This is a genomic window from Rhodococcus sp. AZ1, from assembly GCF_054979605.1.
In genome coordinates this window covers 1-57,671 of sequence record NZ_JBUEQF010000007.1, presented here as the reverse complement: position 1 = coordinate 57,671, position 57,671 = coordinate 1, and the positions used below count along the sequence as shown (strand labels likewise).

53 protein-coding genes (1 of these 53 running past the window's edge) are annotated in these 57,671 nt (G+C 68.9%); 26 read left to right on the top strand and 27 right to left on the bottom strand.

All coding sequences use genetic code 11. The features are described from left to right. The 4 genes from car to ACY48E_RS10555 all read right to left on the bottom strand — a co-directional run. On the bottom strand, positions 1–3,410 hold the 5' portion of the coding sequence (car, locus tag ACY48E_RS10570) for a carboxylic acid reductase (protein ID WP_462872124.1). It extends 73 nt beyond the left edge of the window; the window shows 3,410 of its 3,483 coding nt (coding positions 1–3,410); its start codon is at positions 3,408–3,410; its stop codon lies off the left edge, out of view. Between the two features lie 79 nt (positions 3,411–3,489). After that, complete coding sequence (idi, locus tag ACY48E_RS10565; protein ID WP_462872123.1) at positions 3,490–4,110, bottom strand: isopentenyl-diphosphate Delta-isomerase; 621 nt, start codon at positions 4,108–4,110, stop codon at positions 3,490–3,492. 5 nt (positions 4,111–4,115) lie between these two features. Continuing rightward, the gene (locus ACY48E_RS10560) at positions 4,116–5,513 is read right to left on the bottom strand and encodes a DUF2252 domain-containing protein (protein ID WP_462872122.1); all 1,398 of its coding nucleotides are present in this window, start codon (positions 5,511–5,513) and stop codon (positions 4,116–4,118) included. An 81-nt stretch (positions 5,514–5,594) separates the two neighbouring features. Beyond that, entirely contained in the window at positions 5,595–6,281 is a 687-nt protein-coding gene (locus ACY48E_RS10555; RefSeq protein WP_462872121.1) for a FadR/GntR family transcriptional regulator, read from the bottom strand. A gap of 85 nt (positions 6,282–6,366) precedes the next feature. On the opposite strand from ACY48E_RS10555, the gene ACY48E_RS10550 reads away from it, so the two are divergent. From ACY48E_RS10550 to ACY48E_RS10540, 3 genes are read left to right on the top strand one after another with little or no spacing between them, the layout of a single operon-like run. Continuing rightward, complete coding sequence (locus ACY48E_RS10550; RefSeq protein WP_462872120.1) at positions 6,367–7,110, top strand: (Fe-S)-binding protein; 744 nt, start codon at positions 6,367–6,369, stop codon at positions 7,108–7,110. Beyond that, positions 7,107–8,573, top strand: coding sequence for a LutB/LldF family L-lactate oxidation iron-sulfur protein (locus tag ACY48E_RS10545; protein WP_462872119.1), 1,467 nt, complete (start codon positions 7,107–7,109; stop codon positions 8,571–8,573). Before ACY48E_RS10550 ends, ACY48E_RS10545 begins: the two co-directional genes overlap by 4 nt. Then, a complete protein-coding gene (locus ACY48E_RS10540) occupies positions 8,540–9,178 on the top strand; it encodes a LutC/YkgG family protein (RefSeq protein ID WP_462872118.1) in 639 nt (212 codons plus the stop codon). The genes ACY48E_RS10545 and ACY48E_RS10540 overlap by 34 nt, the downstream gene beginning before the upstream one ends. Before the next feature lie 65 nt (positions 9,179–9,243). Here the strand turns inward: ACY48E_RS10540 and ACY48E_RS10535 are convergent, their stop codons facing one another. Continuing rightward, entirely contained in the window at positions 9,244–10,323 is a 1,080-nt protein-coding gene (locus ACY48E_RS10535; RefSeq protein ID WP_462872117.1) for a TerC family protein, read from the bottom strand. Positions 10,324–10,465: 142 nt separating this feature from the next. After that, positions 10,466–11,650 carry a PucR family transcriptional regulator gene (locus ACY48E_RS10530; protein WP_462872116.1) on the bottom strand — a complete coding sequence of 395 codons (1,185 nt, stop codon included), beginning with the start codon at positions 11,648–11,650 and terminating at the stop codon, positions 10,466–10,468. Between the two features lie 86 nt (positions 11,651–11,736). On the opposite strand from ACY48E_RS10530, the gene ACY48E_RS10525 reads away from it, so the two are divergent. Beyond that, complete coding sequence (locus ACY48E_RS10525; protein ID WP_462872115.1) at positions 11,737–12,831, top strand: glycosyltransferase; 1,095 nt, start codon at positions 11,737–11,739, stop codon at positions 12,829–12,831. A gap of 36 nt (positions 12,832–12,867) precedes the next feature. On the opposite strand, the gene ACY48E_RS10520 is transcribed toward ACY48E_RS10525, so the two are convergent. After that, positions 12,868–14,427: an MFS transporter gene (locus tag ACY48E_RS10520; protein ID WP_462872114.1), complete on the bottom strand. Its 1,560-nt coding sequence runs from the start codon at positions 14,425–14,427 to the stop codon at positions 12,868–12,870. Positions 14,428–14,554: 127 nt separating this feature from the next. On the opposite strand from ACY48E_RS10520, the gene ACY48E_RS10515 reads away from it, so the two are divergent. The 5 genes from ACY48E_RS10515 to ACY48E_RS10495 all read left to right on the top strand — a co-directional run bounded on the left by ACY48E_RS10515 (position 14,555) and on the right by ACY48E_RS10495 (position 18,506). Beyond that, on the top strand, positions 14,555–15,262 hold the full coding sequence (locus ACY48E_RS10515) for a TetR/AcrR family transcriptional regulator (RefSeq protein WP_462872113.1): 708 nt from the start codon (positions 14,555–14,557) through the stop codon (positions 15,260–15,262). Next, positions 15,259–15,786 (top strand): peptide-methionine (S)-S-oxide reductase MsrA, encoded by a 528-nt coding sequence (msrA, locus tag ACY48E_RS10510; protein WP_462872112.1) that lies wholly within the window; start codon positions 15,259–15,261, stop codon positions 15,784–15,786. The genes ACY48E_RS10515 and msrA overlap by 4 nt, the downstream gene beginning before the upstream one ends. Before the next feature lie 22 nt (positions 15,787–15,808). After that, positions 15,809–16,822 (top strand): magnesium and cobalt transport protein CorA, encoded by a 1,014-nt coding sequence (locus tag ACY48E_RS10505; protein WP_462872111.1) that lies wholly within the window; start codon positions 15,809–15,811, stop codon positions 16,820–16,822. Further along, the gene (locus ACY48E_RS10500) at positions 16,813–17,796 is read left to right on the top strand and encodes a ribokinase (protein ID WP_462872110.1); all 984 of its coding nucleotides are present in this window, start codon (positions 16,813–16,815) and stop codon (positions 17,794–17,796) included. The genes ACY48E_RS10505 and ACY48E_RS10500 overlap by 10 nt, the downstream gene beginning before the upstream one ends. A gap of 65 nt (positions 17,797–17,861) precedes the next feature. Next, positions 17,862–18,506, top strand: coding sequence for a chymotrypsin family serine protease (locus tag ACY48E_RS10495; protein ID WP_462872264.1), 645 nt, complete (start codon positions 17,862–17,864; stop codon positions 18,504–18,506). 27 nt (positions 18,507–18,533) lie between these two features. On the opposite strand, the gene ACY48E_RS10490 is transcribed toward ACY48E_RS10495, so the two are convergent. Next, positions 18,534–19,694: a beta-ketoacyl synthase N-terminal-like domain-containing protein gene (locus tag ACY48E_RS10490; protein ID WP_462872109.1), complete on the bottom strand. Its 1,161-nt coding sequence runs from the start codon at positions 19,692–19,694 to the stop codon at positions 18,534–18,536. Positions 19,695–19,932: 238 nt separating this feature from the next. Here ACY48E_RS10490 and ACY48E_RS10485 point away from each other — a divergent pair, with 238 nt between their 5' ends. Next, a complete protein-coding gene (locus ACY48E_RS10485; RefSeq protein WP_462872108.1) occupies positions 19,933–21,579 on the top strand; it encodes a sensor domain-containing protein in 1,647 nt (548 codons plus the stop codon). Here the strand turns inward: ACY48E_RS10485 and ACY48E_RS10480 are convergent. The 8 genes from ACY48E_RS10480 to ACY48E_RS10445 form a co-directional block, all read right to left on the bottom strand. After that, positions 21,535–24,378, bottom strand: a complete 2,844-nt coding sequence (locus ACY48E_RS10480; protein WP_462872107.1) for an FAD-binding and (Fe-S)-binding domain-containing protein — start codon at positions 24,376–24,378, stop codon at positions 21,535–21,537. The genes ACY48E_RS10485 and ACY48E_RS10480 overlap by 45 nt on opposite strands. A gap of 44 nt (positions 24,379–24,422) precedes the next feature. Continuing rightward, entirely contained in the window at positions 24,423–25,901 is a 1,479-nt protein-coding gene (locus tag ACY48E_RS10475; protein WP_462872106.1) for an aminopeptidase P family protein, read from the bottom strand. Between the two features lie 98 nt (positions 25,902–25,999). Then, positions 26,000–26,551, bottom strand: coding sequence for an LGFP repeat-containing protein (locus tag ACY48E_RS10470; protein ID WP_462872105.1), 552 nt, complete (start codon positions 26,549–26,551; stop codon positions 26,000–26,002). Between the two features lie 176 nt (positions 26,552–26,727). Further along, the gene (locus ACY48E_RS10465; protein WP_462872104.1) at positions 26,728–27,327 is read right to left on the bottom strand and encodes an energy-coupling factor transporter transmembrane component T family protein; all 600 of its coding nucleotides are present in this window, start codon (positions 27,325–27,327) and stop codon (positions 26,728–26,730) included. Further along, entirely contained in the window at positions 27,324–28,004 is a 681-nt protein-coding gene (locus tag ACY48E_RS10460) for an energy-coupling factor ABC transporter ATP-binding protein (protein ID WP_462872103.1), read from the bottom strand. The genes ACY48E_RS10465 and ACY48E_RS10460 overlap by 4 nt, the downstream gene beginning before the upstream one ends. Before the next feature lie 5 nt (positions 28,005–28,009). After that, on the bottom strand, positions 28,010–29,152 hold the full coding sequence (locus ACY48E_RS10455; RefSeq protein ID WP_462872102.1) for a thiolase family protein: 1,143 nt from the start codon (positions 29,150–29,152) through the stop codon (positions 28,010–28,012). After that, the gene (locus ACY48E_RS10450) at positions 29,149–30,174 is read right to left on the bottom strand and encodes an AMP-binding enzyme (protein WP_462872101.1); all 1,026 of its coding nucleotides are present in this window, start codon (positions 30,172–30,174) and stop codon (positions 29,149–29,151) included. Before ACY48E_RS10450 ends, ACY48E_RS10455 begins: the two co-directional genes overlap by 4 nt. Positions 30,175–30,204: 30 nt before the next feature. Beyond that, positions 30,205–30,795, bottom strand: coding sequence for a biotin transporter BioY (locus ACY48E_RS10445; RefSeq protein WP_462872100.1), 591 nt, complete (start codon positions 30,793–30,795; stop codon positions 30,205–30,207). A 115-nt stretch (positions 30,796–30,910) separates the two neighbouring features. Here ACY48E_RS10445 and ACY48E_RS10440 point away from each other — a divergent pair, with 115 nt between their 5' ends. Then, a complete protein-coding gene (locus ACY48E_RS10440) occupies positions 30,911–32,134 on the top strand; it encodes a class I SAM-dependent methyltransferase (protein ID WP_462872099.1) in 1,224 nt (407 codons plus the stop codon). A 149-nt stretch (positions 32,135–32,283) separates the two neighbouring features. Then, positions 32,284–33,135 (top strand): Bax inhibitor-1/YccA family protein, encoded by an 852-nt coding sequence (locus tag ACY48E_RS10435; RefSeq protein WP_462872098.1) that lies wholly within the window; start codon positions 32,284–32,286, stop codon positions 33,133–33,135. 47 nt (positions 33,136–33,182) lie between these two features. On the opposite strand, the gene ACY48E_RS10430 is transcribed toward ACY48E_RS10435, so the two are convergent. Genes ACY48E_RS10430 through ACY48E_RS10420 form a run of 3 tightly spaced genes read right to left on the bottom strand, consistent with a single transcriptional unit; the run spans position 33,183 to position 36,150 of the window. After that, a complete protein-coding gene (locus tag ACY48E_RS10430; RefSeq protein ID WP_462872097.1) occupies positions 33,183–33,974 on the bottom strand; it encodes an acyl-CoA thioesterase in 792 nt (263 codons plus the stop codon). A gap of 22 nt (positions 33,975–33,996) precedes the next feature. Next, positions 33,997–35,214 carry an acetyl-CoA C-acetyltransferase gene (locus ACY48E_RS10425; RefSeq protein WP_462872096.1) on the bottom strand — a complete coding sequence of 406 codons (1,218 nt, stop codon included), beginning with the start codon at positions 35,212–35,214 and terminating at the stop codon, positions 33,997–33,999. A 42-nt stretch (positions 35,215–35,256) separates the two neighbouring features. Further along, positions 35,257–36,150 (bottom strand): SGNH/GDSL hydrolase family protein, encoded by an 894-nt coding sequence (locus tag ACY48E_RS10420; protein ID WP_462872263.1) that lies wholly within the window; start codon positions 36,148–36,150, stop codon positions 35,257–35,259. Positions 36,151–36,277: 127 nt separating this feature from the next. Between ACY48E_RS10420 and ACY48E_RS10415 the strand changes: the two genes are divergently transcribed. Next, complete coding sequence (locus ACY48E_RS10415; RefSeq protein WP_462872095.1) at positions 36,278–37,663, top strand: cystathionine beta-synthase; 1,386 nt, start codon at positions 36,278–36,280, stop codon at positions 37,661–37,663. On the opposite strand, the gene ACY48E_RS10410 is transcribed toward ACY48E_RS10415, so the two are convergent. Continuing rightward, a complete protein-coding gene (locus ACY48E_RS10410; protein WP_462872094.1) occupies positions 37,647–38,483 on the bottom strand; it encodes an MFS transporter in 837 nt (278 codons plus the stop codon). The genes ACY48E_RS10415 and ACY48E_RS10410 overlap by 17 nt on opposite strands. A gap of 3 nt (positions 38,484–38,486) precedes the next feature. On the opposite strand from ACY48E_RS10410, the gene ACY48E_RS10405 reads away from it, so the two are divergent. Continuing rightward, positions 38,487–38,720 (top strand): type II toxin-antitoxin system Phd/YefM family antitoxin, encoded by a 234-nt coding sequence (locus ACY48E_RS10405; protein ID WP_462872093.1) that lies wholly within the window; start codon positions 38,487–38,489, stop codon positions 38,718–38,720. 150 nt (positions 38,721–38,870) lie between these two features. Here the strand turns inward: ACY48E_RS10405 and ACY48E_RS10400 are convergent, their stop codons facing one another. Together ACY48E_RS10400 and ACY48E_RS10395 are read right to left on the bottom strand one after the other, a co-directional pair. Continuing rightward, complete coding sequence (locus tag ACY48E_RS10400) at positions 38,871–40,331, bottom strand: protein adenylyltransferase SelO (protein ID WP_462872092.1); 1,461 nt, start codon at positions 40,329–40,331, stop codon at positions 38,871–38,873. 24 nt (positions 40,332–40,355) lie between these two features. After that, positions 40,356–41,540, bottom strand: a complete 1,185-nt coding sequence (locus ACY48E_RS10395) for an acyl-CoA dehydrogenase family protein (protein WP_462872091.1) — start codon at positions 41,538–41,540, stop codon at positions 40,356–40,358. Positions 41,541–41,651: 111 nt separating this feature from the next. On the opposite strand from ACY48E_RS10395, the gene ACY48E_RS10390 reads away from it, so the two are divergent. Both ACY48E_RS10390 and ACY48E_RS10385 read left to right on the top strand, forming a co-directional pair. Continuing rightward, the gene (locus ACY48E_RS10390) at positions 41,652–42,812 is read left to right on the top strand and encodes a cystathionine gamma-synthase (RefSeq protein WP_462872090.1); all 1,161 of its coding nucleotides are present in this window, start codon (positions 41,652–41,654) and stop codon (positions 42,810–42,812) included. A gap of 1 nt (position 42,813) precedes the next feature. Next, positions 42,814–43,902: a glycosyltransferase gene (locus tag ACY48E_RS10385; protein ID WP_462872089.1), complete on the top strand. Its 1,089-nt coding sequence runs from the start codon at positions 42,814–42,816 to the stop codon at positions 43,900–43,902. 60 nt (positions 43,903–43,962) lie between these two features. On the opposite strand, the gene greA is transcribed toward ACY48E_RS10385, so the two are convergent. Then, entirely contained in the window at positions 43,963–44,457 is a 495-nt protein-coding gene (gene greA, locus ACY48E_RS10380) for a transcription elongation factor GreA (RefSeq protein WP_462872088.1), read from the bottom strand. A 273-nt stretch (positions 44,458–44,730) separates the two neighbouring features. Then, positions 44,731–45,162, bottom strand: a complete 432-nt coding sequence (locus ACY48E_RS10375; protein ID WP_462872087.1) for a DUF4307 domain-containing protein — start codon at positions 45,160–45,162, stop codon at positions 44,731–44,733. Between the two features lie 117 nt (positions 45,163–45,279). Between ACY48E_RS10375 and mca the strand changes: the two genes are divergently transcribed. After that, positions 45,280–46,152, top strand: a complete 873-nt coding sequence (gene mca, locus ACY48E_RS10370; protein ID WP_462872086.1) for a mycothiol conjugate amidase Mca — start codon at positions 45,280–45,282, stop codon at positions 46,150–46,152. After that, positions 46,149–46,451 carry a hypothetical protein gene (locus ACY48E_RS10365; protein ID WP_462872085.1) on the top strand — a complete coding sequence of 101 codons (303 nt, stop codon included), beginning with the start codon at positions 46,149–46,151 and terminating at the stop codon, positions 46,449–46,451. The genes mca and ACY48E_RS10365 overlap by 4 nt, the downstream gene beginning before the upstream one ends. Here ACY48E_RS10365 and trhA read toward each other — a convergent pair. Further along, entirely contained in the window at positions 46,444–47,082 is a 639-nt protein-coding gene (gene trhA, locus ACY48E_RS10360; protein ID WP_462872262.1) for a PAQR family membrane homeostasis protein TrhA, read from the bottom strand. The genes ACY48E_RS10365 and trhA overlap by 8 nt on opposite strands. A 189-nt stretch (positions 47,083–47,271) precedes the next feature. On the opposite strand from trhA, the gene ACY48E_RS10355 reads away from it, so the two are divergent. Beyond that, the gene (locus ACY48E_RS10355; protein WP_462872261.1) at positions 47,272–48,054 is read left to right on the top strand and encodes an isoprenyl transferase; all 783 of its coding nucleotides are present in this window, start codon (positions 47,272–47,274) and stop codon (positions 48,052–48,054) included. A 4-nt stretch (positions 48,055–48,058) separates the two neighbouring features. Here the strand turns inward: ACY48E_RS10355 and ACY48E_RS10350 are convergent, their stop codons facing one another. After that, the gene (locus ACY48E_RS10350; RefSeq protein WP_462872084.1) at positions 48,059–48,592 is read right to left on the bottom strand and encodes a hypothetical protein; all 534 of its coding nucleotides are present in this window, start codon (positions 48,590–48,592) and stop codon (positions 48,059–48,061) included. Between the two features lie 180 nt (positions 48,593–48,772). Between ACY48E_RS10350 and ACY48E_RS10345 the strand changes: the two genes are divergently transcribed. Both ACY48E_RS10345 and ACY48E_RS10340 read left to right on the top strand, forming a co-directional pair. Further along, the gene (locus tag ACY48E_RS10345; RefSeq protein WP_462872083.1) at positions 48,773–49,873 is read left to right on the top strand and encodes a sensor histidine kinase; all 1,101 of its coding nucleotides are present in this window, start codon (positions 48,773–48,775) and stop codon (positions 49,871–49,873) included. Next, entirely contained in the window at positions 49,870–50,553 is a 684-nt protein-coding gene (locus tag ACY48E_RS10340) for a response regulator (protein ID WP_462872082.1), read from the top strand. The genes ACY48E_RS10345 and ACY48E_RS10340 overlap by 4 nt, the downstream gene beginning before the upstream one ends. Positions 50,554–50,582: 29 nt before the next feature. Here ACY48E_RS10340 and coaA read toward each other — a convergent pair whose 3' ends face one another. Next, entirely contained in the window at positions 50,583–51,515 is a 933-nt protein-coding gene (gene coaA / locus ACY48E_RS10335; RefSeq protein ID WP_462872081.1) for a type I pantothenate kinase, read from the bottom strand. Positions 51,516–51,687: 172 nt separating this feature from the next. Here coaA and ACY48E_RS10330 point away from each other — a divergent pair, with 172 nt between their 5' ends. From ACY48E_RS10330 to ACY48E_RS10310, 5 genes are all read left to right on the top strand, one after another. Beyond that, positions 51,688–52,887, top strand: a complete 1,200-nt coding sequence (locus ACY48E_RS10330) for a DUF885 domain-containing protein (RefSeq protein ID WP_462872080.1) — start codon at positions 51,688–51,690, stop codon at positions 52,885–52,887. 72 nt (positions 52,888–52,959) lie between these two features. Continuing rightward, complete coding sequence (gene glyA, locus ACY48E_RS10325) at positions 52,960–54,264, top strand: serine hydroxymethyltransferase (RefSeq protein ID WP_462872079.1); 1,305 nt, start codon at positions 52,960–52,962, stop codon at positions 54,262–54,264. 244 nt (positions 54,265–54,508) lie between these two features. Further along, positions 54,509–55,816 carry a PhoH family protein gene (locus tag ACY48E_RS10320; RefSeq protein WP_462872078.1) on the top strand — a complete coding sequence of 436 codons (1,308 nt, stop codon included), beginning with the start codon at positions 54,509–54,511 and terminating at the stop codon, positions 55,814–55,816. Between the two features lie 76 nt (positions 55,817–55,892). Then, entirely contained in the window at positions 55,893–56,567 is a 675-nt protein-coding gene (locus ACY48E_RS10315) for an SDR family NAD(P)-dependent oxidoreductase (RefSeq protein WP_462872077.1), read from the top strand. A 67-nt stretch (positions 56,568–56,634) separates the two neighbouring features. Further along, complete coding sequence (locus ACY48E_RS10310) at positions 56,635–57,213, top strand: GNAT family N-acetyltransferase (protein WP_462872076.1); 579 nt, start codon at positions 56,635–56,637, stop codon at positions 57,211–57,213. The last annotated feature ends 458 nt before the right edge of the window (positions 57,214–57,671 follow it).

The window sequence follows — 57,671 nt, the reverse complement described above, 5'->3', positions numbered from 1 at the left end:
TCCGGCCCGATCCCGGCCTGCTGCACGGCGGCGCGGAACCCTTCTGCCGGGATGGCGGAGCCATCACGCGCCGGACTCGGGTGCGCATAGGCATGCAGCAGCGGGAGCAGTGACGCCGAGCGCTGCTCGGGCGCAAGTGCGCGCAGAGCCGTCTCGAAGCGGTGGAGCCAGTCCGCGTAGTCGTCGATGCGCTCGATCCGGTGCCCCTGCTCGATGAGCCAGTCGACGAAGGTGTCCAGGGAGATGCCGTCGGTGTGCGGATTGGTGACGTCGTAGGTGGTGAACCGACCGCGCTCGTGTGCGGCGAGCCCGGCCACCGCAGCGGCGGTGAAGTCCACCGGCAACCCGTCGTAGTGAGCGCGAGCGGGGGAACCATCGTCGCCCGGCAGGTAGAACGACCGTGGTGCGATGCCGGTGAGAACCAAACTCAGGATCAGGCGGGTGAACACGTCCGGAACGTTGAGTTGGCCGCGGAATCGACTGTGCGCCAGGATCATGTCGGAGCGGAACACTGCGACCGGAACGCCGAAGCGCTCGTGTGCCTCGCGCAGCAACACCTCTCCCGCCCACTTGCTGGTGCCGTAGCCGTTGGCGTACGAGTCGTCGACGGTCCTCGTCGGGCTCATCGTGCGGATGTCGCCGTCCTCCTCGAATTCCGACGGCGCGATGCCGACGGACACCGCCACGGTCGAGAGGTAGTCGATGCCCTTGAGACGGTTGGTCAGGGCGAGGCGGACCAGCTCGGCGGTCCCGACGACGTTGGGCCCGAAGAAGTGCGAGTACGGCAGCACATGGTTCACGAGCGCAGCAGGATGGACGATGTGATCGACGGTGTCCGCCAATCGGTTCCACGTGGCCTCCGAGAGACCCAGTCGAGCCTCGCCGATGTCTCCCACGACCACCTCGAGATGGTCGCGGGCGAGTTCGTGGAAGTGACGCATCAACTCGGCATCGCCCGAGTCGAACGCGTCGTCGAGGCGGCGTCGAGCGTCTGCGATGTCGGTGCCGCGTACGACGGCCACCACGGTGCCGCCGACGGCCGAGACCCGTTCGAGCCATTCGAGGCACAGGAATCGGCCGAGGTACCCATTGGCGCCCGTGAGAAGAACGGTGCGGATCTCGCCGGACGGGTCGGGCAGGGTCTGCGCCGCGTTCAGGGTGTCGACGTCGATGAACGCCTCGAGGGTGAGATCGGACGCGTGGACGGCTCTCGCGTTGGCACCGTGCACGGAGGCAAAGGTCGGGCGCTGCCCGTCCCCGGCCCGGGCCTGCTCGATGTGAGCTGCGATGGCCGCGAGTGTGGTGGTGGGCCCGACGATCAGCGATACGGGAACGTCGACGTCGAACAGGTCGCCGAGAAGGGTCGAGTAGGTCAGGGCCGAGAGCGAATCGCCACCGAGATCGGTGAAGTGCATGTCGGACGCGGGGCTCTCCGAGCCGGCGTCCAGGAGAATTCGTGCGGCGCGGGTGACCGTCTCGAGCGCGGGTACCGAGCTCGCGCGAGCTCGAAGTTCGTCGAGCTCGCGCTCACGGCTGCCGGCCAGTTCGGCGTAGAGGGCCTCGAGGCGATCGGCGTATCGAGCTTTCAGTGCCGGGCGCAGCAGCTTGCCGACCCCGGAGAGCAGCCCGTTGTCCGCGGTGAACGGTTCGTGCTCGATGAGCACCGCGCGGGGGATCTCGTACGGGTTGACTCCGGCGGCGGACCCGATGCGCGAGAGCGATTCCACGATTGCGGCGGGGGGTAGCTCGCGCGCCTCGGGAGTCGGGACCACGACGGCGAGCAGGTAGGAGCGCTCACTGTTGCCGTACACATAGATCTGCGCCACCTCGGGGCAGTTGACGTAGATGGACTCGAGCTTGGACACCGCGACGAACTCGCCCTGGGCGAGCTTGATGACGTTCTTGCGGCGGTCGACGTACACCAGCTGATCCGGTCCGATCTCCGCCATCACATCACCGGTCATGTAGTAGCCGTCCTCGGTGAACATCTCGGCCGTCACCTCGGGCCGCTTGTAGTAGCCGGGGAACATGGTCGTCGACTTCACCAGCAGCTCACCGCGCGGGTGGGGCTTGTCGGTGGCGAAGTAACCCAGCTCGGGGACGTCGACGAGCTTGTAGTCGATCACCGGTGGACGCGCGATGACATTGCCCTGCAGCAGCATTCCGGATTCGGTGGAGCCGTACCCGTCGGTGACCTCGGTGTCCAGAATCCAGGAGATCGTCTCGCGGAGTTCCGGAGCCAGGGGAGCGGAGCTGGACACGGCGTAGAGGACTCGTCCGCCCAGCAGCTCGTCGCGCACGAGGATCCGCGCGCGCTCGCGGGCGATCTGATCGTCCGCCTCGTCGTCACGCAGTCGCGCGAGCTCGGAGCCGTAGCGGTGCGCGATCATCTCGCACACGCGCGGGACGAGGTTGAGCGCGGTCGGCCGCACGAGGGACAGGTCGTCGAACAGGGTCGACAGATCGGGCGCCGCCGCGAAGTAGGCGGTGCCCCCGGCTGCCAGGGTGCCGAACAACCACATCCGGCCGTAGAGGTGACTCATGGGCATGAAGTTGAGATGGATCGACGGGTACCGCGGTGCGCCGCTGCCGGTGAAGCCGCGCCACGGTGTGGCCAGGGTGCTCTGCAGATACATTGCGCCCTTGGGTGTCCCGGTGGAACCCGAGGTGTAGAAGATGGTGGCCAGCGGGTTCTCCCCGTCGGCCGGCTCGTACAGGTCTGCGGCCGCGTCGGGGTGCTCCGCGGCGAGAGTGGTCCCGCGCCGAACCACCTCGTCGAGGGTGACCACGGTGTCGATGCCGAGTGTGTCGCGGGCGGCCTGCAGTGCGTCTCGGTGATCGTCGATCTCGGGAACGAAGTCGAACACCACGACGCGGTCCGGCGCGACGGCGCCGTCGATGGCGGTGACGGCGGTGGGGAGGTAGTCCACTCCCACGGCGACGACGCGTGGTGCGGTCTCGACGAGGATCGGTCGCAGCGCGTCGGCCGTGGCCGACGATTGCAGCGGCACCGACACCGCTCCGGTGTGGACGCAGGCGAGGTCGAGGGCGGTGTAGTCGGCGCTGATGAAGCCCAGCAGCGCCACGAAGTCCCCCGGTCGGAGGTCGAGGTCCAGGCGCCAGGCGGCCGACACCGCGCAGACCGTGGCCCACAGTTGGCCGTAGGTGGTCGTCTCGTAACTCGGCAGCAGGGTGCGTACCGTGCGGCCGCTGTCGGGATCGGAGTGCAGACGGCAGGAGCGTGTTCCGAGCGCAGGTCTGTCCGCGTACCCGGTCATGACGGTGCGCACCAGTGCGCCGAGGCTCAGCGACGGGTCGGCCATCGCTGCGGTCACGTCGGGATCGGGCGTCGCGGCCCGGTACTGGGCATCGTTCGCGACGAGCTTCTCGCGCAGCGCTCTGTCGACCATGGGGGCCTCCGAAAATAGTGATAGTTGCTACCACTAACGACTGTAGGCCGATCGTCGCACGATCAAACAGTGACGCTGCTCACGTGCGCGTCGACACCCTCGCAGCGGGTGGAAGCGCATCGGCCGATCCCGTGCGCCAGGTCAACGGGTCGTCACCGAGTTCTGCGAGTTCGCGCACCTGCTCGAAACACCAGGGCGAGACGGCCTCGGTGCCGTCGAGAACCGCCGCGGCGAACGGCTGCCACTGCCGCCACGAGACGGCGTCGACCTCGGCGGGATCGGGCCGCAGAGCGTCGTCCTCGATCACGACGCGGAACACCGGACACACCTCGTACTCGACGATGCCGTTGTCCATCACGGCGCGATACCTGAAGCGCGGCAGCACGATCTGCGCCGAATCCACCGTCAGACCCAACTCCTGCTCGAGCCGCCGCAGCACCGCGCCGTCGAGTTCCTCACCGGGGCCGGGATGTCCGCAGCAGGTGTTGGTCCACACCCCCGGCCACGTCTTCTTGGTCGACGCGCGCTGAGTCAGCAGCACCTCCCCGCGACGGTTGAACACGTACGACGAGAAGGCCAGGTGCAGAGCGGTGTCGGCGGTGTGCACCGCGGCCTTGTCGGCGGTACCGATCGCCCGGCCGTCCTCGTCCAGGAGAACCACCAATTCGACGGGCTTGCTCGAATCCACACTCACGGTCACCGATGCTAGCTGCGCCCAGTCCCCTCGGTCGCGGCGAAGAGTCGACCGTCGGCGATCGCGGTGAGCAGATCCGCATGATCGGCCTCGGTGCGATCGGCGTAGGCGCGAGCCACCCGGCCGATCGTCTCGTCGAGTTCCTTGTCGTCCTCGAAGTAACCGGCCAACAGACGCGGGTCGAGCGAGCGTGCGTGCGAACGCGCCAACAATGCACCTGCCAGGCGGCCGTAGTCGTCGAGGTGCTTTCCGCTCAGCGTGGTGGGATCGATGTCACCCTTGAGGTTCCGGAACTGACGCACGATGAACGGCACGCCGTCGACGGTGGTCCACCCGAGCAGGATGTCGGTGTCGGTCTGTGCATTGCGCGCACCCTCGACGATGCGACGACCCTCGTGCGTGACCACGGGTCCGCCGACGTAGGGCGCCAGAGCGGACGCGCGCGCCTGTTTGAGTTGGAGAATGAGTACCTCGTTGTCGTTTCCGTGCAGCAGCACCACGTAACTGCGCAGACCCACGCTGCCGGTGCCCACGATGCGGAAGGCGACGTCCGAGACCGCGAAGCGGGCGATGAGCTCGTGACGCGATTCGCGCAGGCTCGCCACGTACTCGGGCAGGGAATCGATCACGGCGTCCGCGACGGCCTGTTCGACGTGGGTCAGAACGGGTGGGTTGTCGACGAAGCGCTGCTCGACGACGCCGGTGGTGTGGTTCTCGAGGTGCACGGTCCACTTGGCGGCCACCCGGGCGCTGGTGTTGCGCCCGGCCCGGCGCGCGGCGACCGCGAAATCCTCGAGCAGATCATGCGCCTTGGACTCGGAGAGGATGGACTCGTCCGGCAGTGCGTTCCACGACTCCATGAAGGGAAGATCCGCCAGCTCGCGCATCGTCCGGCGGTACGAGCGTGCCGCGTCCTGTGCCGCTTCGAGGCTTCGGTCCTCACTCACCGAGCCCTCGCGACCGGCCAGCACGAGACTGGCCGCCAGGCGCACGAGGTCCCACTCCCAGGGGCCGACGACGGTCTCGTCGAAGTCGTTGATGTCCATGATGATTCGGCCGTCGCGGGTGCCGTAGAGGCCGAAGTTGGCGGCGTGCGCATCGCCGCACAGCTGCGCGTTCAGGCCGGTGACGCGGATCGGGGCGAGATCGTGGGCCATCAACGCCGCGGCGCCGCGGTAGAACGAGAACGGCGAGGCGGCCATCCGCTCGACCCGCAGGGCCGTCAGGTGGGGTAACCGGCCCTCGTTGGAGGAGTCGATGAACTCGACCACCGAGGGCCGTGCTCCGGTGAACAGGCCTTCACCGATGCGGTTCGGCGGAATGGTGCCGCGCAACGACCGACCCCGCTCGCGCACCGCGGTCGAGGGCACGTAGGTGCGGAAATTCAGTGGTACGGATGGCCCGGTCACGGGTGCCGATGCTACGTCAGGGGCACCGCCGCCGGCGGAGCTCCGCGAGCCGCTCAGCCCTGGCGGGGCTCCGCGAGCCGCTCACCGCGGGAGGGTGAGGCGATAGAACCCCTCGATGTGGGCGCGCACCAACTCGGCGGCCCGCTCTCCCTCGCCGGTGGTGAGAGCGTCGAGAATCTCGTGGTGCTCTCGGCGCAGGTCGGCAGCAACCCCGGCCCAATCATCGAGCAACGGAACGGCTTCCATGACATAGCCCTGGATCGACTCACGCAGAGAGGTCATCATCGCCTCGATCAGCACGTTCCCGGCGAGCCCGGTGAGCGCGACATGGAACTCGGCGTCGAGTCGGTGGAAGTGCTCGGGCGTCAGGGACGGATCGTTCATCGACTCGAGCAGTGCCCGCGCCGCCGTCGTGTCCGTGTCCGGGTGGGAGCCGGCCTCGCGAAGCGCCCACGTCTCGAGCAGGACGCGTGTCTGGACCACGTCGGCGATCGGGAGGAACCGGGTGGCCACGTGCAGTCGCAGTGCCGAGCCGATCGACGTCGCGGGGTCGGCGACCACGGTGGCGCCGGATTCGGGACCGGACCCCACCGCGGTTCGCACCACACCCATCGCCTCGAGAACGCGCAGCGCCTCGCGGACGGAGGAGCGGCCCACGGCGAGATCGTCGGCCAGGGTGCGCTCGCCGGGCAGTCGGGCTCCGACGGTCAATCGCCCGGATCGCAGGTCGTCCTCGATTCGGGCCAGGACCACCTCGTGGGTTCGCATCGGCTCACTGTAATCGGCCGATTCGCCGTGTGGTCGGACCATCGGCGCTACTGTGGTCGGACCACAGGTCCCCACGGGAGGTCGTATGCGCATCGCACTGTTCGCCACTTGTCTGGCGGACGCTCTGTTCCCCGACGCCGCCAAGGCCACCGTCACCCTCCTCGAGCGGCTCGGTCACACCGTGGTGTTCCCGTCGGGGCAGACCTGCTGCGGACAGATGCACATCAACACCGGGTACGCCGCCGAGGCGCTGCCGGTGGTTCGTCATCACGTCGAGGTCTTCGACCGAGACGAGTGGGACGTGGCCGTGGCACCCTCGGGATCCTGCGTGGGGTCGGTGCGACATCAGCACGCCGACCTCGCCCGACGGGCAGGGGACACCGCCCTGGCCACCCGGGCGACCTCGCTCGCCGCGCGCACCTACGAGCTCTCGGAGTTCCTCGTCGACGTTCTCGGGATCACCGACGTCGGTGCCTACTATCCGCACCGCGTCACCTATCACCCCACGTGCCACTCCATCCGGATGATCCGTGTGGCCGACAAGCCGCTGCAACTGCTGCGCAACGTGCGGGGAATGACGTTGGTGGAGTTGCCCGACGCCGAGTCCTGCTGCGGCTTCGGCGGCACGTTCGCCCTCAAGAACTCCGACACCTCCACCGCGATGCTCGCCGACAAGATGGCCGCTGTGACCCGCACTCGCGCCGAGGTGTGCACCGCGGGCGACTCGTCGTGCCTGATGCACATCGGCGGCGGACTGGCGAGGCTGCGGTCGGGTGTTCGCACCGTCCACCTCGCCGAGATCCTCGCCGGAACGGGAGCGCGCGCATGAGTACCTTCCTCGGCAACCCCGGCGTGGGCAATCTTCGTGGCACGCAGGCATTTCCGCGCGCGGCGCACGAGCAACTCAAGCGGACGCAGATGCGCACCAACGTCGGCGCCGCCACCCGCACCATTCGCGACAAGCGCGCACTGGCCGTGGCCGAGTGTGACGACTGGGAGGACCTGCGCAGGGCCGGAAGCGCGATCAAGGCCGACGTGATGGCCCGGCTGCCCGAGTTGCTCGCGCAGTTCGAGGAGAACGTCACTGCGCGAGGCGGCACCGTCCACTGGGCGCGCGACGGGCACGAGGCGAACCGGATCATCACCGATCTCGTTCGCGCGACAGGCAGCGACGAGGTGGTCAAGGTCAAGTCCATGGCCACCCAGGAGATCGGGCTGAACGAGCATCTCGAGGCCGAGGGGATAGCCGCCGTCGAGACCGACCTCGCCGAGCTCATCGTCCAACTCGGTGACGACACGCCCAGCCACATCCTGGTGCCCGCCATTCACCGCAACCGCGCGGAGATCCGGGAGATCTTCCTGCGTCGGATGCCGGGGGTGGACCCCGAGATCACCGATGAACCACGCGAGCTGGCGATGGCGGCGCGCGCGCACCTGCGTCGGAAGTTCCTCTCGGCGCGCGTGGGGATCAGCGGCGCCAACTTCGGCGTCGCCGAGACCGGGACGCTGGTGGTGGTCGAATCCGAGGGCAACGGCCGCATGTGCCTGACGATGCCGCAGACGCTGATCACCGTGATGGGCATCGAGAAGCTCGTGCCCACCTTCAGCGATCTCGACGTGTTCATGCAGCTACTACCGCGATCGTCCACCGCGGAACGGATGAACCCCTACACCTCGATGTGGACGGGGGTGACACCCGGCGACGGCCCGCAGGAGTTCCACGTGGTGCTGCTCGACAACGGCCGCACCAACGTGCTGGCCGACGAGGTGGGACGGTCTGCGCTGCACTGCATTCGGTGCAGCGCGTGCATGAACGTGTGCCCGGTGTACGAGCGCACCGGCGGGCACGCCTACGGCTCGGTGTACCCGGGCCCGATCGGAGCGATCCTGAGTCCCCAACTGACCGGCACCACCGGCCACAACGACCCCAATGCCTCGCTGCCGTACGCCTCGTCGCTGTGCGGTGCCTGTTTCGACGCGTGCCCGGTGCGCATCGACATCCCGTCGATACTCGTGCACCTGCGCACAAAGCAGGTGGACTCCGAGCGAGGCGGGCTGCCAGGCGGTCAGGAGATCGCGATGCGCGCCGCCGGATGGTTGATGACCTCGCCGACACGCTTCGGCGCGGCGGAATCGGCGTCGCGGGTGGCCCGCTGGGTGTCCAACCGTGACGGTGCGCTGACCTCCCTGCCGTGGCCCGGATCGCTGTGGACCGCCAGCCGCGACATGCCCGAGCCGCCCAAGGAGTCGTTCCGACAATGGTGGGCCCGAACTCGGGGGGATCGGTCGTGAACGCGCGCGCGGAGATCCTGGACCGCATTCGACGGGCCACCGCCGGATCGTCGGTTCCGGACGCGGTGCCCCGTGAGTACGAACGTGCCCCGTCGACCGGGCCGGGCGATGTCGACACCTTCGCCCACACCGTCGACGACTACCGCGCCACCGTGATTCGCGTTCGGACCGCCGACATCGCTGCCGCCGTGGGGGAGCGACTGGCGCCCGGCGCGACGGTGGTGGTGCCGGCGGACCTACCCGACGCCTGGCTCCCGCCGTCGGTGACGGTTCGACGCGATCCGGGGTTGAGCGTCGCCGACCTCGACGCCGCCGACGCCGTGGTCACCGGCTGCGCGGTCGCGATCGCGCTGACCGGGACGATCGTGCTCGATGCCGGGCGGTTCCAAGGGCGACGAGCGCTGACGCTGGTGCCCGATCACCACGTATGTGTGGTGTTCGCCGCCGACATCGTCGACACCGTGCCGCAAGCCTTCGCCGCTCTCGATCCGACACGGCCGCTGACGTTCGTCAGCGGCCCGAGTGCCACGAGCGACATCGAACTCTCGCGCGTGGAGGGCGTGCACGGGCCCCGCACCCTCGACGTACTGATCGTGGGCGACTGACACGGCGGGGAAGAAGGGCGGGGTCGGACACCTGGTGCCCGACCCCGCCCTTCGTCAGCCGTCCGCTACTCGCGTGACTTTCCCGTCGGCCCTGCAGCGTCGGCGCTCACCTGCTCGCCGCCGTCCTTGCCGGTGCTGCCCGCTGCGGTCCCGGCGACTGCCACCGGGTCGTTCGGTTCGTCGCTTCCCGGTTCGTCGCTTCCCGGTTCGTCGCCGACGGGCTTGAGCAGGCTGAGCCCGATGGACACCGTCAGGACGGTGGTGATCACCGCCAGCGACACCAGCGACGGGATCTCCGGGATGTTGCTGTTGATCACCTTGTGCCCGGCCTGCAGGATCAGCTTCACGCCGATGAAGCCGAGGATGATCGCCAGGCCCTTGGACAGGTAGTGGAACTTCGCCAGCATCCCCGACAGCAGGAAGTACAGCGCCCGCAGACCCAGGATCGCGAAGGCGTTCGAGGTGTAGACGATGAACGGGTCGTCGCTCACCGCCAGCACCGCGGGGACGCTGTCGACCGCGAACACCAGGTCTGCAGCCTCGATCGCGACCACGACGGCCAGCAGCGGAGTGGCGACGCGCTTGCCGGCCTCCTTGACGAAGAACTTGGTGCCCGCGTACTCGTCGCGGACGGGGATGATCTTCTTGAGCATCCGCACCGCGATGGACTGGCTCGGGTCGTAGTCCTCGTCCTCGTCCTTGAGCAGCTTGAACGCGCTGTAGAGCAGGATCGCGGCGAAGACGAAGAGCACCGCGGTGAACTTGCTGACCACGGCCACGCCGAGGGCGAGGAAGATGCCGCGGAAGACCAGGGCGCCCACGACGCCGTAGAACAGCACGCGGTGCTGGTACTCACGCGGGACCTTGAAGTACGCGAAGATCAGTGCGAAGACGAAGAGGTTGTCCACCGACAGGCTCTTCTCGAGCAGCCAGGCGGTGGTGAACTCGACGCCCGCGGTGGTTCCGAGGGTGGCGAAGACCACGATGGCGAAGACGATGGACACGCCCACCCAGAGTGCACTCCACCACGCGGCCTCCTTGAAGCCGATGATGTGTGCGCCGCGGTGGGCGAACAGGTCGATGGCGAGCATGATGACGACGACCGCGGCGAACGCGATCCATGCCCACGCGGGAACGTTCAGCACGGTGAACTCCTCGGGTAGAAATCTGCGGTGCACACGCACCGCCCCTCCAGTGTGGACTGCCGGTCAACGGAATAAGCAGTCGAATGTCCGTCAGTTTCGCAGTGGTTTCGTTTCCGGAAACCGGCAATGAAGCCAGTATCGCTCACGGCGGCCAGCCCAGTAGTCGCGCACCGAGCACCGCGGTGTTGAGCGCGAATCGTTGAGCGGGGTCGTCCACGTGGTACCCGGTGAGCTGGTGCACCCGCTCGAGGCGATACGTCACCGCTCGTACCGACAGGTGCATGGCACGAGCCGTGCGGGCCGCGTTGCCACCGGAGGCGAAGTACTTCTCGAGGGTGTCCACCAGCGGCCCTGCGCCCCCGCGGGCCTCGTCGAGCGGACCCAGCAGCGTGGAGACCAGATCGCTCATCGCCGCTCGGTCGCGCAGCAGCACGTGATGGACCAGGAGATCGCGCGCGTCCAGCACCTCCGCGGCGAGCGAGAGCTTGCCGGCGAGGTCGAGCGCCTCGCGGGCCTCCTGATACGACACCACCACACCCGATGCCCCGGTGTACGGGCGGCCGACGCCGATCTGCCACTCCAGCCGCGCTCCGGGTCGTCGGAGGTCGACGGCCGCCTCGGCGGCGTCGGTGTCGCTCGGACGTGGTCCCAGCGCGGTGCGGGTGGCCGTGAGGATCTCGGTGACGGCGGCCTGGTCGGGCGCCGAGAAGACCACCACCAGGCGATCCTCCTTGGTGGCGACGAGGGCGTCCGCGTCGCCCTTGGTGCCCGCGACGGCACGGTCGATGGCGGCGGTCACCGGCGAGGTGTCGAGGAACGGTTTGTCGGCACGAATGACGAGCACCGCGTGGGGTCCCGACAGCTGCAGGCCGAACGACGCTGCCCGCGTCGACAACCCGGCGACGTCGGACCCGCCCGTGAGGAGGTCGTCGACGAACTCGCGACGCGCCGAGGCCTGCGCACGCACCACCGCCCGTCTGGCGAGCTGATATCCCTCGGTGAGTTCGGCGACCACGTCGTCGACCGCACGCAACATCACGTGTCCGGCCGCGACGACGGCGTCGGGATCGGCCCGGGCATCGATGACGGCGGGCAGTTGCGGCCACAGTCGCCACGCTGCAGAGAGGTAGAGATCGAGCAGCGCCCGCAGCGCCACTCCTCGCCGCGCGGCCGTGGCGCCGAGTTCGCGGTAGGGCCGCAGTGATCGCCGTGAGAGCGGCGTGGCGTCCGACACTGCCGTCGTCACCACCGGAAGGAAGTCGCCGAGCAGGTCCGCGGACTCGAGCCCCGCGTCCGCTGCGGCGTCGTGGGCGGGATCTGCCGGCATGGTCACCAGGGTGCCACCGTGCAGTGTTGGCCGGGAGTTCGCGGTGGCGTCGCGCGCTGGACACCGGGGCAGCCGACGCTGCGGCCATGAGGATCGTGCAGGTGGCCAACTTCTACGGCCCGCGCTCGGGCGGACTGCGAACCGCCGTCGACGAGTTGGGCGCGGGGTACGTCCGCGCCGGGCACGAGGTGACGCTCGTGGTGCCCGGATCCGAGGCCGGGGAGAGCGTGCTCGATTCCGGAGTGCACCGCGTGAGCGTGCGGGCGCAGCGAGTGCCGTGGACCGGCGGGTACCGGGTGGCGATGCCCGGTCCTGTTCGCGACGTGGTCGCGGCGGTGCGACCCGACGCCATCGAGGTCTCCGACCGGCTGACCCTGCGCGGGTTGGGCCGCTGGGCGGGCCGCCGTGGGGTGGGCAGCGTGATGATCTCGCACGAGCGCCTGGACCGGTTGTTGGGTCAGGTGATGCCGACAACGCTGGCACGGGCGGTGGCCGATGCTGCCAACCGCGACACCGCGGCGACCTACGACGCCGTCGTGTGCACCACGGCGTTCGCGCGCGCCGAGTTCGACCGGATCGGCGCGGCGAACGTGCACCGCGTTCCGCTCGGCGTGGATCTCGAGCTGTTCCACCCCCGACGGCGTGAACCGGGACCCACCCCGTGGCACGGCGGCGCACGGTTGCTGGCCGTGCACTGCGGACGACTGTCGGTGGAGAAGCACGTAGATCGGTCGATCGACGCTGTGCGGGCGCTGCGCGAGAGCGGGGTGGACCTTCGCCTGGTGGTGGCGGGAGACGGCCCACTGCGCCGCAGTCTCGAACGTCGCGCTGCGGGGACCGATACCCGATTCACCGGCTTCATCGCCGACCGCGCCGATCTCGCCGCGCTGCTCGCCACCGCCGATGTCGCCCTCTCGCCCGGCCCGCACGAGACCTTCGGGCTTGCCGCGCTCGAGTCCCTGGCGGCCGGCACCCCGGTGGTGGTCTCGGGAAGCTCGGCGCTGGCGGAGATCGTCACGCCCCGGTGTGGTGCCGTCACCGCCAACACCGCGGAGGGTTTCGCGAGCGGTATCGAGGCGGCGGTGGCGCTTCCCGGTGGTGGGCGAGGCGCGGCGCGGGCGCGAGCCGAGAGCTTCGGGTGGCCGTCGTCGGTGGCCGGGATGCTCTCCGTACTGGCGTGATCGGACCATGGCACGGCCCTGCATGACGGGGCGCGATCAGCGGGCGGCGACCGTGCGGGACGCCGGATCGACGGTTGCGCCGTCGGCGTCCTCGGGCGCGCGGTGGCCGCGTCCCGGTAGGGCCAGCAGGGCTCCGACAGCACCGATCAGGCAGAGCACGCCGATCACCGTGCAGCCCACCGCCAGCCCGTCCATGAACGCCTCGGCGACGGCGTCCTTGATGTCGACCAGCTGCCGGCCGATCGCCGACGCCGCCGCGACGGACTCGCGGGCCGCGTCGAGCTGCGGGGCGGGCAGGCGACCATCGAGCAATTCCACGAGGCGCGCGGCATAGACGCTCGAGAAGACCGAGCCGATCACCGCGACGCCGAGGGTGCCGCCGAGTTCGCGGGTGGCATCGTTGACCGCGGACCCGACGCCCGCCCGGGCAGGGGGCAGCACCTGCATGATCGACTCCGTGGCCGTGGTGCTCACCAGGCCCAGACCCAGGCCCATCAGCACCATCTGAGGCACGATCACGCTCGCGTAGCCGACGTCGACCCCGCTCCGAGAAATCCACACGAAGGATGACCCGAGCATGCTCAGACCGAGCGTGACGACGGCTTTGGATCCCAGCCGCGGCGCCAGTGCACCGGCCACCACGGAGGCCACCGCGATGGAGAGCGCTACCGGGATGGTGCGGGCACCGGCGCCCAGCGGCGAGTACTCCCGAACGAACTGGAAGTACTGAGTGATGAGGAAGATGAAGCCGAACAGCGCGAAGAAGGCGACCGTGACCGCGCCCGACGCCGCGCTGAAGCGGGGGTCGGAGAACAGGGAGACGTCGAGCATCGGGTGCGCGACACGGCGTTCCACCGCCACGAACACCACGATCAGGATCAGTGCGCCGGCGAAGCCGAGAAGCGTGGCCGGGCTGCCCCAGCCGTACTCGGGGCCCTCGATGATGGTGTGGGTGAGCAGGCCGAGCGCGGCCACCGAGAGGGCGAGGCCGGGGAAGTCGAGAGGTGGCACCTCGGGATCACGTGACTCCGGTACGAACGCCGCCGCCATGACCGCGGTGGCCAGTGCCACCGGCACCAGCGCCCAGAACACCGCGTGCCAGGTGGAATGCTCGATCAGCCAACCGCCGGTCACCGGGCCGAGCGCAACGCCCAGGCCGGTACTCGCACCCCAGGCGCCCAGTGCCCCGGCCCGCTGACGTCGCTCGGTGAACGTGTTGGAGATGATCGACAGCGTCGTCGGGAAGATCAGGGCGGCGAAGAAGCCCATCACGAAGCGCAGCAGCACCAGTTGACCGGCGCTGGTGGCCAGCGCCGCGACACCACTGGCGGTGGCGAACCCGAGCAGGCCGACGAGCAGCGCAGGTCGGCGTCCGAAACGGTCGGACAGGCTGCCCATGGCGAGAACGAGGGCGGCGAACGCGAGGTTGTAGCCGTCGACGATCCAGAGCAGCTCGCGGGTTCCGGCGTCGAGTGCCCGGCTGAGCTCGGGGAGTGCGACGTTCACGATCGTGGTGTCGAGGTTGATGCTCAGGGCCGCGAGACACACCGTGATCAGTACGAGTGGCTTGCGGACGGCAGTTGGTGCGAGCGGCATCGTCGGGCCTTTCGGGAGAGTGGGACGATCCTGGTGTTACCGGTGTCAACATCAAAGTCGGCTCAGAATGCACCACGGTGTTACCGGTGTCAACATGTGCGGGGCGGCGTGGTTTAGGCTCGGCCCCGTGAGCAACGCCAGCTACCACCACGGCAACCTGCGCGAGGCCCTCGTGGCCGCCGGGGTCGACGCGGTGCGCGAGCACGGCCCCGACGGCGTCGCAATGCGCTCGCTCGCCCGCCAGGTAGGGGTGAGCCACAACGCCGCATACCGCCACTTCGCGGACCGCGAGGAGTTGATGGGCGAAATAGCCGCCGCCGGCATGGCCGCTCTGACCGCGGCGTCGGAGGAGCGCCTGGCCTGCGTGGTCGACGACGACCCCGTGCAGCGCGCCCGCCTGCGGCTACGCGAGCTCGGTCGCAGCTACATCGACTTCGCCCGCCGAGAGCGCGGCCTGTTCCGCGTGGCGTTCGCCGCCTACCCCTCGCTGCAGACAGCGCCGCCGATGGACCTGGGCGCCGACACACTGGCAGGCGAGAGCCCTTTCCGCCAGCTCAACGCTTGTCTCGATGAGCTCGTCGACGTCGGCTATCTCGCACCCGCCGCACGACCGGGCGCGGAGTTCGCGTGCTGGGCGGCCGTGCACGGCATGGCGATGCTGCTGCTCGAGGGCCCACTGCAGAAGCTGCCCGACGAGGCCGCTGCTCAGGTCATCGACCAGATGCTCGAGACCCTCGACCGCGCGCACGGCGTCGCCACCACGGCGGAACAATCGCTGCACCCCGGTCGTTGCCGAAACAGAGATTCTCCGATCGCGAAGGAGCGCCAGCCATGACCGCCGCCCGCACCACCGAAACCGCCATCCTCGCCGGGGGATGCTTCTGGGGAGTCCAGGAGTTGATCCGCAAGCAGCCGGGTGTGATCTCCTCGCGCGTGGGCTACAGCGGCGGCGACGTGCCGAACGCGACGTACCGCAACCACGGCACCCACGCCGAGGCCGTCGAGATCGTCTTCGACCCGGCCGTCACCTCGTACCGGGCACTGCTCGAGTTCTTCTTCCAGATCCACGATCCCACGACCCTCAACCGCCAGGGCAACGATCGAGGACTGAGCTACCGCTCGGCGATCTTCCACACCACTGAGCAGCAGCGGGAGATCGCGCTGGACACGATCGCCGACGTCGAAGCCTCCGGCATCTGGCCCGGCAAGGTGGTCACCGAGGTTGCACCCGCCGGCGACTTCTGGGAGGCCGAGCCCGAGCATCAGGACTACCTCCAGCGCATCCCGAACGGGTACACCTGCCACTGGGTCCGTCCCGACTGGGTGCTGCCCAGGCGCAACGCGGCGGCCCAGTCCTGACCCGGATATCCGCCGCCCTCTTGTGATCATCGGCAACGCCGTCTACGTCGGTGGCCACCGCGTTCACGACCCGGTGGACCTCGACCAGACCTACGAGGTGATGCGCGAGACCGGTGGCGTGGGATGGATCGGCCTGTACCGGCCCGATGCCGCCGAAATCGGTTCGGTGGCCGACGAGTTCGGGCTCCACCGGCTCGCGGTCGAGGACGCGGTGTCGGCACACCAGCGACCGAAGCTCGAGCGCTACGGCGATCAGCTCTTCATCGCCGTGCGCCCCGCCCGCTATGTCGAGTCCACCGAGACGGTGGAGTTCGGTGAGGTGCACGCGTTCGTGGGGCCCGATTTCGTGGTGACGGTCCGCCACGCCGAGGCACCCGACCTCTCGCGTGTGCGGGCTCGCCTCGAGTCCACCCCTGATCTACTCGCTCTCGGACCCCAGTCGATCCTGTACGCCGTGCTCGACGAGGTGGTCGATCAATACCTGCCCGTGGTGCTCGACCTCGAGAAGGACATCGACGAGATCGACGACCAACTCTTCAACGGCGATCCCGGCGTCTCGCGGCGCATCTACGAACTGTCCCGCACCGTGATCAACTTTCAACGCGCGACGGCCCCCATGGTGGACATCCTGCAGCGGCTCGGCAACGGCTCGGAGAAGTATCACGTCGACGAGGAGCTGCAGCACAACCTGCGCGACGTGCTCGATCACGCCATCCGGATCAGCGATCGAGTGGACGGGTTCCGCACCAACCTCGCCGACGCGCTCTCGGTGCACAACACCTTGATCGCGCAGCGGCAGAACGAGGAGATGCGCGCGATGACGGAACTGAGTATCCAGCAGAACGAGCAGGTCAAGCGCATCTCCTCGTGGGGAGCGATCTTCTTCGCGCCATCGCTCGTGGCCGGGATCTACGGCATGAACTTCCAGCACATGCCCGAGTTGGCCTGGCCCGTCGGCTACCCGCTGGCACTGGTGCTGATGGTGCTCTCGTCGTCGGTGCTCTACGGGGTGTTCCGTAGGCAGAAATGGCTGTGACTCCCGGCGGGCGTCACGCCCCGCACGTGGTGGTGGCGGGATCGTGCAACACCGATCTCATCGTTCGCACGTCGCGCTTCCCGCAGCCCGGAGAGACCGTTGCCGGGTCCGACCTGATGGTCGCGGCCGGTGGCAAGGGTGCCAACCAGGCCGTCGCTGCCGCGCTGCTGGGAACTGCGGTGAGCATGGTCGCCGTCGTCGGTGACGACGAGTTCGCCGAGGTGAGCCTGCGATCGCTGGTGGCTGCAGGGGTGGCGGTGGACGCCGTCGACCGCGTGGCAGGGGCGACGGGAACGGCGGTGATCACCGTCGACGCGGCCGGTGAGAACACCATCGTGGTCTCGCCCGGCGCCAACGGGCGTCTCGACCGCGCCGCGATCGATCGATCCCGGGAGGTCATCGAGTCGGCATCGGTGCTGGCCCTGTGCCTCGAATCGCCCACCGCGTCGATGGTTCGGGCAGCCGAGCTCGCGCGTGCGGCCGGGGCAACGGTGGTTCTCACGCTCTCACCCTTCGATGCCACCGCCGCGCGCGAGCTCGTCGGATCGGCCGACGTCGTCCTGGTGAACGAACACGAGTGCGCCCAGTTGCTCGGGTCGGACGCGCTACGGTCACGGCCGGGATGGCACGACCTTTCCCGCGCTCTCGGTGGAGCAGGTATCGGTCGGGCCGTCGTCACCCTCGGTGCGGCCGGTGCGGTCGCCGTGGTCGGGGACGAGGTCGTCCATGTTCCGGCGCCACGGGTGGACCCGGTGGACACCACCGGCGCCGGTGATGCGTTCGCCGGAGCGCTGGCCGCGCGCCTGGCCGAGGGGGCCACCCTCGCCGCGGCCACCGAGTACGCCGTCGCGGTCGGGGCGTGCGCCACCCTCGGGATCGGGGCGCAGCCGTCATATCCCTCGAGGGTTCGTATGCAGCAGTTTCTCGCCGACCACGGGTTGTCTGTGAGCGATCTCCCCCCGCCGGTGGCTTGACACGCGGGCACCGCTTCCGAAGCATTCACCCCGTGACCAAGCGCGCCGTGTTCGGCCTTGTCCTGATGTCCGTCCTCGGCCTCACGGCAGGGGTGTTCCCAGCCCCCTCGGCACGCGCCGCGGAGAGCGTGGTTCTCGGTGGCGGATCGGGACTACTGGTCTCGGGTCCTGCCGGCAACGCCAAGAACTACTGCACGCTCACCACCATCGGCCGCGACCGCGGTGGCGCCCTGGTGGGACTGACCGCCGGGCACTGCGCGGCGGTCGGCGACCGGATCTCCGCCGAGTACCGCCCCGGCGCCGGGGCAGTGGGGACCGTCGTGGCCGTCAACCCCGTCTACGACTACGCCGTGATCACCTTCGGTGGTCAGGTGATCCCCGCCGCCACGATCGGCGGCACCCGTATCGACGGGGTCGGCGCCCCGGCCGTATTCCTCGACGTGGTCTGCAAGGAAGGTCGCACCACCGGACGCACGTGCGGAGTGACGTACGGAGACCTCTTCAACTCCCAGCAGACGTTCAATCAGGCGTGCACCGACGCCGGCGACTCCGGCGCACCGGTGGTCAAGGGCAGCACGCTCGTGGCGATGGTCAACGCCTACTTCTTCTTCCCGTGCATCGGCCCGTCGTCGGGCACCGACTTCCGCTCGATCCTGCGCGAGATCGACCGGGCCGGCGGCGCGGGCGCAGGGTTCGTGCCCACGCGCTGACCGGTCCCGGTCCCACTCGCCACCCCCTCAGGCCGGTGCCAGGAGAACCGCCGAGTTGTGACCACCCATGCCGAGCGAGGTCTTGAGGGTCAGGCCCGGTTCCAGTTCGGTGGGCCCGTCGAGCAACCGCGGGTGGCCGGGGGCAACCTGCGGCGGCGCCGGCACCACACCCGTCTCGAAGCTCATCGCGGTGGCGATCATCTCGACTGCGGCCGCTGCCCCCTGGCAGTGGCCGACGAGCGGCTTCATCGAGTAGATGTGCGGGCGCGACGCGAAGACGGTGTCGAGGATCTGCGCTTCCGCGGCGTCGCACTGCGCGGTGCCGGGGCCGTGGGCGTTGATGTACCGCACGGCCTCGGCTTCGACATCGGACACCGAGAGTGCGTCCTGCACGCAGCTGCGCACGTGCGTCAGGCGCGGATCGACTGACGTCACGTGGTAGCCGTCGTGCGACATCGCCCCACCGAGTGCACGCATGTACGGTCTGCCCGAACCGGCGCTGATCACCATGGCCGCCGATGCCTCGCCGACCATGAATCCGCTCGACCCTTCCTGGAACGGTCGTGACGCGTCGAGTGGTTCCTTGTCGGTGATGGCCACGCCGAGCTTCTCGAAGTGCTTGACGTTCTCCGGATTCGCCGACAGATCGGTGGCCACGAAGATGACGTCGTCGGCCATTGCCGCATCGAGCCAGATCTTGGCGGTGATGACACCCGAATTGCCCGACGAGCACATTGCCGACAGGTTCATCGCGGGGCCGTGGAAATCGAATTCGGTCATCAGCTTCGACACCACCGTCGACGGCATGAGCGAGAGGTACTCGCGCCGGGTGCGGTCGGCTCCGTCGACGAGGTAGAAGTCGCGCCACTGGTTGGTCTCGGGCAGCACCACGGCGTGCAGCAGTCCCACGCGGCGGCCTGGTTCCCACCCCCGCGAGCGGGCGTCGGCGAGTGCCTCGCGGACCGCGGCCATGGTGGCTCGCGCCGAGCGGGACGGGCCGTCGCCTTCGGCTCCGCCGGGCGGAACGAGGGAGACCCAGCCGCCCTCCTCGGGGTCGCTGCGGTAGCCGGGGACGAGGCTGGCCGCGGACTTGCCGCTGAGCAGTCCGGTCCACAGGGCCTCGGTGCCCCAGCCGTATCCGGTGACGGATCCGATTCCGACGATCGATGCATCCTTCTGAGTGCGCACAGCAGTGTCCTTCCGGGTCGGTCAACCGCCCGTATTTCGGGTCGGTTCCCTCTATTGACCCCGAAGTTGCACTCGAACACCACATCGAATACGGGAATCGGACAACTCATTCGGGATATCGGCCGATCGGTGGCGACGAGGCCTCGGCAGTGCCTCGAATGTCATGGTTCAATCGAGTAACAGACAGAAAGCGGCGGGTCCGCTCCCGCCGTTTCCGTGGACGAACTCCGGGAGCGACGTGTCAATCGAGGGTAGGCAACCGGCCGACCTGGACGAGCGATATCGCCGTCTCGTCGACCACAGCCCCGATGCCATTGCCGTCCATTCCGAGGGCGTGATCCGCTACGTCAATCCCGCAGGGGAGCGGTGGATGCGCGCCGATCCCGGCGCCCTCGTGGGGTTGCCGATCACCTCGATGGTGGACGGCGACTACGTCGACGCGATGCTCGCCCGTATCCAGTCGCTGCGCGTCGAGGGCGAGGCGTCGGCGCCCTCGGAGGCGGTGCTGGTGCGCACGGACGGCACCACCGTGCCGGTCGAGGCGGTCTCGGTGCGTACCGAGTGGGCGGGTCGGCCGGCGTACCAGGTGGTCTTCCGCGACCTGAGCCCGTACAAGGCCGTGCAGCGCTCGCTGCGTCTTCAGGCCGCTCTGGTCGAGCACGTCAGCGATGCCATCTTCGCCACCACCTGTTCGGGGGAGGTGACCAGTTGGAACCCGGCGGCCGAGACGCTCTACGGACGTGCGGCCGCCGACGTCATCGGGAGGCCGGCGAGCGTGGTGGTCGGTAGCGCACTCGACCCGGCGCAGGTGGTCGCGGCGGGCGGATCGAGCACCGAGGTCCACCACACCGCTACGGGGGCGCCGCGAACCGTGCGTGTGTCTGTGTCGCCGATGGACGACGGGTACGTGCTGATCTGCACCGACCTGTCCGTCCTGCTGCGTGCCGAGCAGCATTTCCGAACGGTGGTCGGCACCCTCGAGGACGGCGTGGTGGTGCTCTCGCGCGACGGAACCATCGAGTCCATCAACCCGGCAGCGCGGCGCGTGCTGAACAAGGTCGACGACGAGGTGGTGGCCCACGAGGGTGGGCGTTGGACCTCGCTTCCCGCGTTCGACCGCACCGGTCGCCGCCTCGAGCAACACGAGTACCCGACGGGTCGGTTGTGGGCGACGGGTGAATCCTCGGACGGGATGGTGATGGGCTACCGGTTGGCCGACGGGAGCACCATCTGGCTGTCGGTGCACTGCGCGCCGCTGATCCCGGACGACCCGAACTGCGCGTCGGCGGTGCTGTCCTTCACCGACATCACCGACTCCCTCACCGAGACCGCGCGGCTCGAGTTCGAGGCCACGCACGACGTGTTGACGGGCCTGCCCAATCGCTCGGCGATCGAGCACACCATCGCCGAATCGATGGCGGCCGGGCACGATTCACACATCGGTGTGCTGTTCATCGATCTCGACAAGCTCAAGACGATCAACGACACCCTGGGTCACTGCGCGGGTGACGACGTGCTGCTGATAGTGGGGGAGCGGCTGCGACGGGCCATGCGCTCGACCGACATCGTCGGCCGACTCGGCGGTGACGAGTTCGTGGCCGTGCTGCGCGGGGACATCTCCGTCGCGGAGATAGACCTGCTCGCCGAGCGCGTGCATGCGACGCTGGCACGACCGCTCTACGTCGAGGGATCGGCCCTGACCGTCGGCGCCAGTATCGGTGCGCTGATTCTCGACGCCCGCGATACGAGGTCGGCGCGAGAGATCCTGCGCGACGCCGATTCGGCGATGTACGAGGCGAAGATCGCCGGAGGTCGGCGCACCCGCTACTTCGGTGAGCGCCTACCGAGCTGGCAGGCCGGCAGCGAGCAGCTCCGCCAGGTGTAGCGCCCGGTGGCCGCGCAGATCCTTCAGCTGCGTGCGGCAGGAGTATCCGTCGGCCAGGATCGTCGCCGGGTGCGTGGGGTCGGCGCACGCGGAATCTACGGCGGGGAGCAGCTGCTGTTCGGCGATCTGCACCGACACGTCGTAGTGTCCGCGTTCGACGCCGAAGTTCCCGGCCAGACCACAGCACCCCCCGACGCGTGTGACCTGCGCACCCGCGCCGTCGAGCAGCCGCGCATCGGTGTCCCAGCCCATCACCGCGTGATGATGACAGTGCGGTTGGGCCACCACGGTGGTTCCGGTCAGATCGGGCGCTCGCCAACCTCGCTCGTGGAGAAGCTCGGCGAGAGTGCGTGTGGCACCGGCGACGCGATCAGCGGCTGTCGAGGCGACGAGGTCCTGCGAGTCCGACCGGAGCACCGCGGTGCACGACGGTTCCAGGCCCACCACCGGCACGCCCGACCGGGCCGCGATGTCGAGCTGATCGATGGTGCGCCCCAGAACTTTTCGTGCGGTGGTGAGCTGACCGGTGGTGATCCACGTCAGGGCGCAGCACGAGCGGCGGTCGGTCAGCTGCGGGCTGAACCCGGCGTGCTCGAGAACCGCCACCGCCGCACGACCGACCTCGGGTGTGAAGAAGTCGGTGAAGGTGTCCAAAAACAGCAACACCGGGTCGCCGCCGGGACGTCGCAGGTCCGCCGTGCGATGGAACCACCGTCGAAACGTGGTGCGCGCCAACGGCGGGAGAGATCGGCGCCGATCGCCCCCGGCGACGGTGAGGGCGGCGGCGGACATGCCGGGGAGTGCGAGCAACCCGTTGGCCAGGCGAGGTGCGTGCGATCCGAGTGCCGCCCAGCGCGGCAGACGTCCGAGCACATAGTGCGAGGCCGGCCGCACTCGTCCGAGGTAGGCCTGGTGCAGCACCTCCGACTTGTAGGCCGCCATGTCCACACCCGTCGGGCAATCGGAGGCGCAACCCTTGCAGGACAGACACAGATCGAGTGCCTGGTGAACCTCCGGTGATCGCCATCCACCGGTGACATCGGTGCCGTTGATCATCTCCTGCAGCACCCGCGCCCGTCCTCGTGTGGAGTCCGTCTCCTCCCGTGTGGCCAGGTACGACGGGCACATCACCGACCTCGCCCCGGTGGCGTCGGCGCGGCATCGGCCCACCCCGGTACAGCGGTGGACGGCGGCGGAGAAGTCACCACCGTCCCCGCGGTAGGTAAGGGCGAGATCTCGGCGAAGCGCGGGGGCGGCGGACACGCGAACCGCCGCGTCGAGCGGATCGGGATAGACCACGATGCCGGGGTTGAGCAGGTTGTCCGGGTCGAAGGCGTTCTTGATCCGGCCGAACAGCCCGATCGCCGCGGGGGAGTACATCAGCGGCAGAAGTTCGCTGCGTGCGCGGCCGTCGCCGTGCTCACCGGACAGTGATCCACCGAAACCGGCCACCAGGGCGGCGGCGTCGGTGACGAATCGGCGCAGCATCCCCGGATCGCCGTCGGGACTCAGAGGCCAGTCGATGCGCACGTGCAGACACCCGTCGCCGAAGTGCCCGTAGGGCAGGGCCGTGACCGCGTAGTCGTCGAACAGGTCCTCGACGGCACGCAGGTAGTCGCCGAACCGCGCCGGCGGCACCGCCGAGTCCTCCCATCCGGCGTGCGCGGGCAGGCCCCGCGGAGTGCGACCCGCCAGGCCCGCACCGTCGGCGCGGATGCGCCAGAGGGCCGCTGCCGCGGAGGCATCGGTGATCACGCGCGCGTCCACGGCGTCGCACCCGGAGGCCACCTGCTGCGCCAGGGACTGCGCCGCCCCGAGGGACTCGCCGGCCACCTCCACGAACAGCCACGCCGATCCGCGCGGCAACTCCGGCACCGACCGGCCGCCGCGTCTGCCGCGCACCACGTCGACGATGCGCGAGTCGATCCCCTCGCACGCGGTGGGGGCGAAGGTCAGCACGAGCGGTGCGGCGTCGCCGGCGGACGCGATGTCCGGGTAGCCGAGTACCACCAGCACTCGATGCGTCGGCGCGGTCACCAGTGAGACGGTGGCGCGGGTGATCATGGCCAGCGTGCCCTCCGATCCCACCAGGAGTCGGGTGAGATCGGTGCGGTTCTCCGGCAGGGTGTGCTCGAGGGAGTAGCCGGAGACCTGCCGTCCGAAGAGGCCGAACTCCGTGCGGATGGTGGCCAGCGATCCCTCGGCGATCGCACGCACGCGCGCAGCGACCGGTGCCGTCGACGCCGCACCGGTGCTGACGGCGATCCTCTCGCCGCCACCGGTGATCGCCTCCACCCCGAGCACGTTGTCGCTGGTGCGTCCGTAGCCGAGTGTGCGGTTGCCGCAGGCGTTGTTGCCGATCATCCCGCCGATGGTGGCGCGACTCGATGTCGAGGGGTCCGGCCCGAACAGCAGGCCGTGCGGCGCAGCGGCCGCCTGCAGGCGCTGCTGGATCACGCCGGGATCGACCACCGCGGTTCGGGCGTCGGGATCGAGGAGGTGGATGCGATTCATGTGTCGCGAGAAGTCCACCACCACACCGGGTCCGACGGCGTTGCCGGCCACCGAGGTGCCGCCGCCGCGCGCGGTCACACCGACTCCGGCCGAGCGCGCCACCGACAGCACCGCCTCCACCTCGTCGCGATCGTGCGGACACACCACCGCCCGCGGGAACACTCGGTAGAGCGAGGCGTCGGTGGAGTACGCGGCCCGCGTGGTGGAATCGTCGCGCACGTCTGCCACCCCCGCGGCGCGCAGGGCTGCCACCACGTCGGCGGGGTCCACCTCGGGCCGATCCACCGGCGTCACCCCGGTAGCCCCGTCACCGGATCAGCCCCGTCATGTCATGAGCGGCGTCCCCCGCGCCGCGTCCACTCCTCGACATCCTCGATGGTGCGCGGAATGGCGGCCGAGAGGTTCACCGCGCCGTCGACGGTCACCAGGATGTCGTCCTCGATTCGCACGCCCAGCCCCCGGAAGCGCGGCGGCACGGTCAGATCCCAACTCTGGAAGTACAGGCCCGGTTCGATGGTGATGATCATCCCTGCCTCGAGGATCCCGGCCTGGTTCAGCTCTGCGCGGGCCTTGCTGCAATCGTGTACGTCGAGTCCGAGGTGATGGCTGGTGCCGTGCACCATGTAGCGGCGGTGCGGCTGGTTGTCCCAGTCGAGAGCCTGCTCGAGGTCCATCTCGATCAGACCCCACTCGGCGACGCGTCGGGCGATCACGGCCATCGCGGCCTCGTGCACGTCACGGAACCGGACACCGGGGCGTGTCACGGCGAAGGCAGCGTCGGCGGCTTCGAGTACAGCCGAATACACTTGCCGCTGAACAGGATCGAAGGTTCCGTCGACGGGAATCGTGCGGGTGATGTCGGCGGTGTAGTAGCTGTCCATCTCTACACCGGCATCGACGAGCAGCAACTCACCCGGGCGCACGGGCCCGTCGTTGTGTTCCCAGTGCAGCACGGTGGCGTGAGGGCCGGCGGCGGCGATCGTGGCGTAGCCGACGTCGTTGCCCTCGAGCCGCGCCCGCGTGGTGAACACGCCCTCCACCAGGCGCTCGCCGCGCGGGTGCGCGCTCGACCGGGGTAGATCGGCGACGATGTCGTCGAAACCGCGCGCGGTCGCATCGACCGCGGCCTGCATCTGCTCGATCTCCCAGTCGTCCTTGATCAGTCGCAGTTCGGCCACGTCGCGGGCCAGAGTGGCGTCGACGACCATGGACTGCGCCGCATCGCGGCCGAGCCGGCCGGCGAACGTGGGGTCCGCCTCACCGACCACCGCGCAGTCGGGGCCGGCGGCCAGCAGCGCCGCGGGTAGGTCCTCGATGGGACGGGTGTCCAGGGCGAGATCCGCGGACACCTGATCGAGGGTGGGACGCGGCCCCGTCCAGAACTCGCCGACCGTGGAGTCGGAGAAGAACGCCGGGTCGTCGCGGCCCGGCGCCGCCGGCACGTAGAGGACGGCGCTGTGCGATCGATCGGTCTCGGTCACCGGGCTCAGGATCAGCACCGAGCCCGGAACCGAGTCCGATCCCCACGCCGTGAGGTGTGCGAACGCGGAGTGTGCTCGGAACGGGTAGTCGCAGTCGTTGGAGCGCTGCTTGAGTTCCCCGGCCGGGATCACGAGGGTGCGCCCCGGGTGGAGGGCGCCGAGCCGGGTGCGCCGCGCGGCGGCGTACGCCGCGCCCGATCGCGGCTCCGGCAGGGTCGTCTCCACCGGCGCCCATCCGCGGGCCATCGACTCGATGAACTCGCGGGTCTGCGGGAGAGTGGAGCGGGTCGCTCGTGCAACGGCAGCGTCACCAGAACTGGACGTCATCGTTCGAGCTTAGGTCCGTTGTCGGCCCCTCACACGAATCGGGTGCATTCGGTGCCCTGGTGGGGCATCGAATGCACCCGATGTCGGTGCAGGGGCGATCAGGCGGGCGTGATCGTCTCGGCGTAGGTGCCGTTCTTGTCGGTCCAGGTGATGGTTCCACCCTCGAAGACGCTCTCCCAGCCGTTGGGCAGCGGGGTCTCGTCGGTCTTGGGGAACTTCAGCGAGCCTGCGGGGCCACCCTTCTCGGTGTAGACGCGCAGGATCTCGCCCTGGACGAGGTGCGCACCGGTGGCGGCGGAGTAGAAGATGGATCCGCCCGCGAACTTGGTCTCGGTTCCGCCGGCAACGTTGACCGAGGGTCCGCTGATGGCACCGAGCTTGCCGGTGGCGCCACCGAGCTCGGTGTACTTGGCGAAGACGGCGGGATCGACGGTGACGGGGCCGTTCGCGGACTCGATGGTCGATCCGCCCGCGGCACCGGAGGCCGCGGTGGTGCTGGTCGAACCGGATCCGCCGGCTGCCGACGAGGCCGACGTGGTGGTGGACGAGCTGGACGAGCTGCCCGAGTTGTCGTTGCTGCAGCCGCTCAGGAGCAGCAGCGAGCTCACGGCTGCGGCGCCGACGGCCGCCTTCATGACGGTCTTGTTCATCATCATCCCTTTCGGAGAATGCCCGACTCCCGGGTCGGATCGCAGAGAACATACACCGTCCTGATTGCCGTGGCCGTTCGACGGATGCGGAAATGAAAGAACATATTTGTTGATGAGTAAAGGTAATTGAATTCCACAGCAATAAAGATGTCCGCTTCGACCGAATTGCCCGTGGTTCAGTCGTCGAATCCACGCGCGACGAGTGAGTCGCCGATCCCGTCCGCGGCCCGTAACGCGCGCACCACGACGGGTGATACCAGCGCCGTGATCGACCACTGGAGCCCACGTGCCCGCCGGGCCTGCGCCACCTCGTCGACGATGGACGTCAACATGGGAACACACCGAATGGTCAGAGCCAGAAGCAGACCCACCCGATCGGGGTCGACACCGAAACGCCGGAACGGCCGCAGAGCGGTGCGCGACGCATCCAGCATCGCCGTGACACGGGTGGTGAGGGTCACCAGTGCGGCCAGCAGAACCGAGAGCACGAGCACACCGCACACCACCACCGCGCGAGAAAGCGATGTGAAAACAATTTGGAAAGTCCCGATGAACGCGATCATCCACACCAGTGGCCGAAGTTGTGCGGCGATCAGCGACGGCGGAATTGCTGCCGATGCGAATGCGAGGAGCACGACTATTGCCGCAACCGCGACGTCTCTCGGCGTTCGCACCACGATCACCATGGTCACGATCACCAACCCCAATCCCACCACTTTCGCGCCCGCCGGGGCGCGGTGGAGCCAGGACGTTCCGGGCTGGTAGAGCCCGATCACGCCAGGAGCCGCTCGTAGGCGGCGACCGCGTCGACCGGCGAGCCGTCGAACGCCACGGCGCCGCGGTCGATCACCACGGCCCGGTCGTAGTCGGCGATGATCGGCAACTGGTGTGTCACCGTGATCACCTGGCGGTCGATGCCGCCCAGTGCGGCGGCGATCATCCGGGAGTTGCGCAGGTCGAGCAACGTTGTCGGCTCGTCGGCCACCACCACGTCCGGATCACGAATGAGCACGGCGCCGATGGCGAGCATCTGCTTCTGCCCGCCCGAGAGCAGGTGTGCGGGATGATCGCCGTGTTCGCCGAGGCCGAACCTGTCGAGCATCTCCTGCACGCGGGAGGCGATCTCGGACCTGCTCAGACCGGAGCGACGTAGGGAGAACGCGAGATCCTCTCCCACGGTGGGCATCACGATCTGATTGTCGGGGTCGGTGAAGACGAATCCCACACGTCGACGCACCGCACCCCCCTTGCGGGCGGTGTCGAGACCGTCGACGGTCACGGTGCCCGACGACGGTTTCACCAGGCCGTTGATCATGCGGGCCAGGGTGGACTTGCCGGAGCCGTTGGCACCGATGATCGCCACGCGCCGCTCGCTCAGTTCGAGATCGATGTTCGAGAGCACGGGTGTGCGACCGTACGAGTGGCTCACGCCGTCGAACCGAATGATGGCCACGGACCTCAGATCCTTTCGACGACGACGGCCAGACCCAGCCCGCCGCCCACCGCGCACGTGGCCAGGCCCAGATCGGCCTCACCGAGATCGAGCATGCGTGTGAACAGGCGCACCAGAAGCATGGCACCCGACGCGCCCCACGGATGTCCCAGGGCGATCGCGCCGCCGTGACTGCACACGGTGTCGAGGTCGATGTCCAACTCGTCGATCACGGCCAGCGCGACGGAGGCGAAGGCCTCGGTGATCTCCACCGCGCCGATGTCGGCGAGGGCGACGCCCGTGCGGTCGAGTACCCGGCGGATCGCCGGTATCGGGGCCAGCCCCGGCAGGGCGGGATCGGCGGCGGCGACGGCGCTGCCCAGGATGCGTAGCCCGGGGCGGCCGGCGGCGCGCTCGGCTGTGGTCAGTGCCAGCACCGCGGCGCCGTCGGCGATCCCGCACGAGTTCCCCGCTGTCGCGGTGCCGTCGGCGGCGAACGCCGGACGCAGTCGGGCCAGCCGGGCCGCGGTCATCCCGGCGCGTACTCGCCCGTCCCGCACGACACCGTCGATGGCCACCACCTCCGCGGCAGCCGCGGCAGTGGTGGCGAAGTCGGCGGCGAGGGTGTGCGAGCGCAGCGCGTACTCGTCCTGGCGCGCGCGGTCGATTCCGCGTACCCGAGCCAGGTGGTCCGCGGCGTCACCCATGTCGGGATCGGGAAAGCCATTGGGCGCGAACGGTGCTCGCGTGTACCGCACGGGTTCGCAGCCGTCGATCGGTGGCCACGACCGCCAGGGCGCCGTGCTGGCCGACTCGGCACCACCGGCCAGGATCAGTTCGGCATCACCCGCGCGCACCCGCTGCGCGGCGGTGATCACCGCATCGAGCCCCGACCCGCACTGACGGTCGACGCTCTGGCCGGGAACGGTGGACCCGAAGCCTGCGGCGAGCGCCGCGACGCGCGCGACGTTGCCGCCGGGGCCGAGGCAGTTGCCGAGCACCACGTCATCGATGCCCCCGGTGTCGGCGGCGACACCCGTCTCGAGCACCGCGTCGGCGGTCGCGGCGAGCACCGGTGCTGCCAGGTCGACGACGGTATGATCCGAGAACGCGTGTCCGGCAACGCCGATGGCGGATCGTCGGGCTGCGACGATCACCGCGTCGGTCACGGCAGCAATGCCTTGATCTCGCCGCGCGCGAGTTTGCCGTTGCGAGTGCGTGGCAGGCGCTCGACCACCACCCAGCGTGTGGGGGTCGAGGGTCGGTCGAGCAGGCTTCGCGCCCGCGCTCGGACGCTGTCGAGGCTCGCGCCGTCGTCGAGGACCAGCACGGCGGCCACGGTGGCGCCGAGGGCCATGTGCGCGACCCCGACGGCCGCGACCTCGCGCACCCCGTCGATGCCGCCGAGCGTGGCTTCGACGTCCTCGGCGATGACGGTGGTGCCACCGACGTCGATGGCCGCGTCACCGCGCCCGAGGACGGTGAGCACCCCGTCCTCGAGGCGCCCGAGATCGCCCACCGTGGCCCATCCGTCCGCATCGGTCACCGTTTCGCACGCCAGATAGGGCGAACGTACCCACACCACACCGTCGCGCACCTGCAGTTGCACCCCGTCGACGGCGCGCAACGGTTCGGGCACCACCCTGCCCGCGACGAGGGAGAGTTCGGCCGCGCCGTAGTACTCGATCAGGCGCAGTCCGCGGTCGGCAGCGAGTTCGGCGTCGGCGTTCCGGACCGCCGATCCGGCGACGACCGCCGTCCGCAGCGCGGGTGCCCGCAGGATCAGCGATCCCAATCCGGTCGGGGTGGTGTGGGCGGCGGTGGCGGTGGCGGGGTCCTCGGTGATCGCCGCTCCGACGGACATCGCGTGTACCGCGGCGTAGAGATGCATGCTCACGTGCAGTGGACCGGTGAGGAACACGCGGTCGTCCTCTCCGATCCCCGTCAGAGCCGTGAATGCGGGGAAGCAGTCGGTCCACGAGCGAACGGTGCGGGTGAGGGCCTTCGGCCGCCCCGACGAACCGGACGTCGTGACGAGCAGATGGCCCGGTCCGACGGGTGGGTGCGTCGGCCCGCGCTGCGGGTCGACGGCACGAATGCTCCGGCCGTCGCGCAGGGCCCGACCGATCAGTTCCAGCGCCGCCGACGTGGGCAGACCCGAGACGTCGACCAGGCTCGAGTCGGTGCTCACCCGACCACGACGGGGGTGGTCATCGCGGACTCAGACCGAGGCCTTGGCCGCGGACGCTGTGCGGGCGCCGGCGAGCCCGGGGTAGGCGCGGTGCACGGACGCGGCGACGACCGTCGCCACCACCACCTTCAGCGCGTCGCCGGGCAGGTACGGGCCGGTGGAGGCGATGGCCGCGCCGAGTCCGAGGTCGGTGCGCAGCAGCAGACCGATCACACCGAAGAAGTAGATGACGGCGATGCCGCCGAACGCATTGACGACCAGGCCGAGCCAGAGGGGGTACTTGGGCAGGATCTGTTCGGTGAGCAGCCCGATCACGAAGGCACCGACCACCCAGCCCACCAGATAGCCCACGGACGGTCCGGCGAACACGCCCAGCCCGCCACGGCCACCGGAGAGGAAGGGGAGCCCGACGGCGACGAGCACCAGCAGCACGATCACCGACGCCGCGCCCCGGCGCGCGCCCAGGATGGCGCCCGCGAGGATGACGCCGAGAGTCTGCAGCGTGATGGGGACACCGCTGATGCCCACGGTGATGGATCCGGGCAGGCCCAGCGCCACGATGAGGGCGGTGAACACGGCGATCCGCGCGAGATCGCGGGCAGAGAAGCGGGCGCTGGTCATCGGGACTCCTTCGACAGACTTGAACGGTGTTCAAGTCGAGAACGACCCGAAAGATAGCGCCCGGTGGACGTATCGGGCAAATGAGTGCCCGGCCTGCGCGTGACACACTTTCCCGGTGACCGATCCCGCCGAATCCGATCCCGCCGAGTCCGATCTGGACAGTGTGCTCGCGGCCCTGAGTCGTGTTCCCGACGTCGACGCACCGAATCTCTACGCCGTCGACGCCTCCGATCGACTGATCCTGCGCCTGGCGGCAGAGCGTCTCGGCACTCCCGGCGCCCCGGCCGACTCGATGGCCACCGTCGATTCGGTGGCCACGATCGGCGATCACTACGGCGCACTCACCCTCGGCGCCCTGGTGCTGGCCGGACGGCCTGCGGGGGTTCTGCGGTCCTACCAGGACCCGATCACCGGTGAGCAGGCGCTCGCGGCCAACGCGGCGACGGTCGGACTCACCGGGATCGAGCACCACGGACTCGAGCAGTCACTGCTCACCGGGGTTCGGACGGTGTTGATGCAACTGCCCCGATCACTCTCCGAGCTCGACGAGATCGCCGCCGCCGTCGCGCGGTGGGCGCTGCCGGACGTGCAGGTGATTTCGGCCGGTCGCGTCAAGCACATGTCGCGCAGGGTGAAGGAGGTGTTCGAACGGCACTTCCAGTCGGTGGAGCTCACCCTCGCGTCGTCGAAGTCGCGCGCGGTGTTCGCGTCCGGGCCCCGGGTCGAGCCCGCCCACGACGCGATCTCCTATCCGGTGCGCTCGACCGTGGACGGACTGGGATTCGACGTCCACGCCCACGGTGGCGTGTTCGGTGGCGCTGCACTGGACCCCGGCACCCGTCTGCTCCTGCGGCACATTCCGGCCATGGCGCCGACGGCGTCGTCGATCGTCGATCTCGGTTGCGGCACCGGCATTCTCGCGAGTCAACTGGCTCGGCTGCGACCGGCGGCGACCGTGATCGCCACCGACCGCACGCGCACCGCGATCGCCTCCACCGCCGCCACGGCCGCCGCCGCCGGGGTGTCGGTGACCCTGCGCCGTGACGACGCCATGGCCGGCGAACCCGACGCATCCGTGGACCTGGTGGTGTGCAATCCGCCCTTCCACGAGAACGCGGCCGTGCACACCGGCGGAGCCGAGAAGATGTTCGCGGCGGCGGCGCGGGTGCTGCGGCCCGGTGGGGAACTGTGGACGGTGCACAACACCCACCTGCGCTACCGCACCATGTTGACCGCGATCGTCGGTCCCACCGCCACCGTCGAGCGATCCGCCAAGTACACGATCACGCGGTCCGTCCGTTCGACCGTGACCTACCCGGGCGCGGCTCCGGCCGGGTAGGGTCCGGATTGTCCGGTAGTTCCGTACCAGAACGAGGTACACCTCGGATCAGGGCCGGGAACTGTCGACGCACGCCGCTCGTTGACCGGACAGCCAGAGTGCGTCGTCCGACGGGGACGACGCGTACGACCACGAGAAGGGATGGCACGGTGCGCACCTCGAGCAACCCGGTGTTCCGCAATCTGCCCAAGCAGCAGGGTGGTGGGTACGCCAACTTCGGCTCCGCCGCCGCGGGTGCATCGCAGATGACCCAGCAGTACGGGCCCCAGTACGGCGCCCCTCAGCAATACCCCACCGGCCCCGCCCAGCGGGCCATGACCATCGACGACGTGGTCACCAAGACCGGCATCACGCTCGGTGTCCTCGCTGTCAGCGCCATCGTCTCGTACGTTCTCGTCGGCTCCAACACTGCTCTGGCCGCCCCGTTCCTGCTCGTCGGCGGTCTCGTGGGCTTCGTGCTGGTGCTCGTCGCCGTCTTCGGTCGCAAGAGCGACAACCCGGCCATCGTTCTGGCCTACGCCGCAGCGGAGGGCGTGTTCCTCGGCGCACTGTCCTACATGTTCACCGGCATCGAATTCGGCGGGACGGGTGGCAGCGCGCTGGTGGGCCAAGCGCTCCTGGGCACGTTCGGCGTGTTCTTCGGCATGCTGGTGGTCTACAAGACCGGCGCCATCCGGGTGACCCCGCGCTTCACGCGCATGCTCATCGGCGCGCTGATCGGTGTCACCGTGCTGGCACTGGGCAACCTGCTGATCGCGCTCATCGGCGGCGGGGACGGTCTGGGCCTGCGCAGCGGCGGCACCATCGCGATCATCTTCAGCCTTGTGTGCATCGCCATCGCGGCGTTCTCGTTCCTGCTCGACTTCGATCAGGCCGACCAGCTGATCCGCGCCGGAGCACCGGAGCGGGCTGCATGGAGCGTCGCCTTCGGCCTCACCGTCACCCTGGTGTGGCTCTACGTCGAGATCCTGCGACTGCTGAGCTACTTCCAGAACGACTAGCAGCACACCCGAGAACACCCCCGACCCCAGGCGGGTCGGGGGTGTTCTCAACTCTTGTAGTAGACGATCTGGTGCCCGGTGGCCAGCAGTGTGCCGTCGGGGGTCCAGATCTCCGCGGACTGATCGAAGTACCCGCGGTGGAAACGCCGCGCCCGCGCGGTGGCGAGCAGGTGCCCGTCCCCGATCGCGGCCAGCTCGTCGGTGGTTGCGAAGTAGTGCACCGTCAGCGAGATCGTCCCCGCCGGGGACATGGCGCCCAGACGTTGGAACACGCGCGGATAGAACACGTCCGTGATCGAGGTGATCGACGCAGCGTCCCACGGCCGCGGCGGGTCGTCGCGCACCCACAGCGTGATCGTCGAGTCCGCCGCCGGGCTCGCGGACATCGCACCGGCCGCGAAGCGCATCTCGTAGTTGCGTGACCACGCGATGATGTCGGGGAATCCCGATCGCGGCAGGTCGGACGGGTCGGGAACCGCGGGCGGGGTCGCTTCGATCTCGTCCCAGGTCCGCCGGCGTGATCCGAACACCGCGGTGGCCGTCGTCGCGACGACGCCCTGCTGAGTCAGTTCGATACTCCAGTGCTGGTTGCTCCGGTTCACGCGCACCGGCCGGGCGCTGATGTCGAACTCCCCGTCCGCGATGGGTCCCGCGAAGTTCACCGTGAGCGACACCGGATCGCCGACGCGCTCGGGATGAACCTCGACTGCCCGCAACAGGGCCGCAGCGCTGATACCGCCGAACGGCCCGACCATGTTGGCGTACGCGGACGTGGTGCGCCCCCGCGTACGCCCGTCCCCGAGGTCGGTGAGGGTCAGAGCCTCGTCGAAGGGATGCACGGGTGGCCCGGTTGATCCGCGGTCAGCTCAGACGCTCGAGAACCATCGCCATGCCCATACCGCCACCCACGCACATGGTTTCGAGCCCGAACTGCTTGTCGTGGGCCTGCAGGTTGTTGATGAGCGTGGCGGTGATGCGGGCGCCGGTCATGCCGAACGGGTGGCCGAGCGCGATCGCGCCGCCGGAGACGTTGAGCTTGTCCTCGTCGATGTTCAGCTCGCGCGCCGAGCCGAGCACCTGCACGGCGAACGCCTCGTTGATCTCCACGAGGTCGATGTCGTCGATCGTCTTGCCCGCCAACGCCAATGCGCGGCGCGAGGCCTCGATCGGGCCGAGCCCCATGATCTCCGGCGACAGACCCGAGACGCCGGTGGAGACGATGCGCGCCAGCGGGGTCAGCCCCAGATCCTTCGCCTTGGTGTCGGACATGATCACCAGTGCGGCCGCGCCGTCGTTGAGGGGGCAGGCGTTGCCGGCGGTGACGGTGCCGTCGGGCCGGAAGATCGCCTTCAGACCCGCCACCTTCTCGTACGTGGTGCCGGCGCGGGGGCCGTCGTCGGTGGAGACGACGGTGCCGTCGGGCAGGGTCACCGGCGTGATCTCCCGGGCGAAGTGGCCCTTCGCGATGGCCTCCTCGGCGCGGTTCTGCGATCGCACGCCCCAGCGGTCCTGCTCCTCGCGGGTGATGCCGGTGACCTGCGCGACGTTCTCGGCGGTCTGGCCCATCGCGATGTACACGTCGGGCAGGTTGCCCTGCTCGCGCGGATCCACCCACTGCTTGCCGCCGGCGAGGAACTGCGCGGTGGTGGCCTCGGCGTCGGCGTAGATGGGGTTGTGGGTGTCCGGCCAGGAGTCGGCGGTGCCCTTGGCGAAGCGCGAGACCGTCTCGACCCCGGCGGAGATGAACACCTCGCCCTCACCGGCCTTGATCGCGTGCAGCGCCATGCGGGTGGTCTGCAGCGACGACGAACAGTAGCGCGTGATGGTGGTGCCGGGCAGGGAGTCGTAGCCCAGCTGCACGGCCACGTTGCGGCCGATGTTGAACCCCTGCTCACCGCCCGGCAGGCCGCAGCCCATCAGCAGATCGTCGATGTCGGTGGGATCGAGCTCGGGCACCTTGGCCAGGGCGGCGGCGACCATCTGCGCGGACAGGTCGTCCGGTCGCATCGACACCAGCGACCCCTTCCCGGCGCGGCCGATCGGTGAGCGTGCGTACGAGACGATGACGGCGTCGGTCATGGGTTCTCTCCTCGGGGGATCGCGGCGGCGGCCTCCTCGAATCTAGTCCGCGGACACCCTGCGCAGATAGCGGCCCGCCACTCGACTCACCCGGGTGGTCAGGCGGCCCGCTTCGGCAGTGTCGGAGACGGTCGGCAGTTCCGGCAGCGGTCCGCCGGCCCACTCGCCGAGCGCGTCGGCAAGGACGGGCAGTAGCTGCTGCGCGGCCAGTTCGTACCCCGCGGCGGACGGGTGGAAGCGGTCGGCGGAGAACATGCGATCGGGCGCGGCCAGGAACTCCGGGGCGAGCAGGTCGGCCAGCGCGACGGGGTGACCGCCGGCGATCAGCGTCGCCTCCCGCTGCGCCGCGGCCAGACGGTGGCCCCACGTGCGCACCACCGCGCGCAGCGGCTGCGGGATGGCGGTGACCACACCGAGGTCCGGGCAGGTACCCACCACCACCACGGCTCCGCTGCGCCGCAGCCGATCCACCGCGACGCCGAGGCGCTCGGCGGACTTGGCGACCGAGAACTTCTTGGTGACGTCGTTGGCGCCGACCAGGATCACCGCCGCATCCGGGGGCGGCCCGGCCACGAACATCGCATCCACCTGCCCTGCGAGGCCCTTCGACGTTGCGCCGGGAATGGCCTTGGTGGACAGACGAATACGCTTGCCGCTCTCCTCGGCGAGGCCGCGAGCCAGGCGCACCCCGGGTACCTCGTCGGCGCTGGCGCACCCCATCCCGGCTGCGGTGGAGTCGCCGAAGATCATCAGGTGGATGTCGGCGGTGAGCCCGACTCGCCAGCGAATCACCTCGGTGCTGCCGGGCGTGTGGAGCCCGTCGGCATCGGGTGGTTTAGCGGTGCTGCGACCGATCACCCCACGAGCGACAGCTGCCTGACCCATGAGGTGTCGGTACGCCGCCCATGACAGCGTCCCCGCTCCCGAACCGGCCATCACGGTTGCCACACCTGCCTTCGCGGTGTCTTTCCATCCGGGTCGGGGCACACCACGATCGTAGGTGGCCACCGGTCGGCGGGCACTGATCGGATCCGGGTGTCCAGCGTCTGGGAGGATGAGAGGTATGCGCATCGCAGACCATGTGACCGACCTCATCGGCAACACCCCGCTGGTGCGGATCAACTCGGTGACCGAACCCGGCTGGGGCACCGTCGCCGCCAAGGTGGAGTACCTCAACCCGGGCGGCAGCTCCAAGGACCGCATCGCCATCAAGATGATCGACGCCGCCGAGGAGTCCGGCGAACTGAAGCCCGGCGGCACCATCGTCGAGCCAACCTCCGGCAACACCGGTGTGGGGTTGGCCCTGGTGGCGCAGCAACGCGGCTACAAGTGCGTGTTCGTGTGCCCGGACAAGGTGGGTGAGGACAAGCGGAACGTGTTGCGTGCCTACGGCGCGCAGGTGGTGGTGTGCCCCACGGCCGTCGCCCCCGAGGACCCGGACAGCTACTACTCGGTCTCCGATCGTCTGGTCCGCGAGATTCCCGGCGCGTGGAAGCCCAACCAGTACGCCAACCCGGCCGGGCCCGCCAGTCACTACGAGACCACCGGACCCGAGATCTGGGCCGACACCGACGGCAAGATCACCCACTTCGTCGCCGGCGTGGGCACGGGCGGCACCATCACCGGCACGGGCCGTTATCTCAAGGAGGTGTCCGGGGGTGCGGTCAAGGTGATCGGCGCCGACCCGGAGGGCTCGGTGTACTCCGGTGGCACCGGCCGTCCGTATCTGGTCGAGGGTGTGGGTGAGGACTTCTGGCCGTCGGCCTACGACCCCACCGTCCCCGACGAGATCATTGCCGTCTCCGACGCCGACGCGTTCGACATGACCCGGCGCCTGGCCCGCGAGGAGGGCCTGCTGGTCGGTGGGTCGTGCGGCATGGCCATGGTGGCGGCGTTGCAGGTGGCCGAGCGCGAGGGCCCGGATGCGTTGGTGGTGGTGCTGCTACCGGACGGCGGCCGCGGTTACCTGGGCAAGATCTTCAACGACGACTGGATGTCGTCGTACGGCTTCCTGCGCACCCCGCTCGGAGGGGAGAAGGCCGAGCCCACCGTCGGCGATGTGCTGCGCGGAAAGTCCGGCAACCTGCCCGACCTGGTGCACACCCACCCCACCGAGACCCTGCGCGATGCCATCGAGATCCTCGGCGAGTACGGGGTGTCGCAGATGCCGGTGGTCGGTGCCGAGCCGCCGGTGATGGCCGGTGAGGTGGCCGGCAGCGTGAGTGAGCGTGACCTGCTCTCGGCGGTGTTCGAGGGGCGTGCAGCGCTCTCGGATGCGGTGTCCAAGCACATGAGCAAGCCGTTCCCGCTGATCGGTGCCGGTGAGCCGGTGTCCTCGGCCACCAAGACTCTGGAGGAGACCGACGCGTTGATGGTGGTCGAGGACGGCAAGCCCGTCGGTGTCATCACTCGCCACGACCTGCTGGGGTTCCTCAGCACGCGGGGCTGACTGGATTTCGGTCAGACGGACAGCGTGAAATAATGGCGACCATCCACGAGGCATTGACTGCGCAGATGAACCACAGGCGCATCCAACTCGATCGGCCGGTCAGCGAGATGATGTCCGACCACTGCCGATCCATCCGCAGTCGTGCGTAAACCTTCGCGCGCAACTGGACCGTCGGCTGCGCCGGTGCCGACTCTCGCGGATCGTGGACGTAGTGAGCCAACCGGCCCGTCACGGCGAACGTGACCGCGTCGAACACGATGCCGACAACGGGGACCCCTATCGCCACGAACAACCCACCCACAGCGCCACCCACGGCAAGGAAAAATCGGTTGATCAGCGAATTGATTTTCAGCTCGGCTTCCAACTCGTCCTTCGGGAGTAGAGTGCTCCACATCGACGCCTGCGCCGGGCGGAAATAGCCGACCATCAGTCCATTGGCGAAGCATCCCGAGTAGATGGCAAGAACGCCGACCGCACCGGCAGTCGAGCCGGCGACGAGTAGACCTATCGCGATGCTGATGTTGGCCAGTGCGCGGGTCCAATCCGAGCGGCTCATGATTTTCGATCGGTTCTGGCTGTCCGCCGCCGCTCCGCCATGAGCGAAGGACAGCATCATCCCGACACTCAGCGCACCGAGCGAGACTCCTACCGAAATTCCTCCGAGATTTTGCGCAAGGGCCACCGGCAAGATGACCCCCGTAGCGCCGTTTCCGAGCGCAGCCACGGCCCCGGCTGTCCGGAGAAGCCTGACGCTCGCGTTCACCGTGGCGAGGCTACGCAGGACTCGAACACCGGTGGCGTCGATGACGATTGTTTTCACCAAGTGCGCAGCGTGACAAGCACGGACGCGAAGGCCACGTTCAACTCCCTACTCGCCGAGGTCGAGAGGACCGGTCGATCCGTCACCATCACCTCGCACGGTCGCCCGGTGGCCGTATTGGCTCCAGCGATGTCGAAGGTGCGACGTTTCGGACAGTTGCCGGGGCTCCTCATTCCCGGCGACTTCGATGCCCCACTCCCGGATGATGAACTGGCCATCTGGGATTCGGTGTCATGACGTCGATCCTGCTGGATACGAGCGTTGTTCTGCGTGTGGCTGCTGCGCCCGAGCGGATTGCTCCACCTGCGCTCGCCGTGATCGAGAACTTCGGTGCACAGGGCCACCTCAGCGGTGGTCATTTGCACCGAAGTTTCCGACCCGCCGTGCTCAGGTCCCGCAGTATGTCCGGAACCGGCCCGACTCCGGCGGCGCGGGGAGGGCGTAGCGCTCGAGTCCGTTGCGCTGGGTGAAGGGGTCGGCGAGCACGTCGATCAGGTCACCGAACGGGGTGAGATCGCCTGCCGTCGCGGCGCGCAGGGCCTCGTCGACGATGTGGTTGCGCGGGATGTAGATCGGGTTCACCCGGTCCATCTCGTCTGCGGTGGCGGTGACCGTAGGGCGCCACCGCTCGAGCCAACCGCCGATCACGGCGCGGTCGACGAGCTCGTCGAGTGGCGCCGGATTGCCGCGTTGCTCGTCGGCGAGGGCGCGGAAGAATCCCGTCCAGTCGACGGTGTTGTCGCGCAGGATCACCAGCAGGTCGTCGAGCAGGGCGCGCTGGGGCAGACGGTCCTGGCCCAGCTTGGCGGCCATCGCGGTTTCGAAGTGCTGCTCGTACTGCCGCCCGTAGGTGTCGAGCACAGCGGTGATGGCGGTGATGGCGGCGTCCACGTCGTCGTCGACGAGCGGGATGAGGCTCTCGCCGAAACGCGCCAGATTCCATCCGAGAACTGCGGGCTGGTTGCCGTAGGCGTAGCGGCCGGAGGCGTCGATGGAGCTGAACACCGTGCCCGGGTGGTAGGCGTCCATGAAGGCGCAGGGGCCGTAGTCGATGGTCTCGCCGGTGATGGTGGTGTTGTCGGTGTTCATCACCCCGTGCACGAATCCCACGGCCATCCACTGCGCCACCAGCGCCGCCTGCCGGGCGACGACGGCCTCGAACAGTGCGAGAAACCGGTTCGGTGCCCCGGCCAGCTCCGGGTAGTGCCGGGCGATCACGTACTCGGCCAGTGGGCGAAGCGGTCCCGCTCCGGTCTGCGGGTCGTACCGCCGCACCGCGAATTCGAAGGTTCCCACCCGCACGTGGCCCTCGGCGATCCGAACGTTCACCGCCCCCGGCTCGACGTCGTCGCGTTGGACGCCCTCACCCGTGGTCACGACGGCCAGGGAGCGGGTGGTCGCGATGCCGAGGGCGTGCATCGCCTCGCTGATCAGGTACTCGCGCAGCATCGGGCCGAGCACCGCCTTGCCGTCGCCGCCGCGGGAGAACGGCGTGGCGCCGGAGCCCTTGAGGTGGATGTCGCGGCGCACCCCGTCGGAGCCGACGAGTTCACCGAGCAGCAGGGCGCGGCCGTCGCCGAGGAGGGGGGAGTAGTTGCCGAACTGGTGGCCGGCGTAGGCCATGGCCACCGTCGTCGACCCCGGTGGTGGCACCGAGCCCGCCAGGACGGCCACGGTCTCCGGCTGTCGCAACGCCGTGGGGTCCAGGTCCAGCTCGGTGGCCAGCGACTCGTTCAGCACCACCAGGTTCGGGTCGGGTGCGGTGGCGCCCGTCCACGGCACCGACAGGCCCTCGAGGTCCGCGAAGGTGTGCTCGAGGCGCAGGAACGCCGTGCTCGTCGTCGTCATTTCTCCAGGCTAACCACGTCTGCGTCAGCGGAACGCGTCGTGGCCGGTGAGAGCCCGACCCACCACCAGCTGGTGCACCTCGGAGGTGCCCTCGTAGGTGAGGACGGATTCGAGGTTGTTGGCGTGCCGCATCACCGGGTAGTCGAGGGTGATGCCGTTGGCGGCGAGGATGGTGCGGCACTGGCGCGCGATGGCGATGGCCTCGCGCACGTTGTTGAGTTTGCCGACGCTGACCTGCGCGGGCGTCAGGCCGCCGGCGTCCTTGAGTCGGCCCAGCTGGATCGCCAGCAGCTGACCCTTGCCGAGTTCGAGTGCCATGTCCGCGATCTTGGCCTGGGTGAGCTGGTACCTGGCGAGGGGTTTGTCGAACACCGCTCGGGTGCGGGAGTACTCGATGGCGGTCTCGAGGCAGTCCCGCGCTGCGCCCATCGCACCGAAGACGATGCCGAACCGGGCCTCCGACAGGCAGCTCAGCGGCCCGCGAAGCCCGCTCACCTCGGGCAGCACCGCGCTCGCGGGCAGGCGCACGTTGTCGAAGACCAGCTCGCCGGTGACCGAGGCACGCAGCGACAGTTTGCGGGGCACCACGTTGGCGACGAACCCGGGCGTATTCGTGGGGACGACGAACCCGCGAATCTCGTCCTCGGTCTGCGCCCACACCACGGCGACGTCGGCGATGGGTCCGTTGGTGATCCACATCTTCGAGCCGCTGAGCACCCAGTCGTCGCCGTCACGTCGGGCGTGGGTGCGCATGCCGCCGGGATCGGAGCCGTGGTCGGCCTCGGTGAGCCCGAAGCACCCGAGCAGCGACCCCTCTGCCATGCCGGGCAGCCACTGCTGCTTCTGCTCCTGCGATCCGAACGTCCGGATCGCGAACATCGCCAGCGAGCCCTGCACCGACACCAGGCTGCGCAGGCCGGAGTCGACGGCCTCGAGTTCGGCGCACGCGATGCCGTACGCGGTGGCCGACGTGCCCGCGCAGCCGTAGCCGTCGAGGTGCATGCCCAGCAGCCCGAGCGCGCCGAGTTCCTTCGCGAGCTCGCGGGCCGGCAGGGTTCCGGCCTCGAACCACTCGGAGATGTGCGGGCGCAGATGCTCCTCACCGAACCTGCGGACCGTGTCGCGGATGTCGCGCTCCTCGGGTTCGAGGAGCCCGTCTATCCCGAACAGCTGTTCCACCGTCGCCCCACCTGCGCGCACCTGCTCCATGACGTGCCCCCTCACCTGCGTCGGACGTGTCTACCCGACGCTAACGGACGGTGCCGCCGCGACGCACGGGTGCCGATCGAAACTCGTCGCCGGGGCCGTTACGCTGGCCCCATGACCGATCAGCGCAGTTCATCGTCCGACGGCTTCGCGACGCTGGCCGTGCACGCCGGGTACGACCCGGATCCCATCACCGGCGCAGTGAACGTCCCGATCTACGCGAGCTCGACGTTCGCGCAGGACGGTGTCGGCGGACTGCGCAGCGGGTTCGAGTACGCCCGCACCGGCAACCCCACGCGTCGACCGCTCGAGAACAACCTCGCGGCCCTCGAACGTGGACGCTTCGGCCGCGCGTTCTCCTCCGGCATGGCGGCCACCGACTGCGTGCTGCGCACCCTCCTGCGCCCGGGCGATCACCTGGTGATCCCCAACGATGCCTACGGCGGCACGTTCCGTCTGATCGACAAGGTGTTCACCCAGTGGGGGATCGAGTACTCGGTGGCCCCGGTCGACGGCGTGGACGCCGTCCGCGCCGCGATCCGTCCCACCACCAAGCTCGTGTGGGTGGAGACGCCCACCAATCCGCTGCTCAACGTCGGCGACATCGAGGCCCTGGCCGGCGTGGCGCACGAGGCCGGAGCGAAGCTGTTGGTGGACAACACCTTCGCCTCGCCCTATCTGCAGCAGCCCTTGACCTTCGGCGCCGACATCGTGCTGCACTCGACCACCAAGTACATCGGCGGGCACTCCGATGTGGTCGGTGGTGCGCTGGTCACCGACGACGAGGAACTCGACGCCGGTTTCGCGTTCCTGCAGAACGGTGCGGGCGCGGTGCCCGGCCCCTTCGACGCATTCCTCACCCTGCGCGGCATCAAGACCCTCGCCCTGCGGATGGAGCAGCACAGCATCAACGCCGAGAAGCTCGTGGCCATGCTCGTCGAGAACCCGGCCGTGGCCAAGGTGATCTACCCTGGCCTCGAGTCCCACCCGTCGCACGCGGTGGCGGCCAAGCAGATGCGCCGCTTCGGTGGCATGGTCTCGATCCGCCTCGCAGGCGGCAAGCAGGCTGCCCTGGACATGTGCGCGAAGGCCGAGATCTTCACGCTCGCAGAGTCTCTCGGCGGAGTGGAGTCCCTCATCGAGCTTCCCGGCGCGATGACCCACGCGTCCACCGCAGGCTCGCTGCTCGAGGTGCCGGACGATTTGGTTCGTCTGTCGGTGGGCATCGAGGACGGCGACGATCTGGTCACCGACATCGAGCAGGCCCTCGGCTGACGTGGGTCGCCGCGCGCTGATCGTCTCCCATCGGTTCGACGGGTTCGACGGCATCAGCGTCGAGAGCGAGAAGTGGCGTGCGGGTCTGACCGAGCTGGGGTGGACGGTCTCACGTGCGGCCGGGCTGTTCGCCCGCGGCCCCGGTGTGGGTGACACCGTGGTGCGTGGCCTGTGGTCCGAGGTGTTCGGCGAACCGCCGCCGCCGGTGGACACCGACACCGTCGATCGATTGGTCGCCGACGCAGACCTGGTGATCCTGGACAACCTCGGCACGTTGTGGACCCTGCCGTTGGCGGCCAGAGCGTTCGAGGAGGCGATCCTGCGCTCGGGCGTCCCGGCGATCCTGCGACACAGCGACCCTCCGTGGCAGACGCCGCACATACCCACCGAGGACGAGCACCTGCTTCCGCTGCATCACCCGCGAATGCTGCACGTGACCATCAACGAGCGCACCGCGCAAGATTTCCGCACCCGGTTCCCCGACCTGGCAACTCCAGGTGCGGTGATCTGCACCTACTGCACTGTGGACGTCGACGCCGTGGTCGGGGGCGATCGGGCGCGGGTGCGCACCGACCTGGGCGTGCGCGAGAAGGACGTCCTGGTGGTCCACCCGGCACGCAACGTCGCGCGCAAGAACGTCCCCCGCGGGCTGGCGATGGCCGGTGCGCTCGCCGCCGATCGGCCGGTGCACTACTGGTTGACCGACCCGGCAGGCCCGCCACTCGAGCCCACGCCGCAGGTACGCCTCCATCGCGGCTGGTCCGACGATCCCGCGGACATGTACGCGGCGGCCGATCTGCTTGTTCTGCCGTCCGTCTGGGAGGGCTGGGGTCTGCCGGTGGTCGAGGCCGCCGCCGCGGGTGTTCCGGTCGCGGCGGGGCCGTACCCGGTGCTCGACGAGATACGCGGGTGCGGCCTGGTCGTCCTCGACCCCGACGACCTGGACGCGATCCGGCGCGTCCTGGGCGACCGGTCGTACCGAACCGAGGTGATCGAGGGCAATCGATCTGCCGCGCAGAGTCTGTCGATCGACACCGTGCCCGCTGTGCTCACCGATCTGATCGACCGAGCGGCTGCCCTCGCCCGATAACCGACGAACCGCCCCGGACCGTGTCGGGTCTCGCGGGGCGGTTCGGGGCCGGGTGTGCGGTCAGGCGTGGTACGGCTCGGCGCTGATCAGCGTGACCTTCATGGTCTTGCCGCTGGGCAGGTTGTACTCGCGGGTGTCGCCCACCTTCGCGTCGATGAGTGCGCCACCGAGAGGCGAGTTGGGGGAGTAGACCTCGAGCTTGCCGTTGCGTGCACCCTCCTCGCGCGTGGCGATGAGGAAGGTCTCGGTGTCGGACTCGTCGCCGTCGTAGTAGACCTTGACCACCGAACCGGGAAGTGCGACGCCGGACTGGGTGGGCGCCTCACCCACCTTGGCGTTGTTGAGCAGTTCCTGCAGCTGGCGTATACGCGCTTCCTGCTGGCCCTGCTCCTCGCGCGCGGCGTGGTAGCCGCCGTTCTCCTTGAGGTCGCCCTCTTCGCGCCGCTCGTTGATCTCCGCGGCGATGACCGGCCGGTTGGCGATGAGAGCGTCCAACTCACCCTTGAGTCTGTCGTGGGATTCCTGGGTCAGCCAGGTCACCTGCGTCTCGGTCATCTCGATCACTCCCTCGTAGTGGGAACCTCGCGGCTCCCGGTAGATCGGCGGCGCACGGTCGGCGAAGCCGGAACCCGATCGTGGATTCGCGACGTACGTAAACCGTCTACGCCCCGTCGCTCGATGTGCGCAGCCCATGCCGTCAACTACGGCATATGCAGCAATACACGGCTTCACTCGGAAGCCGTGCATCCGTTCAGGTTAGCACGCTCACACCGGCCCCAGCCCTGATCGGACCGCTCGCGGGCGCTCGATCGGACCCCGGGCCGCCGGTTACTGCGCCGGCGGCTTCAAGTACGGCGGAACGTTCAGACTGCACCCGTACAGGTCCGCCAGAGCCGGCGGTTGGGATGTGGTGACCGAGGTACGCACGTCCACCGCGTCCGACGACGACGGCGGGATGTAGACCTCACGGCGGCCGGTTTCGGTGCCATCACGTGAGCGCGAGCGGACAATGCACACGGCAGGCTTCGACGGGTCGTCGCGGGTGACGTTGAGGCGAATGTTCACGGTGGTGGAGTCGACGATGTCGAACGAGACCGCGGTCCCGTCGACATCGGAGTTGGTGAACTTGGTGTAGGCGAGATAGGCGATGGCCACGCCCAGGGCGACGACCAGGGCACCGAGGAGCAGTGCGATGGCCCGCGAGGGAATGGACCGTCGTGGTTGGGGGTAGCGGTCGGTGGGCCGCGTCGCGCTCGTCATGGCATGTTCGACAGTAGCGGGTCTTGCGTGGGCACCCGCCCGGCCGCGCAGGAGCGGCTGCGGAACAATGGGGTCGACACGACGGCGATACCGACGACACCGAAGGTGAGGAACCACGTGAGCGGACTGCGTCTGATGGCAGTGCACGCCCATCCCGACGACGAGTCCAGCAAGGGCGCGGCCACGATGGCGCGCTACGCCGCGGAGGGCCACGACGTTCTCGTTGTCACCCTGACCGGCGGTGAGCGCGGCGACATCCTCAATCCGGCGATGGATCTACCGGGGATGGCGGACCGGCTCGCGGAGGTGCGGCGCGAGGAGATGGCCGAGGCCGCGCGCATCCTCGGTGTGCGTCAGAGATGGCTCGGTTTCGTCGATTCCGGCCTGCCCGAGGGTGATCCGCCGCCGCCGCTGCCCGAGGGTTGCTTCGCCACGGTGCCGCTCGAGGTGGCCACCGAGAAGTTGGTCGCCGTGGTGCGGGAGTTCCGCCCGCACGTGATCGTCACCTACGACGAGAACGGTGGGTACCCGCACCCCGATCACATCAAGTGCCACGAGGTGTCCGTGGCCGCCTACGAGGACGCCGGCGATCCTGAGAAGTACCCCGACGCCGGGGAGCCGTGGACCCCCCTCAAGCTCTACTACTCGCACGGTTTCCTACGCGGCCGGATGCAGGTGTTCAACGACGCCGCGGAGGAGCGCGGGGAGGTTCCCGGTCCCTGGTCGGAGTGGCTCGAGAAGTGGCCGCCCGACCAGGACCGGATGTCCGCCCGGGTGACCACCCGGGTCGAGTGCGGCGACTACTTCGACGTCCGTGACGACGCGCTGCGGGCCCACCGTTCGCAGATCGATCCGAACGGGCGCTTCTTCAGCCTCCCGACCAGCGTGCAGCGTCAGCTGTGGCCCACCGAGGAGTACGAACTCGCGCGCACACGCGTGCAGTCCGAGATCCCTGAAACCGATCTCTTCGCAGGAATCGAGGCGTCATGAATCTCACCGGACACGTCGGGTTGATCCTGGCGCAGACCACCACCAACGACACCGGCCCCGAGTTCGGCAAGGCGTCGCCGATCGGGCTGGTGGTGATCGTGGTGCTGCTGGTCGGCACGGCGTTTCTCGTGCGGTCGATGAACGGGCGCCTGAAGAAGCTCCCGGAGACGTTCGAGCCGTCCGATCCGACCCCCGATCAGGCCGCGGACGATGGCACCGACGCTCCTGCCACGGAGGGGTCGGGTACCGGCGGAACGACCACCGAGCAGACCGGACCGGACGGACGAGGAGTCAGCTGACCTGGTTCCCGAACACCACGAGCCACACCGCGACGTAGTGCAGCGCCGCGGCGACCACCGTTGCGGCGTGGAAGAACTCGTGGTGGCCGAACGTGGTGGGCCACGGGTTGGGCCACTTGGTGGCGTAGAGCACCGCGCCGATGCTGTACAGCGCGCCGCCGACGGCCAGCAGGGCCATCGGCGCGACCCCGACGTTGTGGGTCAGTGCCCCGGCGACGGGCACGATGGCCCAGCCGAGCAGCAGGTACAGCGGAACCCCTACCCAGCGCGGGGCCGTGGGCCAGAGCATCTTCAGTGCCACCCCGGCCAGCGCGCCGCCCCACACCACGCTCAGCAGGAGGTTCCCGGTACCGCGTTCGAGGCCGAGCATCGCGAACGGGGTGTAGCTGCCGGCGATGAACAGGAAGATCATCGAGTGGTCGGCTCGTTTCATCCATGTCCGGCCGACCGATGAGGACCAGTGGATGCGGTGATAGGTGGCGCTGACGGCGAACAGGCCGCAGATCGTCAGCGAGTAGACGGTGGTGGCGATACCTGCGCGCGGCGAGGCGAGCGTCCAGGACAGGGTGATCAGAACGATCGAGCAGACCACGGCCACGCCGAAGGCGTAAAGGTGGATCCAGCCGCGCATCCTGGGCTTGGCAAGGGGCAGAGCCGGCTCGAGTGCGGTCACGAACCTACGGTACCGTAACTTCGGTCGGAGTCGCCGAGGAAATCCGCGCCCGGGAGGGGCGAATTCACCCCCTCGGTCGGCGTAGGGTGTGGTGCGATCGGGTAAGGGTGTCGGTTCGAGAATGCGGACGGCGAGGTGAGGTACCGGGTGAAGGCGCGCGGTCTTCTCTACTCCCTGTACGAGCGACGTTTGCTCAGGCAGCTCGCCGACGACCTCGCCGCAGGTGCGCAGAGCCCCCGTCACGTCGCCGTGATGTGCGACGGCAACCGTCGGTGGGCGCGTGAGAACGGCTTCACCGATGTCAGCCACGGTCATCGCATGGGCGCGATGAAGATCGCGGAGTTGCTGACGTGGTGCGACATGGCCAACATCGAGATGGCCACCATCTACCTGCTCTCCACCGAGAATCTGCGGCGTGATTCCGACGAACTCGACGCGCTGCTCGAGATCATCACCGACGTGGTCGAGGAGATCAGCGGACCGGGCAAGAACTGGACCGTCAAGATTGTCGGAACCCTCGACCTGTTGCCGGCCGATTCCGCCCGTCGGTTGAAGGAGGCGTCGGCCGCGACGGCCGGTCGCACCGGCACCCACGTGAACGTGGCCGTCGGCTACGGGGGCCGCCAGGAGATCGCCGACGCCGTCCATTCGCTGTTGGCCGAGAAGCTCTCCGATGGGGCGTCGACCGAGGACATGCTCTCCGCGGTCACGGTCGAAGGAATCGACAATCATCTCTACACCTCCGGTCAGCCCGACCCGGATCTGGTGATCCGAACGTCGGGGGAACAGCGTCTGTCCGGTTTCCTGCTGTGGCAGAGCGCGTACTCGGAAATCTGGTTCACCGAGGCCTACTGGCCTGAGTTCCGCCGCGTGGACTTCCTACGCGCCCTGCGCGACTTCGCTGCGCGGCACCGCAGGTTCGGCGCGTAGCCGCTCAGGCGAGGGCGCCGGCAACGGCCCGAGTGCCGACGATCGTGGCGGCCCGGCCGGCCAGGATGACAGCGCGTCCGAGCACCATTGCCAGCGCCCAGATCACGAAGAAGGGTGCGATGACCGCGGGGGTGAGCTGCAGCGACATCAGGTGCTCGCCGAACCACTGGCGGAACGACGCGATGTCGGTGGTGGCCCAGACGAATCCGATCCGGGCGGCGACGGCCACCGCCCACACCGCGACGAACCCGAGCCCGCATCGGGTCATGATCGACCCGGTCGTGCGGTCGGTGAACATGCGGGTGGTGGCCGCGGCGATGAGGGCGAACGCCAGGCCGATCCCTGCTGCCACGCCGTAGACCATCATCGAGTGGTGATCGGTGGGGGCGGTCTTGAGGTAGGCCATCCCGAAGACACCCGCCAGCGCGAGCGGCAGGACGATGTTGCGGCGACCATAGCTGCGGGTGCCGTACTGGGTGGCCATCATGACCGCGAAGATTCCGCCGCTGACCTGGACTGTGCTGGAGAGATCCGACATCGCTGACTCCTGGTGTGATTGGTCGATCCGTGTGGCCGGATCGGTGTGTCCGGCATGGCTACGAGAGTGCTCGGATCGGGGCGTGATCGGATCGGCCCAGCGGTGGAGAACCGGGTGGACATTGCCTCTCCACCCGTCGGTGGAGGTCCCCACCCGCAGCGTGATGGCAGGCTGAACCCCATGCCCACCCGCCGACGCCTGATGCAGGAAGCGTTCGCGATCGTCACCGTGATGACGGTCGTGTGGGCGTGGGTGTCGGTGACGCCGATCGGTGTGCACGGCCGGGGGCTGGTCGGGCTTGTCCTGTTGGTCTCGGGAACCGCGGCTCTGGCCATGCGGGGGCTCCCGGAGCGGGGTTGGCAGTCACCGGCAGGTCGTGTCGCGGCCGTCGCCGGAGCGCTCGCGTGCGGGGCGCTGTTCGGGTTCGCGCCCACCACCGCCGCGTCGGCGTTCGCACCGATCTTCGCCGGCATGGCCGGCTACCGGTTGTCCACGCGCCCAGCCGTTGTGGTGGCGGCCACCGTGTCGGTGTCGGCGTTCACGGCCGCGCTCGTCGAGCAACGCGGTACTCCGTGGCTCGCGCTGCTGGCCGGGCTCGCGGTATTCGTGGGGATGGCCCGGCGCGACCGGGTGGAGGCGTTGCGGGCGACGGAGGAGAAGTTGGCCCAGACCCAGCGGGCAGTGGAGTCGGAGGGGCGAGCGCAGATGTTGGCCGAGCGAACTCGGGTGGCGCGTGAGATCCACGACGTGCTGGCGCACTCGCTGTCCGGGGTGAACATGCAGCTCAACCTGGCCGACGCGCTGCTCGAGACCGGCCGTACCGACGCCGGCCGGCAGGCGGTTCGCGATGCGCAGCAGGCGGTGTCGGACGGGTTGGCGGAGGTGCGGCGCGCGGTGTACGCACTGCGGGACGACCCGGTGGATCTGGCCGCCGCTCTCGAGGCACTGGCGACGGGCGACGGCGAGACGGTGACCGTGGACGGTGTGGCGAATTGGCTCACAGATCTTCAGGCGACGCAGCTCGCGCGGATCGTGGGTGAGGCACTGACCAATGCGCGCCGACACGCACCCGGCTCCCCGGTGCGGGTGCAGGTCGCCGCGGACGACGCGCACGTGAGCGTGCTGGTTCACAACGAATCGGATTCGACTGCAACGGTGTTCACCGAAGGAGCGGGTGTGGGGTTGGTGGGGATGAGTGAGCGTGCCGCGCAGATCGGGGCTCGGCTCGAGGTGGGTCCGGCCCCGGGCGGATGGACGGTCCGAGTGGAGTTGAACCGATGACCGAGCCGATCCGCGTGGTGATTGCCGACGACCAGACCACCATTCGTGAGGCGCTCGCGATGATGTTGGACCTCGACGACGACCTGTCGGTGGTGGGGACGGCCGAGAACGGGGCGCTGCTGGTGGAACTGGTCGACCGCGTCGAGCCCGACGTGGTGCTGACCGATCTGCGGATGCCGGTCCTCGATGGTGCGGACGCCACGAGGGCGATCCTGAGCCGTCGCCCCGAGCTACCGGTGGTGGTGCTGACCACCTTCGACGACGACGAGTCGATCTTCCGGGCGTTGGATGCCGGGGCCTGCGGCTATCTGACCAAGGACGCCAACCGCCACGAACTCGCCGCCGCCATCCGCGCGGCAGCCGCCGGTCAGTCGGTGCTGGACCGCTCGGTTCAGCAACGCCTGATGCGCCGGGCTGCCGGCCCTGCACCCGCCCCGAGTCGACCCGCCGTGGGGTCGGCGGGTCCACCGGAGCTCGCCCAGTTGACGTCGCGCGAGCGAGAAGTGTTGGTACACATGGCAGGTGGATCCAGCAACCGCGAAATAGCGGCGGCACTGTTCATCGGCGAATCCACCGTCAAGACCCACATCAACAACGTCTTCGCCAAACTCGGCCTGCGCGATCGTGGCCGAGCCATCGCGTTCGCCCACCGACACGGACTGACCGGCCACACGGACTGATCGGCCACACGGACCGACGCGAGCCGGATTCAGAGTTTGCGCAGGCGCAACCGGTTGATGGTGTGATCGGCGTCCTTGCGCAGAACGAGGGTGGCCCGCGGGCGCGAGGGCAGGATGTTCTCCACGAGGTTGGGACGGTTGATCGAGTTCCAAATGTCCTCCGCCGCAATGCGTGCGTGTGCATCGGACAGATCCGAGTAGTGGTGGAAGTGCGACCGGGGGTCCTTGAAGGCGGTCTTGCGCAGAGCAAGGAATCGGTCGATGTACCAGGTCTCGATGTCCTCGATCCGGGCATCGACGTAGATGGAGAAGTCGAACAGGTCCGAGACCATCAGGCGCGGACCCGTCTGCAGCACGTTCAGACCCTCGATGATGAGGATGTCGGGTTGGTGCACCTGGTGGAACCGGCCGGGAATGATGTCGTACGAGACGTGCGAATAGACCGGCGCGGTGGCCTCGGTGGCCCCGGACTTGACCTCGGTGACGAAGCGCAGCAGCTTGCGGCGGTCGTAGCTCTCGGGAAAACCCTTGCGGTGCATGATGCCACGCCGAGTGAGCTCTGCAGTGGGGTAGAGGAAACCGTCGGTGGTCACCAGGTCCACCCGCGGGTGATGCTCCCACCGTGCGAGCAGGGCCTGCAGCACACGCGCGGTGGTGGACTTGCCCACGGCGACGCTTCCGGCGATGCCGATCACGAACGGCACCTGGCGATCCGGGGTCTGCTCACCGAGGAAGGTGGCCGTGGCGGCGAACAGTCGCTGCCGCGCGGCCACCTGAAGGTGGATCAGTCGGGCGAGGGGCAGGTACACCTCGGCGACCTCGTCGAGATCGATCTGCTCACCGAGTCCGCGCAGACCGGTGAGTTCCTCCTCGGTCAACACCAGGGGGGCGGAGTTGCGCAGCCTGCGCCACTGACGTCGATCGAATTCGACGTAGGGGCTGGCGTCCCTCACACGAGACACGCGCGCTCGCGTCCGGGTCGTTTCCCCAAACCTCGGAGAATGCGTCGGCCCCCGGTGTGGCTCCTGCTGTGGCCGGAGTCGACTGGCTTCGGATCCATGCGCCGATTGTGCTCGCGTAGGGGTGCGCGCCGCCAATCGGGACCGGTGAATCCGCCGGTGGTTAGCATGACCCATGACCTCCAGCGCTGCTCTCGTTCGGTCGTACCTGCTGCTCGGGCTGTCGTTCGATCGCCTCGAGCCGGGCTTCGTCGACGCCTACACCGGCGACCCGGAACTGCGTCGGATCACCGAGAACGCTCCGGCGCCCGAGCCCCACGAACTCGCCGTCCGCGCGCGGGCCCTGCGCGCTGATCTGCCGTCGTCGGGCCTCGGCGGTGTGCGAACGGACTTTCTCGACGCGCACCTGCGCGCACTCGAATGCTCGGCTCGCAAGTTCGCGGGGGAGGAGATCGGCTTCGTCGACGAGGTGGCCGCCTATTTCGACGTCACGATCGACATGGCCGATCCCGCCGAGTACGAACGCGCTCACGTGGCCATGGGCGAGGTGCTGCCCGGCCCGGGTTCGCTCGGCGAGCGGGTGACGGCGTTCCGCGACGCGACGGTGATCCCGCCCGAGCGGCTCGAGGAGTGCGTGTCGGCGTTCTCCGGCGCCCTGCGCGAACTCACCCGCGCGCGATACCCGCTGCCCGATTCGGAGCAGGTGGAGTACCAGGTGGTCTCGGACAAGCCGTGGTCGGGCTTCAACTACTACCTCGGTGACTACCGGTCGACGGTGGCGATCAACTCCGATCAGAAGCAGTACATGGCCAACCTGCCGCACCTGATCGCGCACGAGTCGTACCCCGGCCACCACACCGAGCACTGCCGCAAGGAGGTCGCGCTGGTCGAGGCCGGGCAGGACGAGCAGTCGCTGTTCGTGGTCAACACCCCGCAGTGCCTGATGGCGGAGGGTCTGGCCGACCACGCGCTCGGTGCGATCATCGGGCCGGGCTGGGGAGTGTGGGCGCAGGAGATCTACGCCGACCTTGGTCTGCGGTTCGACGGTGTCACCGCCGAGGCGCTGGCGGAGGCGTCGGCCGGCCTGCTGCCCGTTCGTCAGGACGCGGCCCTGCTGCTGCACGATCGCCGAGCGGGAGACGACGCCGCGGTGGAGCACCTGGTGCGCTGGGGTGTGCTGAGCGAGGATCGGGCGCGCGCGATGCTGCGCTTCCTCACCGACCCGCTGTGGCGGGCGTACACCAGCACGTACGTCGAGGGGTACCGGCTGCTCGGGGACTGGCTGGGGCGCGCCGAGGACGGCGATCAGCGGACCGCGCTGTTCGGGCAGCTGCTGGACGAGCCGCTGATCCCGTCCCACCTCCGTGGCCTCTGACGAGAGCTTCTAGACTTGACGGCAGATCCCCGCTCGTGAACCCCCGCTCGCAATGTCTGGAGAGTCCGCGTCATGACTGCAGCACCCGAAGCCCGCATCTCGACGTTCGACGCACCGCTGTCCGAGGTCGATCCCGAGGTGGCCGCGGCGATGGCCGGTGAGCTCGGCCGCCAGCGCGACACCCTCGAGATGATCGCCTCCGAGAACTTCGTCCCGCGCGCGATCCTGCAGGCGCAGGGCAGTGTGCTCACCAACAAGTACGCCGAGGGATACCCCGGCCGCCGGTACTACGGCGGGTGTGAGCACGTCGACGTCGTCGAGGACCTCGCCCGCACCCGCGCGAAGGAGCTCTTCGGCGCCGAGTTCGCCAACGTTCAACCGCACGCCGGGGCCCAGGCCAACGCCGCGGTGCTCATGGCGCTGATCGAGCCGGGCAGCAAGATCATGGGCCTCGACCTCGCGCACGGTGGTCACCTCACCCACGGCATGAAGCTGAACTTCTCCGGCAAGCTCTACTCCGTCGAGTCGTACGGGGTGTCGGAGACCGATCACCGCATCGACATGGACAAGGTGCGCGAGCAGGCCCTCGCGGCGCGCCCGCAGGTGCTCATCGCCGGATGGTCGGCGTACCCGCGGCATCAGGATTTCGCGGCCTTCCGATCCATCGCCGACGAGGTCGGCGCCCTGCTGTGGGTCGACATGGCGCACTTCTCCGGCCTCGTCGCCGCCGGCGTGCACCCCTCGCCGGTGCCGTACGCCGATGTGGTGTCCTCGACCGTGCACAAGACCCTCGGCGGTCCACGCTCGGGTGTGATCCTGGCCAAGAAGGAGTGGGCCAAGAAGCTCAACTCCGCGGTGTTCCCCGGCCAGCAGGGCGGCCCGCTCATGCACGCCGTCGCCGCCAAGGCCGTGGCCTTCAAGATCGCCGGCTCTGCCGAGTTCCGCGAGCGTCAGGAACGCACGCTGCTGGGCGCGTCGCTGCTCGCCGAGCGTCTGGGGGCGAAGGATGTGGCCGAGCGCGGCATCTCCGTGCTCACCGGCGGCACCGACGTGCACCTGGTGCTGGTGGATCTGCGCCACTCCGAGCTCGACGGTCAGCAGGCCGAGGATCTGCTCCACGAGGTGGGCATCACCGTCAACCGCAACGCGGTGCCGTTCGACCCGCGTCCGCCGATGACCACCTCCGGCCTGCGGATCGGCACCGGAGCGCTGGCCACCCGCGGGTTCGGAGAGCGCGAGTTCGCCGAGGTGGCCGACATCATCGGCACCACGCTGGCCACGGGGCGTGCGAGCGACGCCCTGCGTGAGCGCGTGAGCACCCTGTGCCGCGAGGTTCCGCTCTACGACGGGCTCGAGGACTGGGGTCTGCTCGGCTGATCGACGAGTGGTTTACGCGTTGTTCACCGACACGCCCCGTTGGTGGCGCGCTCGTCACGGTGGCCGGCAGTAGCGTCGAAAGTGTCGGCGGCGGGGAAGCCGTCGACGCGGGAGGACCTGATTCGTGACTGATCTTGGTGCGAGAGGGTCGGTACCCGGCCCTGGTGTCCGATAGGACACGTCGGGTCGAACCGGTCCAGCGATCGACGGTGGTGCGGGTGCCGCACACACCTAGGAGCCTCACGTGACCACAGCTCGCTCCGTCCGAACCTATGTCCTGGACACCTCCGTCCTGCTCTCCGACCCCTGGGCCGTCTCGCGTTTCGCCGAGCATGCCGTCGTGCTGCCCCTGGTGGTGATCGGTGAGCTTGAGGGCAAACGCCACCACCACGAGCTGGGCTGGTTCGCCCGCGAGAGTTTGCGGATGCTCGACGACCTGCGCATCGCCCACGGTCGTCTGGATCAGCCGGTTCCGATCGGGTCCGACGGGGGCACGCTGCAGGTCGAGCTCAACCACACCGACCCCTCGGTGCTGCCGGTCGGTTTCCGCACCGACACCAACGACTCCCGGATCCTCGCGTGCGCACTCAATCTCGCGGCCGAGGGCAAGGACGTGGTGCTGGTCAGCAAGGACATCCCCCTGCGGGTCAAGGCCGGTGCGGTGGGCCTGCCCGCCGACGAGTACCACGCGCAGGACGTGGTGCCGTCGGGCTGGACGGGTATGACAGAGGTCGACGCCACCAAGGACGAGATCGATCGGCTGTACTCCGAAGGGGTGCTCGACCTCGCCGATGCGCGAGAGTTGCCCTGCCACACCGGAGTTCGCCTGCTCGGCACCACGTCGAGCGCACTCGGGCGGGTCACCCCGGACAAGCGCATCCAGCTCGTTCGCGGCGAGCGTGAGGCGTTCGGGCTGCACGGCCGATCCGCGGAACAGCGGGTGGCACTCGATCTTCTGCTCGACGAGAGCGTGGGCATCATCTCCCTCGGCGGCAAGGCGGGAACCGGAAAGTCGGCGCTGGCGCTGACCGCCGGTCTCGAGGCGGTGCTCGAACGCCGAACCCACCGCAAGGTGGTGGTCTTCCGCCCCCTCTACGCCGTCGGCGGGCAGGAACTGGGGTACCTGCCGGGCAGTGAGAGCGAGAAGATGGGGCCGTGGGCGCAGGCGGTGTTCGACACCCTCGACGGCCTCGCCAGCCCCGAGGTGATGGAGGAGGTTACGGCGCGCGGAATGCTGGAAGTGTTGCCGCTGACGCACATTCGTGGTCGGTCACTGCACGATTCGTTCGTGATCGTCGACGAGGCGCAGTCGCTCGAACGTAACGTGCTGCTCACCGTGCTCTCGCGGCTCGGCACCGGCTCGCGGGTGGTGCTCACCCACGATGTCGCGCAGCGCGACAACCTGCGGGTGGGTCGCCACGACGGCGTCGCGGCCGTGATCGAGAAGCTCAAGGGGCACCCGCTGTTCGCGCACATCACCCTCACGCGCTCGGAGCGTTCGCCCATCGCAGCGCTGGTGACGGAGATGCTCGAGGAGTTCGGTCCGGCCTGAGGCCGTTCCGGTCCGAGACACCCCGGGTCTGGGGCGCGCACTCGTCCAACCGCGTGCGCGCCCCCGAACCACCGGCATGGAGATCTCCGGCAAGCACTTCCTCGTCGTCGGCGCCAGCGGCGCCCTGGGTTCAGGCGTGGCCCGCACTCTCGCAGCCAAGGGGGCTCGCCTGACGTTGGCGGGGCGGTCGGCGGACGCCCTCGCCGCGGTCGGGGTGGAGGCCGCTGCGGTCCTCACCGGTGACCTCACCATGCCCGACGTGCCGCGCGCGTTCGTCGCGGGCGCGGCCGAGGTGGCGCCGCTCGACGGCGTGGTCATCGCCGCCGGCATCGTGGCGTTCGGGCCCACCGCGGAGGTCGACGACGACACCGTCGACGACATTCTGCTCGTCGACTTCCTCGCCCCGCTCCGGCTCACCCGCACAGCGCTGAACACCCTCGGGGAGGGTGGTGTGCTGCTCAACATCAGCGCCGTGGTGGCGGAGAAGGCGATGCCGAACATGGGCGTCTACTCCGCCAGCAAGGCCGCCGTCACTGCATTGTTCACGAGCGTGCGCACCGAGGCGCGGCGCAAGAAGATCCGCGTGGTGGACGTGCGGCCCCCACACACCGAGACCGGCCTGGCCGGCCGCGCGGTCGCCGGTCAGGCCCCGAAGCTTCCGCAGGGCCTGGACCCGCAGGCCGTGGCGGATCGCATCGTCGCCGCCATCGAGAACGACGAGACGGACGTGCCCAGCGGCGCGTTCGGGTGAGGTGGGCCGCACTTCGTGGTTGTAGCAACTGCTGTCGGTGCAGGAAAGGAAGAGTGAAGGGTTAGCAATGCGCGATGTCGATCACATATTTGCGTGGTCTGAGGGGCTTCTCGAGTCTGACTCGTGTCGACTTCGAGCTGTTCAGCCAAGCGACTTCGACGTACTCACGTCCTGGTGGAATTCTCCCGGAACTCGTGGAATGCAGACCGCATGGCCAATCCCTCAGCCGTCCGAAGGCACCCGCCCAATGTTTGAATCCTGGAGCCGAAACGACTCGGAATCGGGTTTCGGACTCTCGATCGATAATCTGAATGGCGAATTGATTGGGCATCTGACGGTTTGGGGCGTGCGCCCGCCGGTACTCATAGGGCAACTGGCCATCATGATTGGTCCAGAATTCCGAGGTAATGGGTACGGCCCGTCGGCGCTACAGATAGCCCTACGGTTAGCCTTCGACGGAATGAACGCACGGAAAATCGAACTAACTGTCTGGGAGTTCAACGAGTGGGCACTTCGCGTCTACGAACGCCTGGGGTTCAGTGTCGTAGGCTCTCGCCGGGGCGCCGTTTTTCGGGACGGTCAGTTCTATTCAGAGTTGCTCATGGGCTTGATGGCTGACGAGTACCGTGGAACGCCAAGTCGTTGACGCGATGCCTGTGATTTTCAGCAGAGTTCGGGTAGCGCTGGCTGCTGGAAGTTTTTGGGCGGCCATTGCCCAGACCCGGGAGGCGTGAAGGCTCTGGGCTTGGCTCGGCTGGCCAGTGCGAGCTTGTGATGGGCAGCCTTCTATCGGCACATGCGTTGCGTTGCAGGGCGTTTCATCACCATGATGTTATTTCACGTAGACCACTGCGCTGACGAGCGTGCGTACCGAGGCTCGGCGCAAGAAGATCCGCGTGGTGGACGTGCGGCCCCCAACACACCGAGACCGGCCTGGCCGGCCGCGCGATCGCCGGTCAGGCCCCGAAGCTTCCGCAGGGCCTCGACCCGCAGGCCGTGGCGGATCGCATCGTCGCCGCCATCGAGAACGACGAGACGGACGTGCCCAGCAGCGCCTTCGGGTGAGGTGGGCCGCTAGTGCGGCGCGCCTGAAGTAGTTGGGCT

Coding starts and splice junctions, on each gene's coding strand:
- ACY48E_RS10555 (WP_462872121.1), bottom strand. CDS start 6,281: ATGCGAACCCACGAGGTGGTCCTGGCCCGAATCGAGGACGACCTGCGA.
- ACY48E_RS10550 (WP_462872120.1), top strand. CDS start 6,367: ATGCGCATCGCACTGTTCGCCACTTGTCTGGCGGACGCTCTGTTCCCC.
- ACY48E_RS10545 (WP_462872119.1), top strand. CDS start 7,107: ATGAGTACCTTCCTCGGCAACCCCGGCGTGGGCAATCTTCGTGGCACG.
- ACY48E_RS10540 (WP_462872118.1), top strand. CDS start 8,540: ATGGTGGGCCCGAACTCGGGGGGATCGGTCGTGAACGCGCGCGCGGAG.
- ACY48E_RS10530 (WP_462872116.1), bottom strand. CDS start 11,650: ATGCCGGCAGATCCCGCCCACGACGCCGCAGCGGACGCGGGGCTCGAG.
- ACY48E_RS10525 (WP_462872115.1), top strand. CDS start 11,737: ATGAGGATCGTGCAGGTGGCCAACTTCTACGGCCCGCGCTCGGGCGGA.
- ACY48E_RS10520 (WP_462872114.1), bottom strand. CDS start 14,427: ATGCCGCTCGCACCAACTGCCGTCCGCAAGCCACTCGTACTGATCACG.
- msrA (WP_462872112.1), top strand. CDS start 15,259: ATGACCGCCGCCCGCACCACCGAAACCGCCATCCTCGCCGGGGGATGC.
- ACY48E_RS10500 (WP_462872110.1), top strand. CDS start 16,813: ATGGCTGTGACTCCCGGCGGGCGTCACGCCCCGCACGTGGTGGTGGCG.
- ACY48E_RS10495 (WP_462872264.1), top strand. CDS start 17,862: ATGTCCGTCCTCGGCCTCACGGCAGGGGTGTTCCCAGCCCCCTCGGCA.
- ACY48E_RS10475 (WP_462872106.1), bottom strand. CDS start 25,901: ATGACGTCCAGTTCTGGTGACGCTGCCGTTGCACGAGCGACCCGCTCC.
- ACY48E_RS10470 (WP_462872105.1), bottom strand. CDS start 26,551: ATGAACAAGACCGTCATGAAGGCGGCCGTCGGCGCCGCAGCCGTGAGC.
- ACY48E_RS10445 (WP_462872100.1), bottom strand. CDS start 30,795: ATGACCAGCGCCCGCTTCTCTGCCCGCGATCTCGCGCGGATCGCCGTG.
- ACY48E_RS10425 (WP_462872096.1), bottom strand. CDS start 35,214: ATGACCGACGCCGTCATCGTCTCGTACGCACGCTCACCGATCGGCCGC.
- ACY48E_RS10420 (WP_462872263.1), bottom strand. CDS start 36,150: ATGGCCGGTTCGGGAGCGGGGACGCTGTCATGGGCGGCGTACCGACAC.
- ACY48E_RS10415 (WP_462872095.1), top strand. CDS start 36,278: ATGCGCATCGCAGACCATGTGACCGACCTCATCGGCAACACCCCGCTG.
- ACY48E_RS10400 (WP_462872092.1), bottom strand. CDS start 40,331: ATGACGACGACGAGCACGGCGTTCCTGCGCCTCGAGCACACCTTCGCG.
- ACY48E_RS10395 (WP_462872091.1), bottom strand. CDS start 41,540: ATGGAGCAGGTGCGCGCAGGTGGGGCGACGGTGGAACAGCTGTTCGGG.
- ACY48E_RS10390 (WP_462872090.1), top strand. CDS start 41,652: ATGACCGATCAGCGCAGTTCATCGTCCGACGGCTTCGCGACGCTGGCC.
- greA (WP_462872088.1), bottom strand. CDS start 44,457: ATGACCGAGACGCAGGTGACCTGGCTGACCCAGGAATCCCACGACAGA.
- ACY48E_RS10375 (WP_462872087.1), bottom strand. CDS start 45,162: ATGACGAGCGCGACGCGGCCCACCGACCGCTACCCCCAACCACGACGG.
- ACY48E_RS10365 (WP_462872085.1), top strand. CDS start 46,149: ATGAATCTCACCGGACACGTCGGGTTGATCCTGGCGCAGACCACCACC.
- trhA (WP_462872262.1), bottom strand. CDS start 47,082: ATGCGCGGCTGGATCCACCTTTACGCCTTCGGCGTGGCCGTGGTCTGC.
- ACY48E_RS10350 (WP_462872084.1), bottom strand. CDS start 48,592: ATGTCGGATCTCTCCAGCACAGTCCAGGTCAGCGGCGGAATCTTCGCG.
- ACY48E_RS10345 (WP_462872083.1), top strand. CDS start 48,773: ATGCCCACCCGCCGACGCCTGATGCAGGAAGCGTTCGCGATCGTCACC.
- ACY48E_RS10340 (WP_462872082.1), top strand. CDS start 49,870: ATGACCGAGCCGATCCGCGTGGTGATTGCCGACGACCAGACCACCATT.
- ACY48E_RS10330 (WP_462872080.1), top strand. CDS start 51,688: ATGACCTCCAGCGCTGCTCTCGTTCGGTCGTACCTGCTGCTCGGGCTG.
- glyA (WP_462872079.1), top strand. CDS start 52,960: ATGACTGCAGCACCCGAAGCCCGCATCTCGACGTTCGACGCACCGCTG.
- ACY48E_RS10315 (WP_462872077.1), top strand. CDS start 55,893: ATGGAGATCTCCGGCAAGCACTTCCTCGTCGTCGGCGCCAGCGGCGCC.
- ACY48E_RS10310 (WP_462872076.1), top strand. CDS start 56,635: ATGCGCGATGTCGATCACATATTTGCGTGGTCTGAGGGGCTTCTCGAG.